At 64.4% G+C, this 55,583-nt stretch carries 57 protein-coding genes and 4 pseudogenes (1 of these 61 running past the window's edge); 36 read left to right on the top strand and 25 right to left on the bottom strand.

The annotated features are described in order from the left end of the window. From RCH07_RS10800 to RCH07_RS10810, 3 genes and pseudogenes are all read right to left on the bottom strand, one after another. Nucleotides 1-541, bottom strand: a 541-nt coding sequence (locus tag RCH07_RS10800) for a PAS domain-containing protein (RefSeq protein ID WP_326967471.1), incomplete at its 3' end; no start/stop codon positions are given. Between the two features lies 1 nt (nt 542). Then, entirely contained in the window at nt 543-920 is a 378-nt protein-coding gene (locus RCH07_RS10805) for a PAS domain-containing protein (protein ID WP_326967472.1), read from the bottom strand. Between the two features lie 142 nt (nt 921-1,062). Further along, a pseudogene (locus RCH07_RS10810) lies at nt 1,063-1,308 on the bottom strand (transposase); the annotation flags it as partial. Between the two features lie 244 nt (nt 1,309-1,552). Here RCH07_RS10810 and RCH07_RS10815 point away from each other — a divergent pair. After that, nucleotides 1,553-1,918, top strand: a complete 366-nt coding sequence (locus RCH07_RS10815) for a tyrosine-type recombinase/integrase (RefSeq protein WP_326967473.1) — start codon at nt 1,553-1,555, stop codon at nt 1,916-1,918. Here RCH07_RS10815 and RCH07_RS10820 read toward each other — a convergent pair whose 3' ends face one another. Next, a complete protein-coding gene (locus RCH07_RS10820) occupies nt 1,919-2,380 on the bottom strand; it encodes a hypothetical protein (protein ID WP_326967474.1) in 462 nt (153 codons plus the stop codon). It abuts the gene before it with no gap. 241 nt (nt 2,381-2,621) lie between these two features. On the opposite strand from RCH07_RS10820, the gene RCH07_RS10825 reads away from it, so the two are divergent. Both RCH07_RS10825 and RCH07_RS19295 read left to right on the top strand, forming a co-directional pair. Continuing rightward, on the top strand, nt 2,622-4,604 hold the full coding sequence (locus RCH07_RS10825) for a vWA domain-containing protein (protein ID WP_326967475.1): 1,983 nt from the start codon (nt 2,622-2,624) through the stop codon (nt 4,602-4,604). 77 nt (nt 4,605-4,681) lie between these two features. After that, nucleotides 4,682-5,014: an acyltransferase family protein gene (locus RCH07_RS19295; protein ID WP_442784811.1), complete on the top strand. Its 333-nt coding sequence runs from the start codon at nt 4,682-4,684 to the stop codon at nt 5,012-5,014. Here RCH07_RS19295 and RCH07_RS19300 read toward each other — a convergent pair. Further along, nucleotides 4,950-5,396, bottom strand: coding sequence for an abortive infection family protein (locus RCH07_RS19300; RefSeq protein ID WP_442784812.1), 447 nt, complete (start codon nt 5,394-5,396; stop codon nt 4,950-4,952). The genes RCH07_RS19295 and RCH07_RS19300 overlap by 65 nt on opposite strands. A 242-nt stretch (nt 5,397-5,638) precedes the next feature. Further along, on the bottom strand, nt 5,639-6,289 hold the full coding sequence (locus RCH07_RS10830) for a helicase associated domain-containing protein (protein ID WP_326967476.1): 651 nt from the start codon (nt 6,287-6,289) through the stop codon (nt 5,639-5,641). A gap of 211 nt (nt 6,290-6,500) precedes the next feature. Between RCH07_RS10830 and RCH07_RS10835 the strand changes: the two genes are divergently transcribed. Then, a complete protein-coding gene (locus RCH07_RS10835; protein ID WP_326967477.1) occupies nt 6,501-7,082 on the top strand; it encodes a DNA-binding protein in 582 nt (193 codons plus the stop codon). A gap of 271 nt (nt 7,083-7,353) precedes the next feature. Here RCH07_RS10835 and RCH07_RS10840 read toward each other — a convergent pair whose 3' ends face one another. Further along, entirely contained in the window at nt 7,354-7,641 is a 288-nt protein-coding gene (locus RCH07_RS10840; RefSeq protein WP_326967478.1) for a hypothetical protein, read from the bottom strand. Between the two features lie 649 nt (nt 7,642-8,290). Here RCH07_RS10840 and RCH07_RS10845 point away from each other — a divergent pair. From RCH07_RS10845 to RCH07_RS10880, 8 genes are all read left to right on the top strand, one after another. Then, a complete protein-coding gene (locus RCH07_RS10845) occupies nt 8,291-9,538 on the top strand; it encodes an IS110 family transposase (protein ID WP_326967479.1) in 1,248 nt (415 codons plus the stop codon). Nucleotides 9,539-10,094: 556 nt separating this feature from the next. Beyond that, nucleotides 10,095-11,450: a ParB/RepB/Spo0J family partition protein gene (locus RCH07_RS10850; protein ID WP_326967480.1), complete on the top strand. Its 1,356-nt coding sequence runs from the start codon at nt 10,095-10,097 to the stop codon at nt 11,448-11,450. A gap of 756 nt (nt 11,451-12,206) precedes the next feature. Continuing rightward, nucleotides 12,207-12,476, top strand: coding sequence for a glutaredoxin family protein (locus RCH07_RS10855; protein WP_326967481.1), 270 nt, complete (start codon nt 12,207-12,209; stop codon nt 12,474-12,476). Between the two features lie 5 nt (nt 12,477-12,481). Then, entirely contained in the window at nt 12,482-12,646 is a 165-nt protein-coding gene (locus tag RCH07_RS10860) for a hypothetical protein (protein ID WP_326967482.1), read from the top strand. A gap of 50 nt (nt 12,647-12,696) precedes the next feature. Next, nucleotides 12,697-13,113, top strand: a complete 417-nt coding sequence (locus RCH07_RS10865) for a hypothetical protein (RefSeq protein WP_326967483.1) — start codon at nt 12,697-12,699, stop codon at nt 13,111-13,113. Then, nucleotides 13,110-13,370, top strand: coding sequence for a ParB family protein (locus RCH07_RS10870; protein ID WP_326967484.1), 261 nt, complete (start codon nt 13,110-13,112; stop codon nt 13,368-13,370). Before RCH07_RS10865 ends, RCH07_RS10870 begins: the two co-directional genes overlap by 4 nt. Then, entirely contained in the window at nt 13,367-13,990 is a 624-nt protein-coding gene (locus RCH07_RS10875; protein WP_326967485.1) for a thermonuclease family protein, read from the top strand. The genes RCH07_RS10870 and RCH07_RS10875 overlap by 4 nt, the downstream gene beginning before the upstream one ends. A 9-nt stretch (nt 13,991-13,999) precedes the next feature. After that, entirely contained in the window at nt 14,000-14,257 is a 258-nt protein-coding gene (locus tag RCH07_RS10880; RefSeq protein ID WP_326967486.1) for a chemotaxis protein, read from the top strand. 433 nt (nt 14,258-14,690) lie between these two features. Here the strand turns inward: RCH07_RS10880 and RCH07_RS10885 are convergent, their stop codons facing one another. Further along, nucleotides 14,691-15,122 (bottom strand): hypothetical protein, encoded by a 432-nt coding sequence (locus RCH07_RS10885; protein ID WP_326967487.1) that lies wholly within the window; start codon nt 15,120-15,122, stop codon nt 14,691-14,693. A gap of 463 nt (nt 15,123-15,585) precedes the next feature. Here RCH07_RS10885 and mobF point away from each other — a divergent pair, with 463 nt between their 5' ends. The 6 genes from mobF to RCH07_RS10915 all read left to right on the top strand — a co-directional run bounded on the left by mobF (nt 15,586) and on the right by RCH07_RS10915 (nt 24,104). After that, nucleotides 15,586-20,052: a MobF family relaxase gene (mobF, locus tag RCH07_RS10890; protein WP_326967488.1), complete on the top strand. Its 4,467-nt coding sequence runs from the start codon at nt 15,586-15,588 to the stop codon at nt 20,050-20,052. Nucleotides 20,053-20,168: 116 nt separating this feature from the next. Continuing rightward, nucleotides 20,169-21,203 carry a hypothetical protein gene (locus RCH07_RS10895; protein ID WP_326967489.1) on the top strand — a complete coding sequence of 345 codons (1,035 nt, stop codon included), beginning with the start codon at nt 20,169-20,171 and terminating at the stop codon, nt 21,201-21,203. Between the two features lie 43 nt (nt 21,204-21,246). Further along, nucleotides 21,247-22,134, top strand: coding sequence for a hypothetical protein (locus tag RCH07_RS10900; RefSeq protein ID WP_326967490.1), 888 nt, complete (start codon nt 21,247-21,249; stop codon nt 22,132-22,134). A gap of 15 nt (nt 22,135-22,149) precedes the next feature. Beyond that, nucleotides 22,150-22,443: a hypothetical protein gene (locus RCH07_RS10905; protein WP_326967491.1), complete on the top strand. Its 294-nt coding sequence runs from the start codon at nt 22,150-22,152 to the stop codon at nt 22,441-22,443. A 182-nt stretch (nt 22,444-22,625) separates the two neighbouring features. Then, nucleotides 22,626-23,675: a PDDEXK nuclease domain-containing protein gene (locus RCH07_RS10910; protein WP_326967492.1), complete on the top strand. Its 1,050-nt coding sequence runs from the start codon at nt 22,626-22,628 to the stop codon at nt 23,673-23,675. A 126-nt stretch (nt 23,676-23,801) separates the two neighbouring features. Further along, complete coding sequence (locus RCH07_RS10915; RefSeq protein WP_326967493.1) at nt 23,802-24,104, top strand: DUF4193 domain-containing protein; 303 nt, start codon at nt 23,802-23,804, stop codon at nt 24,102-24,104. A 61-nt stretch (nt 24,105-24,165) separates the two neighbouring features. Here the strand turns inward: RCH07_RS10915 and RCH07_RS10920 are convergent, their stop codons facing one another. Next, complete coding sequence (locus RCH07_RS10920; RefSeq protein ID WP_326967494.1) at nt 24,166-24,906, bottom strand: hypothetical protein; 741 nt, start codon at nt 24,904-24,906, stop codon at nt 24,166-24,168. A gap of 298 nt (nt 24,907-25,204) precedes the next feature. Here RCH07_RS10920 and RCH07_RS10925 point away from each other — a divergent pair, with 298 nt between their 5' ends. Further along, complete coding sequence (locus RCH07_RS10925) at nt 25,205-25,885, top strand: plasmid pRiA4b ORF-3 family protein (protein WP_326967495.1); 681 nt, start codon at nt 25,205-25,207, stop codon at nt 25,883-25,885. A 732-nt stretch (nt 25,886-26,617) separates the two neighbouring features. On the opposite strand, the gene RCH07_RS10930 is transcribed toward RCH07_RS10925, so the two are convergent. From RCH07_RS10930 to RCH07_RS10940, 3 genes are all read right to left on the bottom strand, one after another. Further along, nucleotides 26,618-27,652, bottom strand: coding sequence for an SDR family NAD(P)-dependent oxidoreductase (locus RCH07_RS10930; RefSeq protein ID WP_326967496.1), 1,035 nt, complete (start codon nt 27,650-27,652; stop codon nt 26,618-26,620). Nucleotides 27,653-27,658: 6 nt separating this feature from the next. Continuing rightward, nucleotides 27,659-28,207: a DUF1440 domain-containing protein gene (locus tag RCH07_RS10935; protein WP_326967497.1), complete on the bottom strand. Its 549-nt coding sequence runs from the start codon at nt 28,205-28,207 to the stop codon at nt 27,659-27,661. A 172-nt stretch (nt 28,208-28,379) separates the two neighbouring features. After that, nucleotides 28,380-29,555: a zinc-dependent alcohol dehydrogenase gene (locus RCH07_RS10940; protein ID WP_326967498.1), complete on the bottom strand. Its 1,176-nt coding sequence runs from the start codon at nt 29,553-29,555 to the stop codon at nt 28,380-28,382. Nucleotides 29,556-29,703: 148 nt separating this feature from the next. Between RCH07_RS10940 and RCH07_RS10945 the strand changes: the two genes are divergently transcribed. Continuing rightward, nucleotides 29,704-30,348, top strand: a complete 645-nt coding sequence (locus RCH07_RS10945) for a DUF1440 domain-containing protein (protein ID WP_326967499.1) — start codon at nt 29,704-29,706, stop codon at nt 30,346-30,348. Nucleotides 30,349-30,868: 520 nt separating this feature from the next. Beyond that, nucleotides 30,869-31,006: a hypothetical protein gene (locus RCH07_RS10950; RefSeq protein WP_326967500.1), complete on the top strand. Its 138-nt coding sequence runs from the start codon at nt 30,869-30,871 to the stop codon at nt 31,004-31,006. 9 nt (nt 31,007-31,015) lie between these two features. Here RCH07_RS10950 and RCH07_RS10955 read toward each other — a convergent pair whose 3' ends face one another. Then, nucleotides 31,016-32,305: an ISL3 family transposase gene (locus tag RCH07_RS10955; RefSeq protein WP_442784813.1), complete on the bottom strand. Its 1,290-nt coding sequence runs from the start codon at nt 32,303-32,305 to the stop codon at nt 31,016-31,018. Between the two features lie 123 nt (nt 32,306-32,428). On the opposite strand from RCH07_RS10955, the gene RCH07_RS10960 reads away from it, so the two are divergent. Beyond that, nucleotides 32,429-33,385 (top strand): IS110 family transposase, encoded by a 957-nt coding sequence (locus RCH07_RS10960; RefSeq protein ID WP_326967528.1) that lies wholly within the window; start codon nt 32,429-32,431, stop codon nt 33,383-33,385. 135 nt (nt 33,386-33,520) lie between these two features. Then, complete coding sequence (locus RCH07_RS10965; RefSeq protein ID WP_326967502.1) at nt 33,521-33,763, top strand: hypothetical protein; 243 nt, start codon at nt 33,521-33,523, stop codon at nt 33,761-33,763. Between the two features lie 737 nt (nt 33,764-34,500). On the opposite strand, the gene RCH07_RS10970 is transcribed toward RCH07_RS10965, so the two are convergent. From RCH07_RS10970 to RCH07_RS10980, 3 genes are all read right to left on the bottom strand, one after another. Further along, entirely contained in the window at nt 34,501-36,315 is a 1,815-nt protein-coding gene (locus RCH07_RS10970; RefSeq protein WP_326967503.1) for a thiamine pyrophosphate-requiring protein, read from the bottom strand. Nucleotides 36,316-36,371: 56 nt separating this feature from the next. Next, entirely contained in the window at nt 36,372-36,632 is a 261-nt protein-coding gene (locus tag RCH07_RS10975; RefSeq protein ID WP_326967504.1) for a DUF6480 family protein, read from the bottom strand. A 284-nt stretch (nt 36,633-36,916) separates the two neighbouring features. Next, complete coding sequence (locus tag RCH07_RS10980) at nt 36,917-37,618, bottom strand: HAD family hydrolase (RefSeq protein WP_326967505.1); 702 nt, start codon at nt 37,616-37,618, stop codon at nt 36,917-36,919. 361 nt (nt 37,619-37,979) lie between these two features. Between RCH07_RS10980 and RCH07_RS10985 the strand changes: the two genes are divergently transcribed. From RCH07_RS10985 to RCH07_RS11005, 5 genes and pseudogenes are all read left to right on the top strand, one after another. Next, nucleotides 37,980-38,147 (top strand): hypothetical protein, encoded by a 168-nt coding sequence (locus RCH07_RS10985; protein WP_326967506.1) that lies wholly within the window; start codon nt 37,980-37,982, stop codon nt 38,145-38,147. 67 nt (nt 38,148-38,214) lie between these two features. After that, entirely contained in the window at nt 38,215-38,460 is a 246-nt protein-coding gene (locus tag RCH07_RS10990) for an alpha/beta fold hydrolase (RefSeq protein WP_326967507.1), read from the top strand. 235 nt (nt 38,461-38,695) lie between these two features. After that, nucleotides 38,696-38,980, top strand: coding sequence for a DUF427 domain-containing protein (locus RCH07_RS10995; RefSeq protein ID WP_326967508.1), 285 nt, complete (start codon nt 38,696-38,698; stop codon nt 38,978-38,980). Between the two features lie 244 nt (nt 38,981-39,224). Next, a pseudogene (locus RCH07_RS11000) lies at nt 39,225-39,287 on the top strand (hypothetical protein); the annotation flags it as partial. Between the two features lie 403 nt (nt 39,288-39,690). Beyond that, nucleotides 39,691-40,359 carry a Mu transposase domain-containing protein gene (locus RCH07_RS11005; protein ID WP_326967534.1) on the top strand — a complete coding sequence of 223 codons (669 nt, stop codon included), beginning with the start codon at nt 39,691-39,693 and terminating at the stop codon, nt 40,357-40,359. Here the strand turns inward: RCH07_RS11005 and RCH07_RS11010 are convergent. From RCH07_RS11010 to RCH07_RS11035, 5 genes and pseudogenes are all read right to left on the bottom strand, one after another. Further along, on the bottom strand, nt 40,307-40,639 hold the full coding sequence (locus tag RCH07_RS11010) for a helix-turn-helix domain-containing protein (protein ID WP_326967529.1): 333 nt from the start codon (nt 40,637-40,639) through the stop codon (nt 40,307-40,309). The genes RCH07_RS11005 and RCH07_RS11010 overlap by 53 nt on opposite strands. A gap of 5 nt (nt 40,640-40,644) precedes the next feature. Next, nucleotides 40,645-41,743: pseudogene (locus RCH07_RS19305) on the bottom strand (tyrosine-type recombinase/integrase). Between the two features lie 1,008 nt (nt 41,744-42,751). Beyond that, complete coding sequence (locus tag RCH07_RS11025) at nt 42,752-43,564, bottom strand: ExeA family protein (RefSeq protein WP_326967509.1); 813 nt, start codon at nt 43,562-43,564, stop codon at nt 42,752-42,754. Then, on the bottom strand, nt 43,561-43,998 hold the full coding sequence (locus tag RCH07_RS11030; RefSeq protein WP_326967531.1) for a Mu transposase C-terminal domain-containing protein: 438 nt from the start codon (nt 43,996-43,998) through the stop codon (nt 43,561-43,563). The genes RCH07_RS11025 and RCH07_RS11030 overlap by 4 nt, the downstream gene beginning before the upstream one ends. Before the next feature lie 4 nt (nt 43,999-44,002). Further along, nucleotides 44,003-44,401, bottom strand: coding sequence for a WD40/YVTN/BNR-like repeat-containing protein (locus tag RCH07_RS11035; protein ID WP_326967510.1), 399 nt, complete (start codon nt 44,399-44,401; stop codon nt 44,003-44,005). A gap of 89 nt (nt 44,402-44,490) precedes the next feature. Here RCH07_RS11035 and RCH07_RS11040 point away from each other — a divergent pair, with 89 nt between their 5' ends. From RCH07_RS11040 to egtC, 7 genes are read left to right on the top strand one after another with little or no spacing between them, the layout of a single operon-like run. Further along, a complete protein-coding gene (locus tag RCH07_RS11040; RefSeq protein ID WP_326967511.1) occupies nt 44,491-46,302 on the top strand; it encodes a glycoside hydrolase family 15 protein in 1,812 nt (603 codons plus the stop codon). Nucleotides 46,303-46,339: 37 nt separating this feature from the next. Then, nucleotides 46,340-47,116, top strand: coding sequence for an SDR family NAD(P)-dependent oxidoreductase (locus RCH07_RS11045; RefSeq protein ID WP_326967512.1), 777 nt, complete (start codon nt 46,340-46,342; stop codon nt 47,114-47,116). 49 nt (nt 47,117-47,165) lie between these two features. After that, nucleotides 47,166-48,158, top strand: a complete 993-nt coding sequence (locus tag RCH07_RS11050; RefSeq protein WP_326967513.1) for a cysteine hydrolase family protein — start codon at nt 47,166-47,168, stop codon at nt 48,156-48,158. Between the two features lie 59 nt (nt 48,159-48,217). Further along, entirely contained in the window at nt 48,218-49,165 is a 948-nt protein-coding gene (egtD, locus tag RCH07_RS11055) for an L-histidine N(alpha)-methyltransferase (protein WP_326967532.1), read from the top strand. A 55-nt stretch (nt 49,166-49,220) separates the two neighbouring features. Then, entirely contained in the window at nt 49,221-50,477 is a 1,257-nt protein-coding gene (locus RCH07_RS11060; RefSeq protein ID WP_326967514.1) for a glutamate-cysteine ligase family protein, read from the top strand. Then, nucleotides 50,464-51,810 carry an ergothioneine biosynthesis protein EgtB gene (gene egtB, locus RCH07_RS11065; protein WP_326967515.1) on the top strand — a complete coding sequence of 449 codons (1,347 nt, stop codon included), beginning with the start codon at nt 50,464-50,466 and terminating at the stop codon, nt 51,808-51,810. The genes RCH07_RS11060 and egtB overlap by 14 nt, the downstream gene beginning before the upstream one ends. Nucleotide 51,811: 1 nt before the next feature. Next, on the top strand, nt 51,812-52,549 hold the full coding sequence (gene egtC, locus RCH07_RS11070) for an ergothioneine biosynthesis protein EgtC (protein WP_326967516.1): 738 nt from the start codon (nt 51,812-51,814) through the stop codon (nt 52,547-52,549). On the opposite strand, the gene RCH07_RS11075 is transcribed toward egtC, so the two are convergent. Beyond that, nucleotides 52,542-53,219, bottom strand: coding sequence for an aminotransferase class V-fold PLP-dependent enzyme (locus tag RCH07_RS11075; protein ID WP_326967517.1), 678 nt, complete (start codon nt 53,217-53,219; stop codon nt 52,542-52,544). The two genes, egtC and RCH07_RS11075, sit on opposite strands and share 8 nt — an antisense overlap. A gap of 291 nt (nt 53,220-53,510) precedes the next feature. On the opposite strand from RCH07_RS11075, the gene RCH07_RS11080 reads away from it, so the two are divergent. Further along, nucleotides 53,511-53,813, top strand: a complete 303-nt coding sequence (locus tag RCH07_RS11080; protein WP_326967518.1) for a hypothetical protein — start codon at nt 53,511-53,513, stop codon at nt 53,811-53,813. A gap of 52 nt (nt 53,814-53,865) precedes the next feature. Here RCH07_RS11080 and RCH07_RS11085 read toward each other — a convergent pair whose 3' ends face one another. The 3 genes and pseudogenes from RCH07_RS11085 to RCH07_RS11095 all read right to left on the bottom strand — a co-directional run. Further along, nucleotides 53,866-54,456: a recombinase family protein gene (locus RCH07_RS11085; protein WP_326967519.1), complete on the bottom strand. Its 591-nt coding sequence runs from the start codon at nt 54,454-54,456 to the stop codon at nt 53,866-53,868. A 131-nt stretch (nt 54,457-54,587) separates the two neighbouring features. After that, nucleotides 54,588-55,391, bottom strand: a pseudogene (locus RCH07_RS11090) (AAA family ATPase); the annotation flags it as partial. Further along, nucleotides 55,391-55,583 carry the final stretch of a Mu transposase C-terminal domain-containing protein gene (locus tag RCH07_RS11095; protein WP_326967520.1) on the bottom strand. It continues 206 nt past the right edge of the window, so the window shows 193 of its 399 coding nt (coding positions 207-399); its start codon lies off the right edge, out of view; its stop codon occupies nt 55,391-55,393. The pseudogene RCH07_RS11090 and the gene RCH07_RS11095, both read right to left, overlap by 1 nt.

Consider the following 55,583-nt stretch of genomic DNA (forward strand, 5'->3'; position numbering starts at 1 on the left):
CGCCCACGTTGAAGATCTGGATGACGCCCCGCTCATCGGTGGCCATCTGCCAGAAGTACGCGCTCTTGACGATGGCGTCCGACAAGGCACTGCGGGCCTTGGCTTCGGTGTTGTCGGTGCCGATCAGCAGGTAGCCGATGATCTCGGATCCCGCATCACGCAGCGCGGTCACCGAGACGATGGCCGGGAAGCGGCTGCCGTCCTTGCGGACATAGGTCAGCTCATAAATGTCCTCGATGCCGCGTTTGGCCTTGAAGACGAGCGCCTCGAAACCGGGCTCGATGGGCGTGCCCAGCTCCGCGCTGAGCTCCGCGGCCCGTTTGATGAGCTCGCGCGGGTCGGACATGTCCGCGGGGGTGATCCGGTTGACGACCTCGAGCGCGTCATAGCCCAGCATCGCCTCGGCGCCCACGTTGAAGATCTGGATGACGCCCCGCTCATCGGTGGCCATCTGCCAGAAGTACGCGCTCTTGACGATGGCGTCCGACAAGGCACTGCGGACCTTGAACAGATTGTCGTTGCTCTCTTCGATGACCGTCATGTCAGCCCTTCGTGAACCCGTTGGTCACGTGCTGGGCAGCAGTGAACACGCCCAGCACGTTGCCGCCGGCGTCGCCGTAGGCAGAGGCGTTGTACAGGACCTCGGTCAGCGTCCCGTCCCGGTGCCGCAACGTCAGCGGGTAGTCTTCAGCCATCTCCTGCTCGAAAGCCAGCTGGTAGATCCTGCCGGCTTTCTCGGGGTCGATGAAGTAGTCGGAGAACGGGGTCCCGATCACCGTCTCGCGGCGGACGCCGGTGACCTTGATCATGGCCTCGTTGGTATCGGTGACCATGGCGTCAGGGCTGATAGCCACCAAAGAGTCCAGGCTCGACTCAATCCTCGACCGGGAAGCCTCAAAGGCCTGCAATCGCTTGGTCACGTCCGCTTGGCCACGTCGCATCGACAGCGCCCCCCTTAAAGTCATCACCGGAGGCTCGACACGGGCAGTATCAGAGCCACATAGAACCCTACGCCAGAACCTCAGAGGTTCAAGTCCAAATGCGTGGATGCTCCTATCTTTGTCAAGCGGCGGTTGGTGATTTCTGGTGGCGGGCGGCGAGTTCAGTTGTGGTTTCCTCCTTGCCTGTCGGGACGAGGGTGACGCGTGAGCGGCTGAGGACGTCGAGGCCGAGGTAGCGGCGGCCTTCGATCCATTCGTCGTGTTGTTCGGACAGGACGGCGCCGACGAGACGGATCAGGGACTTGCGGTCGGGGAAGATGCCGACGACGTCGGTGCGGCGGCGGATCTCTCGGTTGAGGCGTTCCTGCGTTTTCTTCAGTCCGGGGGTCAGCCAGGCGTCTGACGTGGGCTTATGTGTTGTGGACGGTGTCTTTGACGTGGCTGCTTGACGTGTTTCACTCTGGTTATCGGTGTCTGATTGTTGTTCAACTGTGATTTCCTTGGCCTGATCGGGTGTCTTTGTCCGGCTGGCTTGCGCGCTGGTCGCCGAGAGCATGGGCGAGTCGGCGACGGAGCTTGTGTTTTCCTCTGTAAGCGCGCGGACGCGTTCGTTGGCTGTCGATGCCGCACTGTTCACCACCAGCACTGGCCGGCGTCTCAGCCGTGACGCGATCGAGCACCGCATCCACCACACCATCATCACGGCCGCGTCGTCCTGCCCGTCGCTGGTCGGAAAACACGTGACCATGCATACGCTGCGGCACACCGCTGCGATGCGGCTGCTGCACGCCGGCGTCGACACCACCGTCATCGCCCTCTGGCTCGGCCACGAACAGATCGTCACGACGAACATTTACCTACACGCCGACATGACATTGAAGGAGGCCGCGATCGCGAAAGTCACCCCATCCGGCGTCACCGCGCCAGGACGTTACCAACCCACAGACACCGTTCTGGCCTTCCTCGCAGCGCTGTGATTATGCCGACCTTTTTGTCCCGTCCACCGCCTGGAACCTGGGATCCCAGACCAACATCGGCATAATCACAATGTCGGCATAACACGTAAACACCTGGCCCGGGGCCGTAGCCACCAGTTCAGGAACCGCCCGGGGCGGGTGTTTTGCCAGCCGACGGCGTTCCGTGACCTGGCTGTTTTCCTCCAGTACGCGGTAGAACGTCGACAGCGATCCCAGATAGATTCCCTGGTCCAGCAGCTTGGTATAGACCTGCATGGGTGCCAGGTCCACGAACTCGAGAGAGTTCAGCGCCGCCAGGATCCCGGAGCGCTCGGCGGCGCTGAGCTTGTTCTGCGGTACCACCGGGACATGGTCCCGCAGTGGGGCCGGTTTCCGGTTCGCGGTCGTCCGGGAAACACCCGTCAATGATGCTGCCCGGCGCGAGGGGATCTTCAGTTCCAGCATCGACCGGTACGTGGTCATCAGCGTTTCCTGGACCGGGGCCCGTCCGGCATATCCTCTGAGGCGCTCTCTAAGAACGCCTGTAGTTTTCCCATCAATTCCAAGGCTGCCTCGGTCTTCTGCAGCCGGCTCTCGCTCACCTCTAACTGGCGGCGCAAACGCGCGTTCTCGGCCTGATCAGCCGACAGTTCAGGTGCTCGCGCGCCCAAATTCCCGGTAGGTTGGAGTCGACTCTTACTTCCCACCGCCGTGAAAGGGCCACATGTCCGGCCAACCGCCCCGCCAGTCCCTGTTCACCCGAACTGCCGCCGCGGCAGCAGCTCTGCTGCTCGCCGTCGCGCTGGTGCCGGCCGCGATCTTGCTGCCGACGCCGCCAGCGGCGGCAGCAGAACAGTCCGTACCCGTCATGGTGGTGCTCGACGCCTCCGGCTCCATGATGCAGGACGACGCCCCCGGCCTGCGGATCGACGCCGCAAAGTCCGCGGTGAAGAAACTCATCGGCGCCGTCCCGGACTCCGCCCGGATGGGGCTGATGGTCTACGGGACAGGTACCGATTCCGCGCTATCCTCCAAGACCGCCGGTTGCGCCGACATCCGGACCCTGGCGCCGGTGGGCGCGGTGGACAAGGCCGCGCTCACCACCGCCGTCGACGGGATCAAAGCTTCCGGCTACACCCCGGTGGGGGCGTCCCTCCGGGCGGCCAGCGAGGCGCTGGCCGGCGTGAAGGGCCCGCGGTCCATCATCCTGGTCTCTGACGGCATCGATACCTGCGCCCCTCCCGCCGCGTGCGACGTCGCCAAGGAACTCGCCGCCGCCGGCACCGAGCTGAGCATCCACTCCATCGGTTTCAAGGTGGACGCCTCCGCCCGTGCAGAACTCGAATGCATCGCCACGGCGACCGGAGGCACTTACTCCGACGCCCGGGACGCGGCAGCCCTCACGGACGAGCTCACTATCCGGACCACCCGGGCCATCGGGGTTTACGAAGCGCAGGGCACCCCGATCACCGGTGGCTCGTCCCCGGCGGACGCCCCGCTGCTGTCCGCCGGGCAGTACCTTGACGTGCTGGAGAAGGGCTCGGAGAAGAACAGCACGGCCGAGGCCGGATCCACCCGCTACTACAAGGTCCAGCTGGCCCCGGGCGAGCGTGCCCACGCTGCCGCGACACTGCTGGTTCCGCGGCGCGGCGAGACGGACACCTCCGGCACGGCCTACCTTTCCGTGTCCTTCGTGGACGCGCAGGACGAGTCGTGCCTCCTCCAGGACACCGAACACGCCAACTCCAACCAGTCCTTCCTCTTTCCGCCGACGGCGGCGCTCAGCACTCCAGCGCTGGGCGAGGACGCAGGGGACAAGTGCTTCGGGGCGGACGGCAAGGGCGAGGCCTTCCTGAAGGTGGAGCGCTCCGGCAACTGGGCCTGGACCAAGGAACTGCCCGTGGAGCTCCTGTTCGCCACCGAGCCTGCCGGCGACACCAAGGGACTGCCGGACGCATACCCGGCCTCGCTGCCCCCGGTTGTCCCGGCACCCGGCGGAACCGCCGCCCCGGTAACCGGCGGACCCAGCTACAACACCGCCGCCGAGCTCAAGCCCGGCCTGTTCTCCGATTCCCTCCTGGGTGCGGAAACAAAGTTCTACAAAATCCCCGTGGGCTACGGCCAGCGGCTCAGCTTCAAGGCCACCGTGACAGCCGACGGCGCCTCCGCCGGGGCGGTCGGCAAAAGCCTGAACCTTGCCCTCTTCAACCCGCTGCGCCAGGAGACTGAACTGGCCCGCGGGAGCGACAAATACATCTCCGGCAACTCGCTGGTCTACACGTTCATCCGCACCGGCGACAGCCTGGCAGCCAGCATGGCGGTCCCGGTCCGCTACAACAACCGCAATTCGAAGGACACGGGCATCGAATTGATCGCCTACCCCGGCGGGTACTACCTGGCCGCGTCGCTCGAGGACGGGTCCACCGTGGACGTCGGCAGCGAACTGGCGTTCGACCTGGCCATCGACGTCAGCGGCGACGCCGAGAACGGGCCGTTGCTGAACGCCGCGGAAGCTACCGCGGAGCCCACGTTGGCGCCCTCGGGACAGCCCTCGGCTGCGGCACTAGCCGACACCCCGCAGGCGGCGTCGACGTCGGACAGCGCCGGCCCGCTGTCGTGGGGACTGGGTATTGCCGGGCTGCTGGCAGCGGCCGCCGGTATCTTCGTGCTCCTGCGGCGCAGATCATCCCAACGGAAAGTGGGATAGCCACGGACTCGCAGAACTGCCTGCATATTGGTCCGGCAGCCAGGGGAGTAATGTAACGAACTGGTAACATAGGGCTAATGCGGTCTAAGTCTGGTCAAACAAGAGTCACGCAGCTGGATGGCCTCAGGGGGATTGCCGCCCTGGTGGTTGTTTCCTGCCACGTCGTGTCGACACTCCCGGGAATCGGGAGTGTATTCGACAACCGATCCGTGGGGCTCACCACCGCGGAGACGTGGGCTGTTTTCTCTCCGCTGCACGTCCTCTGGAACGGCACTCCGGCGGTCCACGTCTTTTTTGTGCTATCCGGCTTCGTGCTGGTCCTGCCGTTCACCAGGCCGGGCGCGGTCAGGAGCTGGGCACAGTTCTACGCCGCCAGGGCGCCCTTTCATCAGACAGGGTGTCGAGGATGAATTCGCACCATAGCTTCGCCGCATTGACCGCCAAGCGTGCATGTCGTGCACCGAGGCCACTCCGCACCACGTCGTGTCCGTGGCCCGTACCGTAGCCTGCATTTCTATGTTCCGCGACTCCTGTCGCAACCGTGCTCACGGCTCCAAGGATGCGACGGACTGAAGGGGCCCCATCTGGACCCCCAGCCTGTGTCGGATGCACGTTTAGGGCCTCTTGCGCGCGGCGGACAAGGTCCGGGACTTCTTCCCGCCCCGATATCGTTTCCCCGCGTTCCCGTAGGACTAGCTTCGCCGTGCTCTCGATAAGTTCCTTTGCAGAACCGATAGCTTGGGCAGGGTCTCCGTGCCGGACTGCGCGACTTATCCGGTCGAGATGTTCCAAGATCGGCCTCGGGGACCATCGGTACAGCCGTTGGCGCTAAGCACTTGATCATGGTCATCTATTGCAGGCGATCGACGTTGTGCGGAGGTTCGTCGGAAGATCCTCGATCACTGGTGGGGCGGCTATTGTCAGTCTCATGCCAGTGGAATTTCGGCCTCCGGTGGGCGGGGTTGCACGCCAGTGGGGACAGCCTGAGCTGTGCGGAGGGCTCCACCTGCCCACAATGGGCACAACCCGCCCGGTCACCTGCGGGGTGGGCGGCCCCGGGTGCGCCCGGCCTGCCAGCCGGGGACGGCTTCATCCAGGAGCTTGATCTTGGCCGGGTCGAGTTCGCCGCGGCGGCGTTTGTATCGCTGGGTGTGGATCCACACTCCGAGGGTGTGTTCCCGTTCTGAGGCGTAGTGGTGGTGGCGGGGCCAGTCGTTGCCTTCGGCGCGGAAGTCCACGAGCTGGGCGAGTCGGTCGTGCCATCGGGCTTCGTCCGTAGCTGCTCTGTGGTTCCCGGCCCACCCGGGAAGCCGTGCGAGGCCGTCACGGTAGGCCGGGTCCAGAATGCCTTCGGCTGCTTCGCGCCGGCGCTCGGACAGCCACCGGGCCATTGACCGCTCACCTTTGTCCTCGGAGCGGTGGCGGGGGAGCCGGCCCTCGGCCGAGATCCAGGTGAGGATCTCTTCCATGCGGGCAATGTTCTTGGGGGAGGGGCTGGTTTTGACGCCAGCGACGGCTTGGTGTGCGGCTTCGAGTCCCGGATCCCGGCGGCGGGCGATCACCAGGTGATGCCCGACGGTGGCCGGCTCGGCACGCACGAGGTCAGCGATGCGTTGCCGGCTCAGCCCGAGCCGGTACATCAGCACCCATTCCGCGTCAGGAGCGCGCCGCAACCGCCTGTCCATAATGGACCCCATCCTGTCACGGCCTCCCCGCAAGGCGGGCCGGCTACGTGGGGGCAAAGATACGGGCTCCCCGGCGTCCGCCGGCCCCCGGCTGCCGGGGGCGCGTAAAGGGCTGACGTGGCCGGCCCAGCTCGACGGCGGTATTGCTAAGAAGTAGTAGGAGTAGTAGTTTTGGTACTACTCCTACTACTACTTTTTTGAGGTTGTCGCCGTGGCGTTGAGTGTGAAAGACCGTGTGTTTGCTGCTGCGGAGCAGATCAGTGCCGAGCGCCGGCCTACCGTCTCGACGGTGCGGGCGGCGGCGGGTGTGAGCAACGCCGACGCCACGCGCTATCTGAAGGAGTGGGTGGAGGAGAAGCAGGCCGCGGGAGGCCGTCTCGCCGCGACGCCGGCAGCGGTGCTGGAGCAGGCGGCGCGTCTGGCCGGGGCCTGCTGGGCCGAAGCGTCCACTGTGGCGGATGAGCGGCACGCCGCTGCGGAAGCGGTCTGGGCGCAGGAGAAGAAGGATCTGGGCCTGGAGATCTCCGAGCTCGTCGCTGACCTGGACAAGGTCACCGCCGAGAAAGATGCCGCCGTCGCCGAACTCACCGCCCGGGTCACCGCCCTCGATACCCAGGGCGCGGCGATGGAAGCGCAGTTGGAGCAGGCACGCGCAGCCGAACAGCAGGCCAGCAACACCGCGGCCGACGCGGCGGCCAGGGTGGCCGCGGCCGAGGCCCGGGCCGAGACCCTGCAAAAGGCGCACGACGCGCTCCTGCAGCGCATCGTGCCCGAAACCCCCGGACAAGGATGACCGGGCCGAACGAATTAGTGGCGCCGCCCCGGCTTTGAGCTGCGCGGAGGGGCCCCACCTGACTTCCCGGACCTATTGAGGCGAGGCAACAGGGCCTCATGGAACCGCTGACTCTCGTAAACTTCGTGCTGTCACTGACAGCCCTGGCCGCCTCGATCATCACCGACCGGGCCCTCTCCAGGACCCGGGCCGGGCAGGACTCTTAGACCGGCACGGGGCCGGGCCGCCCGCCGGCCGGGCCGCCCGCCGGGCGGGCCGGCACTGCCGCCCGTTACCTTTGCGGCTGGGCTCCCGCTGCGGGGAACTCCCGCAGCGTTGCTGCGACTGCCCTGGCCGCTGCCGGGTTCTCGGTCCAGGACCGGCCCGTGCGGGTGCAGGCATGGAAATTCGTCAGCTCAGATGCCTCCGCGGCCGCCGCAAGCTCAGCCCACGCCTCTTGAAGTTCTATGAGTTGTTCGGCTGTCAGCGGCTCCAGCGTCTCCGGGCCGCCCTCGGTGGGGACGGAATCACCCTTGCCCGCCGTTGCCGGGCGTTTCCTGAAAATACTCCGTAACCCCATACGCTGCCCCTTTGAATGAAAAAAGCCCGCCAGGAGGTCTACTCGGGGGGAGAAGCACCTGCAACCGGCGGGACCGTTCCACCATAGCAAGACCCTGGTTTCCGCTGCGCTCCACCCAGTTACTGGGCGTCCGCTGGCGCGACCGGCTGTTGGGGCCAGGGCGCGCCGTCGCAGAGCTCCGGAGACCCTGGCCCTGCCTTGTCTACGACGTTTTTTTGTTGCTGTCCTGCGGATTCTAGGCGTCCGCTCCACCCCGTCAAGCCCCTCCTTCGTCGGGGCCTGCGGGTGCAGGAAATGTCCCTGCGGCGCTCCTGCGTCGCTGATTTCCTCCAGGAATTTCCTCCCCCTTGCCAAGGTAGACAGGCCTCCGTCGGCCGCCGAGCAAGCGAGCTTGCCAGCAACCAAAAAACGGTAATACTGGAACCGGTCTTGGGCCGGTGTGACTCCCCAAAAAACTGACGTGCCTCCGGGCGCTGTCTTCCTGTTGATCTGTCCGCCGGTTCAAGGTCCGTCAAAGGGTGTGGAGCCAGGCGGACATGACTTCATAGGAGCCTGATTCGACCAGTCCCATTACCGTTTTGTCTGCCCACCTGGCCCGCGCCCCATTCAATCAGCCATTGAACACCCGACTGAGGGGCACCTTTCCATCTTGGCAAACGAAACAACCAATGTCATCGCCGGTATCGACACCCATGCCGACACGCACCATGTGGCCGTGATCAACGAATACGGCAAGCCCCTTGCGGACAGGGAATTCCTGGCCGTGGGCTCCGGATACCGGAAGATCGTCGAGTTCATTACCAGCTACGGCCCTGTCACCGCCGTAGGGGTTGAAGGCACAGGATCCTACGGGGCCGAAATTGCTAGAGCCCTGCGCGGTGAGGGTCTGTCTGTGCTGGAGGTGAACCGCCCGAACCGGGCCGCGCGCCGGCTGAAGGGCAAGTCCGATCCCTTGGACGCCTACCAGGCCGCTCAATCGGTACTCGACGGCCGGACCACGGCGATCCCGAAGGCCAAAGACGGTCCCGTGGAATGCCTGCGTATCCTGCGTATCCTGCGTGCCGGGCGCACATCGGCAGTGAAGGCCCGCACCGCGGCAATCAATCAGATCAAGGGCCTTCTCGTGTCGGCTCCGGACAACCTCCGGGCGAAATACCGGGGGCTTGGAACCTCGGCGATGATCACGGCCCTGCAGCGCTGCAGACCCTCGGGCCATATTGCTGACCCTGAGTACGTGTGCCTGCTGACGTTAAAGGCCCTGGCCACCCGTTGCCAGTCCCTCACGGCAGAAGTAGATGCCGCGGACGCCGCGCTCCGGGAAATCCTGGATACCTACGCGCCGATGCTCTGTGACCTTCCAGGTGTCGGAACGGAAGTGGCCAGCCAGCTCCTGGTGACCGTTGGGGACAACCCGGACCGTCTTGGGAACGAGGCCCAGTTCGCTGCCCTCGTCGGGGTTGCGCCCATACCGGCATCCTCGGGCAAAACGACCCGTCACCGGCTCAGCAGAGGCGGTGACCGCAATGCCAACCGTGCCCTGCATCAGGTGGTACTGGTGCGTATGGGTTCGTGCCAGCGGACCAAGGACTACGTGCTCAAGCGCACCGCGGAGGGCAAGAGCAAACGAGAAACAATGCGGTGTCTCAAACGCTACGCAGCCCGGGAACTCTACCGCCAGATCACCAACCCTCAGCCGGCACCAAGCAACGCCGACCTGCGCCAGATGCGCACCAAGCTCGGTCTCACTATCACGACCGCTGCCCGCGAGCTCGGTCATTGGCCTTCCAAAATTTCCAGTCTGGAACGAGGCCTTGTCCGCAACGATGCACTTGCCACGAGTTACCGCCAATGGCTAACCGATCAAGCAGCCCAAAACGTTACCGCGAACGCTGTTTGACGACGTAGGCGTCATCGTCGGCGCCAACGTGCATCGTCAAGGTGGCGCGGGCTGTCCAGCCCACGTCGGGCGGCTCCGGCGGTACGTTGACGAGCTCAAATCCCGTGTGAATCGCTCGGATGCGCGACGGCAGAGTTCCGCCGGCGCCGACGGGGCACCGCGCATGGACTGGGCCAGCCAGGAGCCCCTGGCCTCGCGTTCACAGCGCTGAACACACAGGGCCGTGGCGCGTCGGGGCGCACCACGGGCGGGCTGGAAGCCCCTCCGGCGGCCCACGAGCATACGGCTCGACGCGCTGGACGAAGGCGGGTAGATCATCGTCATGCTGACGCGGTCCTTGCTCACGTCTTGATGGTCAAAAAGTGTGACGCGAAGGACCGGAGAAGAGGCTCCATCGTCAGAGAACGTGACCGACCCGTCGTCAAATAACGTGCGCGGTAACAGCCCCAAAACACCATTTGACACCTATATGAGCATCAACGGGGGAGTCAGGGAGCAGCTGGCACGGTTACGCCGTCCCCTTACCCCGAGTCGATGAAACAAGGAGAACCACCCAATGACTGCAATCGCAGAAACCACCAAGGCCACCACCGTCCCGACGCTGGAATGGCTGGACCCGGCAACGCTGACCGTGGAGACGAACGTGCGCAAGGACGCGGCCCTGACGCCTTCGTTCATTGCCAGCATCAAGGAACACGGCGTTCTTGAACCCGTCATTGCCCACCGCAAGGACGACGGCACCGTGCACGTCCTGATGGGACAGCGCCGCACCCGCGCCGCCGTCGAAGCGGGCAGGCCCCTCATCCCTGTCATGGTGATGGACAGCCCCGAGGAAGCCGACCGGATTGTCACGCAGGTGGTGGAGAACATTCAGCGGTCGGCGCTGACCGAAGCGGACGAGGCCGACGCTTACCACCAGCTTTCGCTGATTGGTGTTTCAGCGGCATCGATCGCCAAGAAAACCGGGCGGACCAAAACCACCGTTGAGGCAGCGTTGAAAGCCAATGCGTCCGAAGCCGGGGCCGCCGCCTTGGGCAAGGGCTGCACCATCGAGGAAGCTTTGATCATGTCCGAGTTTGAAGGAGACGAGGAAGCGACCCAGGAATTAGAGTCCGTCATCATGGATGAGCCCGATCAGCTCTTTCACGTCGCCCAGCAGTTGCGGGACCACCGCGACCGCGCCGAAGCGCTTACCGCGCTGATCGCGGAACTGGAAGCCACCGGCAAGGCCATCGTGGAGGACGCCGGACACTACGCGAACGAGGACAACCTGTATGTCTCCGCCGCGAAGCGGGCAGACGGCGAGGACGCCACGGACGAAGACGCCAACGCCTACCTCATCAGCACCGATTACCGGGGCGAGCACCATGCCAAGCCCGTCATCACCGGGTGGGCTGAACTCGGTTTCACCGCCAAGCACGAGCGCTACGACGGCGGCACCGCTGTCCAGAAAGGACCGATGACCGATGAGCAGAAAGCAGAGCGCAAGACCCTGATTGAGAACAACAAGCTGATGCTCTCAGCTACGACCATCCGCCGCCAATGGGTCACGGCACTGTTGGCCAAGAAGCAGGCCCCCAAGGGCTGGCAGTACTTCACTGTCCACGCCATCACCCACCACTCCGAAACCGCCAGCGGCTACGAGGGCAAGGTAGCCACTGACATGCTCGGCGTGAAAGTCGAAGAGTCCGATGCATGGGCGTGGAACCCGCTGAGGGACCACGTAGCCAAGACCACCACCCGGCCCGAGTTCTCACTGATAGCGCTGGTCTGCGCAGGGTATGAAAAGACCATTGCAAAGGATTCGTGGCGCTCACCCGGACAGACCCACCGGGACTACCTGAACCAGTTGGTCACATGGGGTTACACCGCATCTGATGTTGAACAGATCATCATCGACAGCGGCAAGTAAGCACCACCGGGCATAGAAAAAGCGCGGACCCTAGATAAGTCGAGTATCTAGGCTCCGCGCTTTGTCCTACCCACATCCTACCGTACAAAACCGGAAAAACCCCGCGACGGGCCGGGCCGGGATTTCGAAGGACCGGAACCATGAAAACGCGGGCGGTCCGCCGCAACCCTGGGCAGCACTGCGTGTGGTCACCAGCGACGGACCGCCGTTCGAACGCGACACCTGAGCCGCCTTCCCCTGGGTGCAGCGCAGCAGTGCCCCAGAGACTGCTTCTCATCACTGATTTACCCCTCGCCCACCTAGGCACCGCAAAAGCTCTAACCTCCGGGCTTTTCCCGCACACACCTGGACCACGGGACCCGAATTGAACGACTGACCACAACCGCCAGGTCACCAATAGCCGGCCAGTCACCACGAACAACCGGCCGGCCATGGACAGCCTCCACCCGCCGGGGTACTCAAAACCCAAAAGCCGCCGTGGACCACACGGTGAACGTCCGGGGGCCACCAGGTGCCGGCTGCTGCACCCGGGCGCGGGGCCGGCTCTTAGGGTGGCTCTATTCCGAGGACCAGGAACGAGGCGGCTGCCGCCGGAAGCTGACGGAACCACCACCGTAGGAATCACCTAAAAAGAAGCAAAAAACCCTTAGATTGCGGGGCAAAACTCTATTTATTCAGTTGGATAATTGCTAAAATAGAGGTATCAAGTCAAGCAGTCGAACGAAACTCTCACTCATACGAAACCAGGTACTGAAAATGACTTCCCCCACCGCCGGATACACGGTCTACACCAAGCCGGAATGCCCCAACTGCGACAAGACGAAGGCTTACTTCGAGTCCAAGGGCATCACCTACACGGCCGTGGATATCACCGAGAATCCCGCAACGCTGGAGTACATCAGCGTCGAGCTCGGATACGCCCAGGCACCTGTGGTGGTCAGCAACTCCGATGATCAGGAGCACTGGTCCGGACTCCGCCGGGACAAGCTGGTCCAGGCCTCCATGAACCACCGCCAGGCAGCGTGAGCATCATGGCTGACGCGCAGCAGGGGGAGCGGTTCGCCCTCAGCCCGCGACGGATCACTGATGCTGACTGGTTCGGGCTCGAAGCCAACCAGGCCGGCACCATCAACGTCCCCACCCAAAACCCCTACACGGCAGTGCCGGCCCAACCGGCACCAGCAGACCGGACGTGAATACCGCCGTCCCGCCCGCCCCCACTGACCGCTACCGAAGGAGACCGACCATGACTGAATCCCACGAAGAACTGCGTTCCCGCGTCCGGGGCAGCTACACACTGGAAGCCGGAACCGAAATGTTGATCCGTGCCTTCGGTGGCCGGTTCGTTGAACCCGGCAACCCGTGGATCGATGAGGACCCCATGAGCGGGAAAACGTGGATCGACTTCGGAGAGATCCCGTCGAATGTCGGCGCTCTCTCCGGTGGGGAGCGGGAGTTTCTGATGCTCGCGGCGTCCGTGGCTGCCGATGTGCCGGTGGGAGTTGGTGAAATTCTGGACGGCCTGGACCGGCCCCTGATGGAGCTTGCCCTGGCGGCGTTCGCCCATGCCTCCGGCCTTGACGATGGTTTGTCCTTTGTGCGCGGCGAACGTCCCGGCACTCTGTACCCGTGGCCGGAAGAGACGACGCCGGATGTGTCATGACTAAACCGACGTCGCATATCACCCCGTACTTCACGCAAGACCAGGCTGACCAGGTGCGTGCTGCGCTCCAGGCCGCCGGCCGTGCCGAGGGGTACGCGTCGCTGTCTGATTTGGTGGTGGCCGCGACGATGCGTGAAGTGAAGCGCTTGCAGCGCAAGCACAACGGCGGGCGGGTGTGGCCCGGTGTGCCGGCCGGGTCGGTGCGCCCGGGCCGGCGCACCCGTGCCGAAACCGCAGCCAGTGAGGACAGGCCATGACCACCCGCCGATCACACCGCCGGCCCTTGGGGATGCTGGCAGTTCTCACCGCGGCGGCGGTGCTTCTGATGGGTTGCAATCCGTACAGCACCGGGGCGGTGACAGTGAAGGATTCCGCTGCGTCCCTCGAGGCGGCTCCGTGTGAACCGACGAGCACGTTGGCCAAACCATCCACCTTGCCCGGACCCGTTGGCGGCCCGTACCAGGTGGAGAGCGTGGTGGACGGGGACACGATCCGGATCAGCTGCAACGGATCCTCGACCCGTGTCCGATTGGTGGGCGTGAATACCCCCGAGACCGTGAAAGAAGATTCGCCGGTGGAGTGCGGCGGCCCTGAGGCCTCTGACTATCTGCGTGTCCGCCTCGATGGTGGCGTGGTGTTCCTGTTCATGGATCCGGCCCAGGGGGAGAGGGACAAGTACGACCGTTTACTGGCCTACGTCTGGTGCATCGACGGTGCCCTGGTGAACCGTGACCTTGTGGAGCTCGGCCTGGTCGAAGCCACCGGCTACGGCAAGGACTACGCCCACAAGAGCATCTTTGACGCGTTGGCTGAGAAAGCCGAGGCCGACGGCCTGGGCGTCTGGGCCTGCCCGTCACCAACCGTCCACGACCGTTAGGAGCGGCCCATGTTCATCTTCATTTTCCTCGCAGCTTTCGCGGCTGTGGCCCTGGTGGGGTGGATCATCTTTGCCCTGACCCATCCCGTCCTGGCCGGCCAAGGTATCCTGATTTTTCTGTGCAAGGCCGCCGGCGTGATCGCGCTCTTGTCAGCGCTTGGTTTCTGGATCGGCCAGGGCTTCACCCAGTCCATCCCCGGCTTCTTGTTCATGGCCGGCTTCTTCGTCGCAGCGAACAAGCTCGAGGCACGCTGGCGCAGCTGGTGAGACTCTAATGGAGTCCGCGCACGATGATCGGTTCTGGTCCAAGGTGATCAAAGGCCCGCGCCCGAACGATTGCTGGCTTTGGACCGGTGCTGTCTCCGATGACGGCTACGGACGCTACTGGATCCAGACCCATGACGGTGGACAGCAGGCCGTCCGCCCACAGAGGCATGCCCACACCCTACTGACCGGTGAGCAGCTGCCGCCGGAAACAATCCTCATGCACTCATGTGACATTCCGCTGTGCGTCCGGTCCACCGGCGGGGCGGACAGCCACACGTACCCAGGGACGCAGGCGGATAACCTGGTGGACCGTTCACAAAAAAGACGCCACGCCAACGCCCATACCTGGCGTTGGCGTGGCGTCGGCCGCGCTAACTTCGCCGCTCAGTCGCGCCTGCTGCGCGACGCGCTCAAAGCGCACGGCTGGGACGAGTCAGTGATCCGTCCCCTCATGTCCGGCCGCGACCCCGACGCCCCTACCCTCTTCTGACCCGGTCACATCCGTGCCGCCCTGGTCAACGCCTGTCTTCTTTTTGCCTGCTGCTACGTCGATGCTGCGCACGTAGGAGACGCTGACGTCCAGGAGCTCGGCGACGCCTTGGCGCGTCTCACCGGTAGCGAGCATCTTGACCACCGTCGCCTTCGCGTCTTCGGCGGCGGATTCGGCGTCCCGCTTCGCTGTTGCGATCAGCTCCGCAGCCTGCTTCTCCGCATCCTCAACCATGGCATCCGCCATCAGCTTTGATGCGTGGTAGTCCGTTGCAAGGGATTGCAACGTCGCCTCACGCTCGCGCCGCTTCGCGGCCAGCTCCTCCGTCTTCCGACGTGCCTGAACCATCATCGAATTGCGTGTCTTGCCAGCCATCACGGCCCCCTAGGTGTGGTGTGCTTTCGAACTACGTTGCTGCCATTCTGGCAGAGAACACCGACCTTCGGCACCTAACGGTTACACGGCCGACTTCCGGCGCCTGAGCCAACCGGGTCGGGACGTGCGGGTGTCGGTCCGATGGGGCGCGGCAACAGTACCGATCACGAAGCGGACGGGAAGAACACGCTGAGCCTTCCCAGAAGCAGTGAAGGCTCAATCCACAACTTGCCCGGGCAGGACTCTCACCAGAGTCATTGATCGAGTTGTGGATGGAGCCTTCAGCGAGTTCCCACAATCAAAGCGATGCTTCTCATGATGGAAACTCGCATCCTCACTGATGGACCAAATCTGACGTTTTTCGAACCCTAATGCTCGCCAGCTCCCATCAGCTCAAAACCCCATATCCAGTCACACCTCTTGCATTTCGAATAAATGAGGCCGAATCCGCTAGAATCGGTCCATGATGTCGCTGCACGTACTCAGTGCTGGCACCGGTTACCTGTACTACACACAGGAGACCGCCAGCGGGGACACGCTGCGCGCAGAAGACCGCCAACTGGGCGACTACTACACCACAGAAGGCCTCCCACCGGGCCAATGGGTAGGCCGCGGAGCCGCCGCCCTGGGTGTGAGTGGGAACGTCACAGAAGCGCAGATGGCCAACCTGTTCGGCAAAGGCCGGCACCCGGAGTACGAACAGATCCTTGAAGAGAAGCGCGCCTCTGGGTTGTCCGAGAAGCAGGCCACCAAGGAAGCCGATAAGGCTGCCAAACTCGGCCGGAAGTTCTACGAGTACAGCCCCAAGGACAATGCCCTCTCACAGGCCATCAGCATCCGTGAGAGCGACTTTGAGCGGATGAAGCAGCGCAAGCCCACGGCAGAAGAACGGCACCGCATACGGGCCACAGCCGGGGCTGTGATGTTCCGTGAGGGCCACGGACGCAACCCTTCCACTAAGGAAGAGCTGGGTAAGTTCATCACCGCCCAGCTCCGGCCCCAGCAGGACGCCGTTGCCGGATACGACCTGACCTTCACCCCCGTCAAAAGCGTCTCGGTCCTCTGGGCCTTGGGTGATGCGGACACCCGCCGCATGGTCGAAGACGCCCAGCAGGCAGCCCTTGCAGACTCCCTCGACTACCTCGAACAGCACGCCCTGGCCACCCGCTCAGGAACCAACGGCATCGCCCAGACCTCCGTCAGCGGGGGCCTGACGGCAACGAGTTTCCGGCACCACGACTCCCGCCTGGGAGACCCCAACCTGCACCACCACGTCGTTGTCTCCAACAAAGTTCAGGACGAGGCAGGGAACTGGAAGACCATCGACGGCAAGCTCCTGCACCGCTCGGCGGTGGCCGTCTCGGAGAACTACAACACCCGACTGCAGGCCCACCTTGAAGCGGCCGGCGTCCAGTTCGAGGCACGCACCGTCAACGGATCCAAGCAGCCCGTCATGGAAGTATCCGCAGTCCCCCGGGAACTGACAGCCATGTTCTCCAAGCGCAGCCAAGGGATCCGCGCCAGCCTCTCCGAACTCCGCAAAGCCTACGAAGAACAGCACGGCCACGCCCCCGATTCGGCGGCGCTGATCAAACTCGCACAGGCCGCAACGCTCAACACCCGCCCCGACAAAGAAGCAGCCAAGACCCTCGAACAGCAGGCCCGCCTCTGGCGCGACGAAGCCCACACGCTCTACAGCGAAGAAGAACTTACCACCCTCACCAGTGCCCGGACCAGGCCGGCGCTGGCCACCGCAACGGGCATCGACGTGCACGCCGCGGCCCGGACAATCGTTGCCTCCGTTTCGGATAAGCGCTCGACCTGGACCGCGCAGAACGTCATGGCAGAAACCAACCGATGGGCCAAGGAATACGCGTCCACCCACGGGCAGTTGCCGACCGATGCCCTCGAAGACGTTGTGTCCGCCAGCCTGGGAACCGCGTCAGTACGCATCACCCCGAACCAGGTACACGGCCGCTTTGAAGCACTGACCCGCAACGCCGGAACAGCAGACTTCAACCACCGCACCGACACCCTCTACACCTCCACCAAGATCCTCGAAGATGAAAACCTGCTCCTGCGGGCAGGAACAACAGACGTCATCCCCGCGGCATCGATGGAAGACTTTGAGACTGCCGTTGCCGCCCACAACCACGCTGTGGCCACCGGCGAAAAATCCCACGCACTCGATGAGGGACAGATCGCCCTGGCCCGCGAATTCGTCACGTCCTCTAAACTTCTGGCCGTGGGTATCGGCGCCGCCGGCACCGGCAAATCAAGCTCCATGGGACTGGTCCGCGCAGCCATCACCCAGGCCGGCGGCCGCGTCATCGGCCTGGCACCCTCAGCCGTCGCGGCAGCGAACCTGGGCGAACAGCTCGGCATCACCGCAGCCACCACGGACAAATTCCTGCACATCAACCACGGCTCAAACCCCGCGCACCCGCCAGCGGCTCCCGGACCGTTCACCGTCACCCCCGGCACCCTCGTCATCGTTGACGAAGCCGGAATGCAGGGAACCGGCAAACTCGCGGACGTCGTCCGCGAAGTCCAAGCCCACGGCGGCCTCGTCCGCTTCCTCGGGGACGACCGTCAGCTTTCCGCCGTCCAGGCCGGCGGGGCACTGCGGCTGCTGATCAACGAAATCGGCGCCACCGAACTGGACACCATCCACCGGTTCACCAGCGAAGAAGAAGCAGACGCTTCCCTGCTGCTCCGCACCCCCACCGAGAACGAAACAGACCCGTTCACCTGGTACAAAGACAACGGCCGGGTCCAGGCCGGGAGCATCGAAACGATCGAAGGCCTTGCGTTCGGCGTGTGGCAGGAACGCCTCAACGCCGGCGACGCGGCCGTGATGATGGCACCCACCAACGAAAGCTCACAGCGGCTCTCCGAACGCGCCCAGGCCTACCGGATCGAAACCGGCGAAGTCGCCCGCGCCGGGGTGTCGGTGCAGCTGCGCGACGGCTCCACCGCATGGATGGGGGATCACATCGTGACCCGCTCCAACGACTCCACCCTGAAAACCAAGCGAGGGCGGGACGTGGTGAAGAACGGCGACCTGTGGGCCGTCGAAGAAGCCCACGATGACGGGTCGCTCTCCGTCGCCCACCTTGGCCACGGAGGCAAGGTACGGCTTCCGGCAGAGTACGTCACCGACCACGTTCACCTGGGCTACGCCCTCACCACCCACCGCGCCCAAGGCATGACCAAAGACGCCGGTATCCCCATCCTCGACGCTGCCACGACGCGCGAGAACGCCTACGTCGCGGCCACACGCGGCCGGGACGAGAACGCGCTCTTTGTCGCCGTCGAAGACGGGCAGGACCGGGACACTGTGCTGGCCGCCATCGCGTCCAACCACAGCCGCGAAACCTCAGCCCACGAAGCCCTTGGCACCGAGTACGAACGCATCAACTCGCCCCTGACCCTGGCGGACCAGTACCGCTACATCACCGAAGAAGCCAACAAGATCCGTATGGCCGCCATGGCACGCGAAGTCCTGGGCGAGGACGCCGAAACGTTCGTGGCCACCGAATCCTGGGGAGCCGTGGCCACCAACCTGGCCAAAGCCGAGCGCGTTGGATGGGACCCAGCGAAGCTCCTGAGCAACGCCGCGACGCAACGCGAATTCGACGGCGCCGAAGACAAATCAGCGGTGCTGTCCTGGCGGATCGAATCCATCGTGGACAAAGCCCCCGAAGTCCTCGCCGCAGCCGGCGAAAGGCCTCTGGCCAACCTCACCGATGAACAGCTTGCCGCCCTGAAAAAGGACGTCGCCACCCTGGGCGAGGACCGCACCGCCGCGTACACGGCAGCGACAACAATCCACGGCCCGCAGCCGGCGGACCACTGGACCAACCGACGTCACGGCGGACTCACGGACGCCGAACTTGAACGCCGCATCTTCACCTCCCGGTTCGCCGCGAGGGAACAGGAATCGATCAACAACCCGGCCCTGGCCCGCAGGAACCAGCACCGGCTCCGCACCCTCGAACAAGAACAGAAGACCCGCACCGAACAGGGCCGGGTGGGTAAGAACCCGACAGAAACCATCGAACGCGGCGCGCGAAGCCAACACGCCACCACCGCACCAGGGGTAGCAACCCAGAAGAACCGCGCAATGAACCACCAGGTCATCGCCGCACGCATCCGGGCCGAAGAACGGTTGCGGTCCCTGACCCCCGGCACGCCTGGACCTGCCGGGACGGCGGACCGGTTGCCCGAATGGCTCGCACCCGCCAAGCCCGCCACCAGCGAATACCTGCCACAGGCCTGGCGTGAAGAACTCACCACCCGCCGTGAAGTCCTCACCGCCCGCCTGGACGAGCGCGGCCACCTTCTCGCGGCCGAACCGCCGGCGTGGGCGCAGCAGCTGGGCCCCGTCCCCGAAAAGCCCGAAGCCGCCCAACAGTGGCGCGACACCGCGGCCGAGCTCGAAATGTTCCGTGCCCGCTACAACGTTCCCGAGACAGAGGCGGCCCCCGTGCCCGAACGATTCCGCAGCGACGACATAGGCCGTAACCTGCACGACCGGGCCGTGACCGTCAGCAAACGCTCCCGCGCCCTACCGGACCACGCAAGCGAACAGGACCGACTGCAGGCGGCCGTCGCCGCGCTGGACCGTAACGAGCACACCCACACCCCTGCTGCCCCGGCACAGGAAGCCACCGACAAGCACCGGCAGGCAAACGCTCAAGAGCCGTCGGCCGTGACTCCCGTCCAGGTTGAAAAGCCGCGTGTGATGACGCGCCTGCAGAAACTCGTTGCCGAGCAGCAGGCCAAGAAAGCCGCCGAACAGGGACCGGTGGAGAAGAAGCCAGAGACTGAGGCGCAGCGCCAGTCACGGCTGATGGCCGAACGTGCCCAGCGTGAGCAGCAGCGTTCCGCCACCGAGGATCTGCGCGGCCCTGGACTGGGCCTGTAGTACCCGTGAAGCTCAGTCAGGCGTGGTGACTTGGCGTTCCACGGCTGAGAAACGCTCGGGCGCAGAAAACCTGCCGGGCGCTGGAGACCAAGTACGGCCTGGAAGAGCTCTCCACCGTGCACGCCACCCGCGGCTACGACCGGGCAGAGAAGGCCACCGCCGCCCGGGACGACCGCGAGATGCACCGTTCGTCCCTGGCCCGGAAGGTGCGCGCCAGCGCCAGCGCATCCGGGTCTGAAGCCGAGTTCGTCCGCCGCGCCCGGGACACCGGCCTGCTGCTCAGGCCGCGCTACGCGAAGAACACCACCGACGTCGTGGTGGGCTACTCCGTGGCTGAACGTCCGACGCAGGGCGAACGGCCTATCTGGTTCGGCGGCGGAACCCTCGCGTCTGACCTGAAGCTCGGTGAGCTCCGGCAGGAATGGACTGACTCACCGCAGTCCGCGATGGACGCTGCCGCCGAATGGAACGCCGCGGCGAGGAACAGGCGCAAAGTCACCACCACTGGCCCTGAGAACGCGGTTCCCGGTGCTCAGGTGTGGGCAGAGTACACGCGCAACGCCACCGAACTGGTGGAACGCCTGCGCGCCCTGCCGAAGGACGATCACGCGACGTGGGCGAAGGCGGCCCGCGACGCGTCCGGTGCGTTCGCTGCCTGGTCGTACCGCATTGAGGCCGTCCCCGGCCCGCTGGCGGCCACGGCTGCTGAACTGTCTCGGACAGCGCAGCTGCGCGCCCCCAGGGCACACGGCAAACCTGTCCCGCTGCCCTCCATTGCGGGAACCGCGATGCTCTTCATGGCTGCTGCCAGCAAGGACAAAACCGCGGCGCAGACCGCGCTGATGGTGCAGCTGATCAACACCGCCTTCGCCGTGTACGAGATGCACGTCCAGGCCGGCCGCACACGGGAGGCCCAACGCATCCGTGCAGTGGTCACGGAGCAGCTGGCGCCGTTCACCGCGACCATGCCCAAGCCCGTCTTGGTCGGCGTCGGTGAGGCCCCGGCCGCCGGTGCCGCGCCGACGGCGGCAGACATTGGACGCCGGGGCATGGCTCCGGTCCGCCCCGGGTCTGTGGTTCCGTCCACGTCCGAAAAGGCTAAGACGCACCAGCGCACCGGCCGGGACAACGGGCCGGTCCTGGACCGCTAAGACCTGCACGAGATGAGAACAACTACGAGGGGGAGTACCGATCATGAGCGAAGCAGATGGCATTGACGATGTAGTGGACGGCAGTCTCAGGCAGTCCTTGATGGCAGCCTCACTGATTGCTGAAACCCTTGCCCGGATGCGGCAGGAATCTCTGCGCCAGCGCGAGCAGCAGGACACCCAGACCGCCCACGAAGCGCAGGTACGCGCCGCCGCCGAGCGTGCCGCCGTGCAGGGAGCACTCGCCCCTGTCCACAAGGACCAGTGGTGGGACCAGGCGCAGTCCAACGACATCGCCCAGGTGCATGCCCTGGCCGAGGGGTGGAAGGACTACGACCCGGCCGCCCTGGCCGCGTCCGTGCGGATCCAGACCGAAGTCCAGCGGCGCTATGGGATCGACACCCGGGACGTTGGCGCGGACGCCGCGTACCTGGAATCGGGCATCGACACGATCAGCGCCGAGCAGGCACGCCGCGCCGCTGTAGCCGAACACCACAAGGGCATGGCACTCATCGCCGCGGCGCAGGCCGAAGAGCTCCGCGCCAAGGCCGAAAAGCTTGCCCCGGAAATGGAGCGGCACCAGGTGCCCGTCGAGTACCTGAACAACCCTGTCCTGGCCGAGGCGCTGCAGGGCGCTCACGATGCCGAGACGCCTGCGGCCATGGAGGCCGCCGACACCGCTTTGAAGGAACGCCTGTATCTGATCGGCCGAGACGGCGTAAACGGTCCCACCATTGACCAGCTGCGCGAAGAAACCACAGCCAACTTCAACGGCGCTGGCGACGGCCACTTCAAAGACGCCTCGTTCGTGGAGGCCGCGAAGGACTGGCACGAAGCAAAGCTTCTCGCCGAAGGAGGCTTCGAAGGCTCCCCGGACCAGCCGCTGGAGAAACGCTACGAAAGCACCGAAGCGGAACTGTTCGCGCGGATCTAGGGCCTGGGCCGCGAATTGGAAAACCGCGTCACAGGCGATGACAGCAACCGTCTGAAAGACCAGGGCGAAAAAGCGATTGCCAGCTCGGCCGCGGAGTACGGGTCCGCTGATCATCACCAGGCGTTCGCTTCCTCCCTTGCAGGAACCGCCAGCGAGAACCAAGTGCAGGGACGCCTTGCCGCTGCACGCAGCGAAGGCACGCACCCCAGCACGGCGCTGACCCAAGACAAAGGGGCAGCCAAGGCACGAAAGACCCGCGGCGGGGCCGGCGCAGCTGCGGAACGCACAAAGAGCGGCCCCAGCCGGTAGCGTCAAGGCGAATTGAAGGGGGCGCCCGGCTCTTACATGAACTGCTCCCCGAAAATCGAACTGAATTCTCAGTCCAACCAGCTGAGGCGCCTCGGCCGGCTCGGCTGCAGAGGGTTCGTGCGTGTGCTGCCGTCGCGCAGAAGATGCCGACCCGCCTGAGCCTGATCGATAGGATCGAACGCATGACTGACGCCCGCGACCTCGCACTCCCCACCGGCTACACCGACCTCCTCGGCGAGCTCAAAAGCCGGGTCCGCGCCGCACGCACGAAGGCACTGCGGACCGTAAACACCCAGCTAATCGATCTGTACTGGTCCATCGGGAAGACGGTCCTGGAGCGCCAGGAGGTCGAGAACTGGGGGAGTGGAGTCATGGGCCGGCTGGCTGACGACCTGCGGGCGGAGTTTCCCGAAATGAGGGGACTTTCCCGGTCCAACCTGTTTTACATGCGTGGATTTGCTGCTGCCTGGCCCGACTCAATTGTCCAACAGCCTGTTGGACAATTGCCGTGGGGCCACATCACGGTGTTGCTGGACAAACTCGACACCCCAACTCACCGTGTCTGGTACGCCTCAGCCGCGGTCGAGCACGGCTGGTCCCGGAATGTCCTAATGAACATGATCATGAACAAGACCCTGGAACGCACCGGGGCAGCGCCCTCGAACTTTGTGCAACAGCTTGTTGCACCGGATTCGGAACTTGCCCAGCAGGTCGCCAAGGACCCCTATAACTTCGAATTCCTCGGCCTCTCCGGGGAAATCGCCGAACGCGACCTGGAGAACGCACTGACCAGCAGGATCACCGAAACCCTCCGCGAACTGGGTCCCGGCTTCTCCTTCGTCGGCCGGCAGGTCCACTTCGACGTTGACGGGGACGACTTCTACGTGGACCTGCTGTTCTTCCACATCGAACAATCACGCTATGTAGTCATCGAGCTAAAGACCGGCAAGTTCCAGCCCGAATACGCGGGCAAGCTCAACTTCTACGTCGCGCTCGTCGATGACGAGCTCCGACGCGGGCACCACAACGAAACCATCGGGATCCTCATCTGCGGCACCAAAAACGACCGCAGCGTCCGGTACAGTCTGGGCCGCTCCACTTCACCAATGGCTGTCTCCGCCTACACGTACGACAAGCTCCCCCCGGACGAACAGCAAGCGCTCCCCAACGAAGGACACATCGTCGCAGCGCTGGAATGGGCCGAACCCGACGCGAACGACGATGCCACCTGAGGGAATGCCTACTAAGCTCGCAAGTCTTACCAAGGCTGCGTCCCGTCCCGCGGCAGGGGAATATCGAAGCCATGGTGTAGGTTGCATTTCGGTCCGGTAAGAACATCAGAGAAGAGAATCACCGCAGTGGCAACCGATTACGACGAAGTTCGTTCCGACGTCAAGGAATCACAGGATCGCTCCCTCGAGGCGCTGCAATCCGCGAACGCACCAGATGCCAGAAGCGTCGTCCGCGACCTCGATGAGGCCGACGCACTGGATGACGCGATGACTCCCAGCGGAGAGTTCGTCGCCGAGGAACTGATCGTTCAGGTGATCCCCCAGGCCGGAGACGAGTTCATCTGCTACTCCTGCTTCCTGGTCCGGCACCGTTCCCAGCTCGCACGCGAAAAGAACGGCCACTCGTACTGCATCGAGTGTGAAGGCTAGGGCGCAGCCCCTCCCGAAGCCGAGCCAACAGCAACTTCCCCAGCGTGACATAGCCCGATCGCTAGGCATTCAGACCGGGGGCGTGGATCAGCACGCGTAAGGGGGAACGTGCCTTTCGTCGTTGAACGGTTCGAACCAGTGCTCCAGTGCCCATTGGTGCGAGCCGGAGCTGCTGGTTCAGAACTTCATCGTGTTGGAAACCGTCAAGACTCCGGTCGTAGAGCATGTCGCTGTCGGTGTCTTCGAGGATCCTGTCGGTGAGTATGCCCCGCCAGTGCGGGTCAAGGTCCAGGTCGTAAGTGTCTGCGGTGATCTCGATCTGGTCCAGAAGGCACCGGACGGCGAGCTCCTGAGCCACGCAGCTGGGCGAGGTCCAGCCGGCCGCCAGTTTCACGGTCATGTCAGCGGCCACCACCAGGAATCGCTGGGCAAAGAGTCCGTTGTACTTTTCCGCGTACTGCGGTGGCAGGCCAGAGAGAATCCAGGTTTCGTCGATGTCTGCGCGCGTGATCGACTCTTTTTCATGCAGCGTGTGGATGTCCTGGAAAATCTGATCGATGAGCATGACGGAGGCATGCCAGATGGCCCCGGCCAGAAGGCGTGCGCGACTCAGACTCCGCCGGCGGTCCTCTGCCGGAATACCGGTCATCCATTCCATCGTTTCGGAATCCACGTTGCCCAGGTCTTCGTCGGACAGATCCCGGGGATCTGGAAAGTAGCCGAGGTCTTCAAAGCTCAGACCCTGCAGGCGATCGGCGTCGGCGTCCAGCTCGGCAATAATCAGCTCTCGTTCCCTGTCCATGCAGCAGATGCTATCGCGACCGCTGTGTAAGAATCGCCTCAAGAGGATCCGCCTGCGGCGTCCGTTGGGGCTCCGTGGCGGGCAATCGGAACGGCTCGCACGAGGAGTCGATACGAAGCGACTTTATCGGGCCCGCTACGACCAAGGACCGGCTTCGCAGACAGCGGGCGCCGGTAGACCCGACACCACGAACCATCCAGCCCCTGCGCCGTCGCGGCACAGGTTTTGCTGGCGGCCACAGCTGCCCGCGGGGCCTACCTATTTCGGTGAAACGCGTGTGGTTTGAGACGATTGCGCCATGAAACAGTCCGACGACAAGAACCCGAATGGACAGGAGTCGATCCTGGAGCTGCGGGTGCTTCTTGTCGGCAGCCATCCGGAGATCTGGCGTCAGCTGGAGGTCCGCGGCTCAACATCACTGGACCATGTACACGGGGTCCTGCAGGTGGGCTTTGGCTGGGAGGATGCTCATCTGCACCGATTTACGGACAGTGATCCCTTCGCGCCTCTGCGGCCGATTGATGGAGAGATGCCGGAAGCCCTGCAGTGGCTCCCGACGCAGTGGTGCGAAGAACCGGCGGACAGGGCTGAGGAGGACTGCTCGCTGGATCAACTTCTGGCGAGGAGATCGGGGGTGGCGTTCTATGAGTACGACTTCGGCGACAGCTGGCTTCACCGGTTCGTGCTGGTTTCCCGCCGCCCAGCGACGGAGACTACGCCGACAGCGCGGCTGACCGGCGGCGCCCGGCGCGGCCCGCTGGAAGATTCCGGAGGTATGCTCGGGTTCGAGGAGATTCTTGATGCCCTGGCCGACCCGTCTCATCCTGAACACGTTGAATATTCGGAGTGGGTCGCCGAGATAACCGGCACCGATGAGCCTTTTGATCCCGGCTTCCTGGACGTCGAGGCCATTAACCGAGAGCTCATTCTGGCTCTGAATGGCGAACGGGCCAGACTCCCAAAACCGGACCGGGGCTGACGCAACGGCAAATATCGGCAGGCCGCCGCCACGCGGCAGATTGTTGCGCTCAGCCCGAACTATGCGGCGGCGGGAGGCGGCATGTCCCGTCGCTGGGTCCGACTAAGCTGCGTCCATGACTTTCGATACCTCTGCTGCAGGATTGTTTGCGCAGGTCATTCCGGCGCCCCTTGTTATCTTGGCTCTGGAGGAGAGACTTTCGCCCGTCAATATTCCCCGGCGAAAGTGGAGGCGAAGAATCACAGGATGGCGAGAATCGGCAGTTGTACTGAACGTACTTTCACTCGCCACGTGTTTGGTCGTCGTTGTCTTCCGGTTCGAGAACAACTTTCTTGGAGTAGTCGTTTTGGCATCTGTCTTATACTTGCTCGGCGTCCTTGCCCTTCTCCTTGCGGGCATGTTCGGACGCGAAGATACTCTGACTTTGGAAACCTCTGCACCGGGATCGGGGGGGCCGGTGTCTCACATCAGTAGTACACCTCACAGAATCCAATTTCTACTCAAACCTGCCCACCATCAAAACGATGGAACGGGTCTAACAAACCCTCCACCAAACCCGGGGCTTGACACTTTGATCCGGGCCGTGCTCGGCACCCCCTGCGCCACCGACCGGCCCGGGCCTTCACCATGCGCTGGGCCTGAGCCCAGAACGGGCAGGGCCGCCCCGCACGGCCCGGCCCGGCCGGTGCACCCTCGGGGTGCTGAGCCCCGGCCACCACTGCGTCCCGACAGCTACCGGGCGCGACGGGAAAAACGTGGTCGCTGTTGTGGCCGTGGTTTCCCCGGCATCCCTGCAGCGGTGGCCCGGGCGCGGGTGACTACAGCCCCTGCTGCGGCCGTCATCGCGGCTACAGCTGCCATCCGCCACGGGCGTGACCGCCATCCGCCCGTGATCTGGTTGGCGGCCGGGTCGGGCTCGAACACGGTCCCCGGCGTGGGAGCGACGGGTCCTTTGCGCAGGGCCAGGGTGTTCATCACCGGGCCGATGCACCGGTCGTAGAGCCGGGGTAGCAGCGCGTGGACGGGGATGAAGCTGCGCTGGATCTGCCCGACCACGACCGTTGGCCGCGGACGGTCGGCCAAGCCCACGATGGCCCTGGCCACCCGGTGGGGCGAGACCACCGGAGGCAGCGGGTGGACCTGTTGGCCGGTGTAGTTGGCCGCGTGCTGGTAGATCGGGGTGTCGATCGTGGCCGGCAGCACGGCACACACGTTGACGCCCTCAACCTCGCGGAGTTCTTGGCGCAGTGCTTCGGTGAAGCCCAGCAGCCCGAATTTGCTGGTGATGTAGGGGGAGACGTACGGGGAGGTGATCTTCGAATACACCGAGCCGATGACGATCAGCGTGCCCGACCCCTGGATGCGGAACCGGGGCAGCAGGGTGCGGGCGGTGTACACCTGCCCGAGCAGGTTGGTCTCCAGGACCTGGCGGAACACGTCACTGGGGGTTTGCTCGACGGTGCCGTAACTGTAGACCGACGCGGCACCGACCCACACGTCGATCCGCCCGAACGTCTCGACGGCGGCCTGCACCAGGGCGCGCACCTGGTCCTCGTCACTGACGTCGGTGGGCATCACCAGGACTTCCTGGGCACCCTGGCCGCGACATTCTGTAGCCACCTCCTCGAGACTGGGCCGGCTGCGGCTGGCCAGCACCAGCCGGGCCCCACGTTCGGCGAACGCGCGGGCGGTGGCCCGGCCGATCCCGCTGGAGGCGCCGGTGATCACCACCACGTCGCCGTGCTGTCCGGAGGTGTACTGGCTCATGTCGGATCACCGGGCACGGTCGAAGGCCCGCAGCACGGTCTCGGTGACCACACCCAGCACCATGTGGGTCACCAGCCCCCGGGCGTGGGCCTGCCACGGGTACTGCCTCGGCCCCGAGGCCAGCTCCAGGGCCGGGGCCACCATCTCGTCGTTGACCACGAACAGCCCGGCGCCGTAGAGGGCCCCCGCGCCGGCGCGCACGGCCGGGATCTTCCGGCGCAGCACCGCGTGCAGCGCCCCGGGTAACACACCCAGCGCGTAGTGCACCACGATGCCGGCCCGGTTGGGCTGGCCGGTCCGGATGTTGGCGCTCGTGAGCCGTGCTGCCTTCTCCACGGCGACGTGGGCCGTGTCCTTTCCCGGCGCACCGGGCTGGGCCTGCTGCTGGCGGGCGCCGGCTTCGGCCTTGGTGAACTCCACGTCACCGCCGCCCCGGCGGCCCTGCAGCTCCTGGGCCACCGCATCCGGGTCCTCGTGGTCGTACATAAACCACCCGGCCCGATCCATCGCCCAGACCCCCACCGCTCCGGCGACCGCGCCCAGCATCAGATCCATCGGGACGCTGTTCGTCTTCCCAGCAACAGCCCGGCATTCCTCTTTTGTCGTTTCGACATGCCTCAACCACCTTTTTTCTTACCTCGTTCCTCATGGGACAGCACCCTGCTCGACGGTCACCTCATGCACCTGTTCCTACCGTGGGCCCATCCCGGCCCTCGACCTGGGGTGCCTATGGTTTGAGGACGACCTTGATGCAGCCGTCCTGCTTCTTCTGGAAGATCTCGTACATCTGCGGTGCCTCATCCAGGGAGGCGGTGTGCGTCTTCAGATCCAGCACACCCAGCGGGTCCGAGGGGTCGTCGACCAGCGGGATGAGGTCGTCGATCCAGGACTTCACGTTGCCCTGGCCCATGCGCAGCTGGATCTGCTTGTCGAACAGCGTGAGCATCGGCATGGGGTCCTTCATCCCGCCGTACACGCCGCTGAGCGAAATGGTGCCGCCGCGGCGCACCGCGTCAATCGCGGTGTAGACAGCGTTAAGCCGATCCACCCCCGCGGTCAGCATCGCTTTGCGGACGACCGCGTCCGGCAGCAGCCCGACGGCCTGGTGCGCCGCCCCGGCGATGGGCGAGCCGTGGGCCTCCATGCCCACGGCGTCCACCACGGAGTCCGGTCCACGGCCGTCCGTGCGCTCCCGCAGTTCGTCGGCCACGTCGTCGTGCAGATCCAGGGCATCGATGCCGTGGCGCTCGGCCATGGCCCGCCGCTCGGGGACCGGGTCCACGGCGATCACTTTGTAGCCCAGGTGACGGCCGATCCGGGCGGCGAACTGGCCCACCGGGCCCAGACCCAGCACGGCCAGGAAGCCACCCTCGGGAACATTGGCGTACTGCACGCCCTGCCAGGCGGTGGGCACAATGTCTGAGAGGTAGAGGTAGCGCTCGTCCTCGCCGGTCTGCGGGATCTTGATGGGGCCGTAGTCGGCGTGGGGGACGCGCAGGTACTCGGCCTGCCCGCCGGGCACGGAGCCGTAGAGCCGCGAGTACCCGAACAGGGCCGCGCCGCTGTTGTGCCCGCGGACCTGGGTCGTCTCGCACTGGGTCTGCAACCCGTGCCGGCACATCCAGCAGTGCCCGCAGGAGATGTTGAACGGGATGACTACCCGGTCCCCGGCCTTAATGTGGGTGACGGACGAGCCGACCTCCTCCACGATGCCCATGGGCTCGTGACCGATGATGTCGCCCTTGTCCATGAACGGGCCCAGCACCTCGTACAGGTGCAGATCCGACCCGCAGATGGCCGTGGAGGTCATCCGGACGATCGCGTCCGTGGGCTCCTGAATCCGCGGATCCGGGACCTCCTCGACGCTCACCGAGCGCTTTCCCTGCCACGTGAGTGCCTTCATGACACAATCTCCTGTTCTGTTTCCCAGTATGCTGATCCTCCCAGTATGGTCACAGCACAGGGCCGACCGTAAAGGGCCGCACCCCGGATCCGGTTCCCGGTTGCGGGTCGGCCGGCGCCCAGTGCGCGGAAGGAGGTGGGCGACCCGGATGCGCGACCAGCACGCCACCGGAACCGGTCCGGCCACGGCACCACGGGCCCGCACGCTCACCGACATGCTCATCGGGGCGGCCGCCGGGGCGATCGGAGTCTGGGCCATGGATCAGATCGGATGGGTGATGCTGCGCCACGAAAGCCAGGAAACCCTGGCCCGCGACCTGCAGGCCCGCCCCACCGTCCACACGACAGGGGCAGACACCGCCGGCACCGACACCGCCGGCACCGACACCGCCGCGCAGACCCGCGGCGTGCAAGATGGCACCGGCGCCGACGACGGCGTTCCCGAGACGGGAACTGTCGGGATCCTCACCAAAGCCACTCAGGTCAGCGGGATCAGCTCCCCGAACCAACGCCCGGCACCGGCCGCGGTTGTCTTCCACTTCTCCCTCGGGATGCTGCCCGGAGCCCTCTACGGGCTAGCACGCCGGCGGCAACCATGGTTGCGCACCGACCACGGCGCCCTTTATGGCCTTGCCCTGTTCGTGGTGATGGACGAGGTCGCTGCGCCTGTGAGCGGCATCGCCTCCGCGCCGGGCCGGTACCCCTGTCAGGCCCACGTCCGGGGTCTGGTCGCCCACATGGTGCTTGGCGTAGTCACCGAAACTCTGTTGCGGGCCGCCGAACGGTTCCGCTGACTTCAACACCGGCCAGCACTCTGCGCCTCTGCGGTGGCGCAAGCTCATCCCCGCAGGAATCGCCCACGGGCGCCAGCAGTGGTTCGCGGACGTTTTAGATGAGTCAACTCGGCGCACCCGCTTCGCACGGGCATAGTCAGTGGCCATTTTCTTCGTCGCTGCCCTGCGCTCACTCATCGAAAGCTCCATTGATCAGGCGTACCCGAACCCGGGCCCCAAAAGCACTATCCAGGCGGAGGTTTTCAGATGAGGCAACGTATCGCGCTACGCGGAGGTATTAGCTGAGTCAACAGTGATGATGGAAGTGGCTGGTTTACGGGTCTGACCCTTGAGTCAACAGACACTGCCTGCAGTTGTCATTCACGCGATCTGTCGGCCCGTGAATCAGTCGCTTTGAAGCGTTGCTGAGCGGGCGGACATGACTTCATAGGAGCCTGAATTCACGCAAGTCCCATCACTGTTCTGTCTGCCCGGCCGCCCAGCACGCACCCAACATGCGCGTCAGGAAGGCATATCCATCATGACAACCAACGAGGAAATTGTCACAGGAGGAATCGACACCCACGCCGACACGCACCACGTGGCGGTCATCAACCAGTACGGCAAGCATTTGGCTGACAAAGAGGCTCTTCGAGGTTCCCGGGGAATGGTCTGCTGAGATGATTGCTCATGCTGCCATCCGGGCTGCACTTCTCAAGAGGATACGCGATTTGTAGTTGTCCGGGTTTCGATAGTCTCGTGCGGTTCGTTTGATGTGCTTGATGGCGGTGTTATTGGCCTCGACCTTGGCTGTTGTGGCTCCGGTGACGATGAGGACTTCGATCTCGGCCCACCACCGGCAGATAGTCCGGTAGAGCCTGTTGGTTTCTGGCATCGCCGCCCGTTCGACCAGGTCCGCCAGGGCAATCTTCGCCGCTGCGGCGTCTTCGAGGGAGCCTGTGTTCAGCAGCGTGCGGAGTTGTTCCTTGACCTGCCACGCGGCCTGAAGGCTGCCAGTGGGATCATCAGCGGCGAACACGCCTGCAAGGCGATGCCGGGCACGTTCTGAGAGTTTCTCATCGGCCTTCAGCAGCAGCATCCGATTCGCCCACGCCGGGTCAGTGGCCCTGCCCCGCCGGCCCCGAACCTGTTGTGACAGGCCCTGACGGACGGTCGTGAGCATGTCGTTGGCCAGCATCGTCACGTGGAACAGATCTACTGACACCGCCGAGCGTGGAAGCCACATCCGCAGTGCTTTCCGGAACGCCGCGGACGGGTCGATCGCGACGACCTGCACGCCGAGCCGCCAGTGCAGCGGCCGGGCGAAGAGCCAGTCTCCGACGCCCTTGTGGTCGCGTCCGTCCACGATGCCCAGGACCTGGCCGGTGTCCAGGTCAACGATCGTTGTCATCCACGGCTCGTACCGGGTCCAGACCTTCGTGCCCGGGTCCTGGAAGAACCGCACAGAACGGTAGCGGTGCTCATCGATGCCCAGCATCCTGGGCGTGAGAAGGTCCACATCCGGCAGCCGGAGAGCGGCGTCGCCGATGACCTGCTGGACCAGCCACCACGAGATCCCGAATGCCATGGCGGTCTCAGACACGGCCCGGCCTGAATCTATGACCGCATCCAGTACGGTCTCGCGCAGCCGCCGTGTCGGCCGTGCCCGGCGCGGCACCTGCGGCGTCGCCTCACAGAACGATTTCCGCTCACACAGGTACTCATCACAGAACCAGCGCCGCTTGTCCCGGAGGAGCACCACCGCGCCGGCAACCGGGATGTCACGCAGCCGCTGGCACCGGCGTTCCTTCACCCGCGAAGCGATCACCCCGCAGCTCGGACAGCCTGGCGGGAAGGTGGACTCCACCGTGACATGACGTGCCCCATCCGGGAGCTGGACGGTGCCGGTGACACGGTAATCGGGCAGGTTGAAGATCATGCTGGCAGCATCATGGCCAGCCCCAGTAGGCTCTAACAAGGCTCGTGGTTCCTGTTCAGGTTGAATGCGTAGTAACACTCATCCCAGCAGGACCACGAGTCCTCTGCTAGCTACAACACGAACCTATTTCCCCGGGAACCTTGAAGAGCCGACAAAGAGTTTCTGGCCGTCGCCTCCGGCTATCGCAAAATCATTGGCTTCCTTCAGCAGTACGGCGCTCTCACCGCCGTCGGCGTTGAAGGCACCGGCTGCTACGGGGCCGAATTGGCCAGGGAGCTGAGAAAGGCCGGCATCACCGTTCTCGAGGTCAACCGCCCGAACCGGAAGAACCGAAGACAGCACGGAAAATCCGATCCGCTGGACGCCTATTCCGCAGCAGAGGCCGTCCTGGCCGAAAGGGCAACCGCGAAGCCGAAGGACCGCGATGGGTTCGTCGAATCCGTCCGCGCCCTCCGGGTCGTGCGATCCTCTGCCATGAAGTCCCGGACCCAAACGATCAACCAGATAACCGGCCTGCTGACCAGCGCGGCGGAGGAAATCCGCTCGAAATACCGGTCACTGCACGGCAGGAAACTGGCCCGGGCATTGCTGGGCTCCAGACCGGGATCCAACCTGTCCGATCCGGAAACGGCGACGCGATACGCCTTGCGCCTTCTGGGCTCGCGCTATGAAGCGCTGACGATGGAAATTCTCCAGATCGACGGGCATCTGAACGAACTGCTCAAGCTACATGCCCCCGATTTGCTGGGCATCCACGGGGTCGGAACCGAAGTCGCCGGCCAGCTGCTGATCACCGCGGGAGACAACCCTGAACGCATCGGCACGGAAGCGGCACTGGCCGCCCTGACCGGCACAGCGCCCCTGCCCGCTTCGTCGGGAAAGACCAATAGGCACCGCCTCAGCCGCAGCGGGGACCGCGCCGCAAACTCCGCGATCCACCGCATCGTCCTCGTCAGGATGAGACACCACGAGGCCACCCGCGCCTACGTCACCAAACGCACCGAAGAAGGCCTCAGCAAACGGGAAATCATCCGCTGTCTCAAACGCTACGTCGTCCGCGAAATCCACCGGACCCTGATCCGCCATATTCCCCCGACACCGGCAGCCATTGCCCGTTGACAATCAATAGGAGCATCGCGGTCCTTGCCTAACGCGCCGGTACGTTCTAGCGTGGTGCCTGAGGCGCCGGAAGGAACGACCGAGATGGCCGTAACGGTGGGAACACGCGACGGGACACTTCGCAGGAGGCAGGACATGACGCTTTATCAGCCCGAACCGGTGGAGATATCAACCAGAATCCGTCCTGGGGAGTGGACGGACGAGAGCCTTTCAGCGACCGTGGCTTCATACCGGAATGAGCTGCTGGGTATGGGGGCCGCGGCTGAAGAGATTGAAATCGTGACCGATCGGGAGGCGGATGGCTCAGTCAGCGTGGTGGCGACCTGGATCAAGGGAGACATCACCGACGAACAGGAATCCGGGAACGGTGCGCCCTGACAGCGTTACAGCGTCCAATCGTCCGCGACACCGACACCGACACCGGCACCGACACCGGCACCGACACGGCGCCGAGGGCAGTGCCGGCTCGGAGGCTGAGGGCATGGGTTAATCCGTGGACGCAGCTTTGTACTGTGGCTTTACCGATCAGGAAACGTTGGAAGGGATCGTGGGCAGATCAGACGTCCTGCCGATCTTCACACCGCCTCGCCGTATAGGGCGGACGGGCAGGGCGCGGCTTGACCTGCAGAGATCGCCCGGCTCCGGACGATTTCCAGGATCCTTACGGCCCACCGACGACACCACATCACGGAGTACTTAGCCGAAAGACGGCAACTCCAGCAGGCAGGAATCGAGGCCGGAAACCATCCAGCTGCTGCCGCGGGCCTCCAGACACGGCGACTGACTGCAGGACCGGGAAGAATAACTCATCGGTCACGGACCTGATCTCTGCGAACACCACATCAGGCCGCGGAGTGAACGGCTCTCCCCGGTCAGCCCCCAGTGCTTCCTTGCCGAGCGCCAGACAGGTGGACCGTCCGTCCGGCCCTGGCGACGATGACTCCTTCCCAGGAGTTCGTGGCGCTCCAACCAAACCATGCCCTGTCCGGGCCCAGTGATCTTCTGCTGCGGCAACGCGGAGCGGACAGCATAGTCCGTGGCGGGACACGCCTCAGGGGCGACGAGACTACGCAAGGCGCGGAAAGGCGCTTGCCCAATCCGGCAGCCGACGGCGTTCAGTCTCCGCCGGGTTCCTCCTGGGCTGCGTAGGTGTCGAGGAGCCCGGCGGCTCCTGCCCCGGCACCGCCTTCCTCTGCCAGCGCGGTCCTCATGCCGTCGAGTTTCTCGGCCCCGGCCGGGAACGGCGGCAGCAGCGGGACGTCAGGGTCAGTCAGGACTTCCAGCACCACGGGACGGTCAGCTGCGAAAGCGCGGTCCCAGGCATCGGCCAGCTGGTGCGGGTCGTCCACACGGATGCCCGCCAGGCCCAGGAGTTCGGCGTAGCCGGCATAGGGAAAGTCGGGGAGTTCCTGGCTGTCCGGGAAGCGCGGCTCCGACTCGGTCTCCCGCTGTTCCCAGGTGACTTCTGCCAGTTCCCGGTTGTTCAGGACGCACACCACGAAGCGCGGATCGGCCCACTGCCGCCAGCGGTGCGCCACCGTGATGAGTTCGGCAATGCCTGCCATCTGCATGGCACCGTCACCGGTCAGCACCACCATCGGACGGTCCGGCCTGGCCAGTTTGGCGGCAATGCCGTACGGAATGGAACAGCCCATGCTGGCCAGCGTTCCGGAGACATGGGCGGGGACTCCCGGCGGAAGAATCAGCTGCCGGGCATACCAATAAACGCAACTGCCGACGTCGATGCTCAGCTGTGCGTTGGCCGGGAGCCTGCCGTTGAGTTCACGCACCACGAGTTCAGGATTCACCGGATGTGCCGGCACCCGCGAACGCTCCTCAGCCAGCGCATGCCAGTCCCGCACCTGGCGTTCAATCTCTGCCCGCCATGGTTCCCGGGACCGGTCCCGGGGCTGGTCCGGCGACCGTGAGCCGATTCTGGACATCAGCTCCCGGAGGGTTTCCGCGGCGTCGCCCACCAGACCCACTTCCACCGGGTACCGGTTGCCGATCTTGCGCCCGTCGATGTCGATCTGGACCGCACGGGCCGCGCCCGGAGGCGGATAGAACTCCGTCCAGGGATCGTTTGACCCGACGATCAGCAACGTGTCGCAGCTGCCCATCAGGTGGGCACTGGCCGTGGAACCCAGATGTCCCATGGTTCCAACGACGAAGGGCAGTGTCTCATCAACATAGGGTTTGCCCAGCAGGCTCGTGGTGATGCCTGCGCCGAGTTGCTCCGCGATGGCCACCACTTCGGCCTGGGCTGTTTTGGCCCCCTGGCCTACCAGGAGCGCCACCTTGCTGCCCGCGTTCAGCACATCCGCCGCCGCAGCCAGGTCCTCCTCCTGGGGCAGCACGCGCGCCGGGCGCCACTGGGGAGAGGTGATGATAATCCCGTGCTCCTGTTCAAGATCCGGCGCGGGCGCCTTCTGGATGTCGTGCGGGACGATGACAACGCACGGCGAGCGAGTCTCCAGGGCGGTACGGAACGCCCGATCCAGAACCATGGGAAGCTGCTCCGGTGTGCTGACCATCTGAGCGAACTGCGCAGCCACGTCCTTGAACAGCGTCAGCAGCTCGATCTCCTGCATGTAGCCCGACCCCAACACGCTGCGGTTCTGCTGGCCGATGATGGCCACTACGGGCACGCTGTCCAGCTTCGCATCGTAGAGACCGTTGAGGAGATGCACGGCGCCCGGACCCTGCGTTGACGTGACAACACCCACCCGGCCCGTGTATTTGGCGTGGCCCACGGCCATGAACGCGGCGGCTTCTTCGTGCCGGGCCTGCACAAACTCGACGTCGCCTCCGGCCCGGCGAAGCGCACCCATGAATCCGTTGATGCCGTCTCCGCTGTAGCCGAAAACCCTCTCAACACCCCACGACCTGAGGCGTTCCACCATCACATCGGCAACCAGCCGCTCAGCCATAACAGACACTCCCGTGCTTTGGGTCCGCACGCCGGTACGGGCTTCCGCCCCGGCACCTATTCGTTGTGCCCCTGATCCCCGCTCATCTGGTCTTCCGCCGGAGGGGTCTCGCCGGGCGGCACGCCACCACCCGGCTCCAGGCCAGTGATGTTTCCCTCCAATGGATCGGGATTTGCGGAGCTCGCCGAGTCCTTAGCGGCACGGTTGCCCTCTTGAGTTCCGTGGTGTTCCGCGGTTCGGGATACCTCGCCGCGGGAGTTAAGGCTCTTCGGCTGATCAGGGTTCGCCGGATCATCTTCCGGATGGTACGTATTCATATCACTGTCCTTTGCTGGTTGTGTCGTCGTTCAGGCTGCCCCGGATCCGGCGTTCCAACTGCCAGATCCGTCAAGGATCGGTACCCTGTGGCTTTGCGGTTGCCGCGTTTCCTGGACCGCACCTGTCCAACATAGCAATTGCTAAGCAGGCTTACAATTGTTGCTGGATGTTCGGCGGTCGAGAACCGTGGGGCGGCCGGCGGAAGGCGGGCCTGGACGGCTCATCATATGCGGGTGGCCTGCGGCTCCCTCACGGAGCCCTGCCTTGAGCCGGATGGAACATATCATCGTTTCTCCGAGAGCAGTTTCCCGATGGCGCTCCCGGAGAGGTTCTTCAGCAGATCTCTGGGGTCTTCGTATACTTCGATGGCGCCGGCGTCCCGGAGCTCCGCTGCGCTGGTGCCGCCGCATGTGAGGGCGATGGTGCCGATGTCCAGCTTCGCGGCTGCGTAGACATCCCAGACTGCGTCCCCTACGAAGACGACGTCGGAAGGCTTCAAGTCCAAGGCATCCATGGCGGCGAGAAGTATGTCAGGGTCCGGTTTGCTTTCCTTGGCGTCGCTGGAGCTGGCGGCTGCGTCGATGATCGCATCCGCGCCCAGGACGCTGCGAAGAACCTCCAGATCCTTCTTCTGCGCTGAGGAAGCCAGCGCCACGGCCAGTCCGAGGTCTGCGCATGCGGTTAGAAGCTCGCTGGCGGCTTCGAAGGGACGTAATCCGGGCCAGTGTGCGGAGAACAGGGCACCGTGCGCGGCCTTCATCGCCTCATCGCCGGCTCTGTCTCGGTCATCGGGGAGCAGATGCGAAATCAGCCGGTCGCCTCCCATGCCCACGGACCGGTGGATGGAAGCCATCGGCACGTCGTAGCCGGCCTGCCGGAACGCCTGCCACCAGCAAAGGGTGTGAATGTAGCTGGAATCAATCAGCGTCCCGTCCACGTCAAACAGCACCCCGCAGCTCCTGCCGGTATTCTTCGATCCAGCCATTCACCATCGCCTCCCGTCCGGCACCGCAGCCATCTCTGACGGTATCGCCCGGGAATCGCGAAATCCATACAATCGAGCCAAATCAGGGGCGCTGATTCTGCGTCTTGAACATTCACGACCACCACCGGAATTGTTGGATTGCCTATCCGGGACTCGTCAACCGGCAAAAGACCCTAGGGAAGAGTGCGCGAAGCAGTCAGTATTGTGACAGTCGTGATGGTGTCTGCATTGCAGCGCTGCTGCCGTGAGCGAGCGACCTGGCATCACCCGTCCGCCAGTTTCCGGGGCCGTGCCGGCGACGCAGCCCGGACAGTTCGGAGGGACCCTCGACTGGGCGGGCCACGGGCACTAGCTTGGCCCTATGACTGAGATTCCAGACAAGGACGAGACTGTGCCTGTGGACAAGGAAGCCAAAGAGTCCTTCTCGGGTGAGCCTGGCACTAAGATTGACCCCGATTTTGTTCCACCGGACACCGAAACACCGAAAGAGAAACGAGCCCGGGAGAATCCCGAACAGACGGGCAGCTGAGTGGATGCACTTACTGCGTCGGCACCGGTTCAGGGACCCGTGCGGAAGCTCGCGCGCGGGGCTGTCAATGGCCAATAGTTTGTGCCCACGGGCGGCCAGCAGAAATGCCCTGGTCACACTGCTGCAGGAGGCTCAAATACCGACCCGTCTGGTCTGGGGCAGCGACGACGACTTCCAAAAAGTCAGTTTCGCGCACCGCGACATCAGGGAGATCCCGGGATCCGACCTCGTTGACGTTAACGGAAAGCACATCCCCACCGAGGATTCACCGGTGACCGTCGCCCAGGCCGTCCTGGACCACCTCGGCACATGACCCGCAAGCGGCTGCGCCTGCAGAACCTGCCAGCCGGGACAGATCCCAAGACCAGACCGCTCAGCGGCGACCTGTGCCGCTTCCGGCGTCGGGCTGGTCCACAGCTGTCCGCCGCCGCGTGAAGCCACCGGCGCTGTGGAACAAGACCTACGGCTGCGACGCTATTCCACAGCCCAGGCGGTTGCACGCCCTCTGCTGTTCTACCTGGATAACCTAACTTTCTAAGGACAACCACATGGTCAAAGCAATCTGGAATGACACGGTCATCGCCGAATCGGACAACACGATCGTGGTGGAAGGCAACCACTACTTCCCGAGGGAAAGCGTGGAGAGCCAATACTTCATGGACAGCAAGATGTACTCGGTCTGCCCGTGGAAAGGTGAGGCAAGCTACCACAGGCTGGAAGTCAACGGCCGGCAGAACGTCGACGCGGCCTGGTTCTACGCAGAGCCCAAGCAGCGGGCACTCGCCATCAAAGATCACATTGCCTTCTGGCGCGGAGTCACCATCGTCGAGTAAGCACCAGAGGCACGCCGCGTGGCCCTGCGGGCACTATGACCTGGCGTTCCCTCGGATACAGCCCATCCGGCGACAGGGGCACATCAGCCTGCCGCCTTGGGCGAGCAACAAGGTCTTTCACATGATGCCGGGTGGGCCATTCGGGATACGCCTGGCTCGCCCGTTTGCAGTGCAGGTGTTGATGCCGTCTGAAAACAGGACCACTTCTGCCGTTTGAAAACAGGACCACCAACCACAATGGAAGGTGATCAAATTGGATGATTGGGCAGAGCTTCGCCGCTTGTTTTCAACCGGCGCACACTCGAAGCGGGAGATCGCACGGCTTGTCGGAGTGTCGCGGGGAACGGTCGAGCGGGCACTGGAAGTAGACCGGTTGCCGAAGTACCAGCGTCCGCCGGTGTCGTCGCGCTTCGACACGTTCGCCCCGCAGGTGCGGGCGTTATTGGCCGCCTCGCCGCGGATGCCGGCGACGGCATTGGCCGAACGGGTTGGCTGGAGCGGTGCGTCGTCAGTGTTCAGGGAGAAGGTGGCCCTGCTGCGGCCCGAGTATCTGCCGCCCTATCCCGCTGACAAGCTCGTCCACGAGCCCGGGTTCCAGGTCCAGCGACCTCTGGTTCCCGCACGAGGCGCTGCCGCTTGGCCATGGTCAGGACGGCATCCCGCCGGTGCTGGTCACGACGCCCTCGTTCTCCGGTTTCATTCGGGCCCGCATGTTGCCCTCGAAGTCGACCCCGGACCTGCTCGGCGGCATGTGGTCGCTGCTGCAGGATGCGCAGGCAGTCCCCGCGCGGCTGCTGTGGGACAACGAGACAGGCATCGGCCGTGGCAGACTCACCGACCCCGCCGCTTCCTTCGCCGGTGTCCTGGGCACCGAGATCAAGCTGCTGAAGGCGCGGGATCCGGAATCGAAGGGCATGGTGGAACGGATGAACCGCTTCTTCAGGCAACGGTTCATGCAGGGCCGCCGCTTCGCTTCCCCGCACGACTTCAACGCCCAGCTCGACGCGTGGCTGCCGATCGCCAACGCCCGCCACTCCCGGTCCCGGCGGGCCAAACCCAGCGAGCTGATCGACCAGGACCGGGCCCGGATGCGGGCCCCGATCGCCCCGGAGACGGTGTTCCGGACCACGGTGCGGCTGCCGCGTGACTACTACGTGCGCGTGTTCACCAACGACTACTCCGTGGAACCCTCGATGATAGGCCGGCTGGTCGATGTCACCGCTGATCTGGAGACCGTCACCGTGTCCCATGCCGGTCTGGTCATCGCCGCCCATGAGCGGATCTGGGCCAGAGCGCTGGCCTCGTCTGATGGGGCGCGGGGTGATCTTAGCCGTCATCGCGGATCACGCGGGCGCGTTTGGGCCGGATGGTCTTGTTAAGTTCCACGACGTTGGCGTCGGAGGCGACCCTGCGGACTTTCGCGTCTGCCGCCGTGACGGTGACCAGATCCTCGGGTCCGCAGGCGAAGATGTCGCAGAGGGCGGCGATCATCATCAGGGAGACGCGTTCCGGGCGTTGGGTGACGAGCCGGTAGACCTGGGAGGCCGAGAGTTCGATGCCGCGTTCCTTCAGCAAAGGGCTCAGGTCGGTGCTGTTGTGCATTCCGCGGGCTGCCATGAGTTCCGCAAGCCGCCACCGGTAGTCGATCTCTCGTTTCATGAGGATCAGTCTTCCATTCCGGCAAGAGCGTCCCGGACGGTGGAGTCCAGGGCGCGCCGCAGTGTCTCGACCCGGTAATCGCTGGAGACGGAGGTGTAGAGGGCTGTGGTCGAGGCGTGCTCGTGCCCGGCCTGGTGCTGGACGAACAAAGGGTCCATGCCGGCCTCGATCAGGTGGGTGATGTAGGAGCGGCGCAGAGAATGGATGTCCAGACCGGGGGAGAGGCCCAAATCCTCGCAAGTACCGGTTGAAGCGCCGGTTCAAGGCAGTCTCGGAAACCAGGGTGCCGCGCTCGGACGGAAACAGATCCAGCCCGTCGGTCATGTGCGGGTGGCCGCGTTCAAGCCAGTCGGCGACGATCTCGGCCGACCAGTCAAACACTGTCAGGACACTGCGGCGTTTCGGGGGAGAACCCTTCATTGCCTTCCCATACCGGACCTGCAGCACCCCGTACTTGCCGAACTCGCGGGCATGCGGGTTCCTGGCGAAATCCACGGTCTGCAGGTGCCGGACCTCGTTACGGCGCAGCCCCCAGCAGTAGGCGACTTTGAAGAGGACCGCGTCGCGATAGGCCGGCAACCAGCCCTTGCGTTGCAGGGTTGCTATTCGGTCGACTTCATCATCGGCCCGGTCAAAGAAAGCCTGAAGCTCCTGCCGGGTGAAGGGGCGGCGGCCGGGAGACGATTCCGTCGCCTGGGCATGGACGGCCGTGTTCCAGTCGAAACAGACCTGGACAGGATGTGTTCCGAAATACTGTTCGCAGACCCGATCCCAACCGTAGTCCGGGGAAGCCACATAGGCGCAGAACGCCCTGAGCGCTGCCTGGTAGCTCCGGATTGTGGATTGGGCGGTCTGCTTCTCGCTGCGAAGGTCACCGAAGAACTCATCCACGTGGGCCGGGGTCCATTGCCACGGATACTCGTTCGTCGATTCCTGGAAGCGCGTGACTAGCCGTTCCCGGGACTCGATCGTGCCAATCGCCAGATTCCGGCTCAGCTGCTGATTGCGCCAGCCGGTGAGCATCTGGGCGAACACGTGGTCCTCCGGGTGAAGGAAACGCACGGCGCCGAAGCTGAGCACCCGTCCCGCTGAATCGACCGCCATGAGCCCTCCCTGACATTGCATTGGATGAATGAATCATGCAATTAATGCAGAATCCATGCAAACCTGCAGGTCAGAGGCCCGTGTCAGGCAACGCGTTTCGGTCGCGCCGGACTCGAGTTGGCACTCCAGGCGCGACCGGAGTCGGCAGTGGAACGCAGTATGACCACAGGTCAGAGGGCATTTCTAGCGTCCAAACGATCAGCGCCGGGAAGAGAAAAACGAAGGAGGGGCGATATTGCATCAGATGCAATAATCACTGTTCTACTTGACATAATCACAACTATCGGCAACGTTCGACAGTCTTGCAGAGGCTGCTAATCGAGGGTCCAGATGAAGCAAAGTGCGGGGCCGATCAGCAGGCCGCCCAACGATGGATTGGTCTGAATGAGGCACGCTAAATCACCCTCTGAAGACTGATCACGGAGTGCCGATAATGGACCTTATGTAAGGTCAATATGTCCGGACAAAATACGGGCGTCCCACCAGCATAATACTACCCAGGCAATTGTCCGGTCTCACGTAAGGTGAGGCATTCTCAAGTTGTTTGAGGCATTTGCCAGCGTGTCTCATCCAAGTTGGGGCATTCCCGGTTTTTGTCTCACTACAGTTGGGGCATGGGACGCGCAATGGCGGCGTTCGATGTTCGCACCGAACGCGGGACTGCTCCGGGAACTTTGTATTTCAGGGAGCAGGATTCTTCTGCACAGACGACGGCCCGCCTTTCGGATTGCTGGACGGTTCCATTCGAGAACGCCTTGCCGGTTCGGGACGTTGCAGCGTTCAAGGGCCAACGCAATTTCTCTGGTTTATGGTGGTGCGCAACAAACCAAAGCCACGTAGGGTTCGAATCCTGGTGCGATGTTATCCGTCGCGTTATTTGACGGTGTGGCCGTCATGTCCGGTGACGATGGGCCGGGTATGGAAATGCCCCGCCGGTGGTGTCCGGCGGGGCATTGGTCGTTAGGGTGACGTGGCGGTCGTTATCGGTGACGTCGGCGCTGGTCGGGGTTACTCACTGTTTTCGGTGATCGCGGATAGGGCTGCGCCGAGGTCCACGATCGACTTGTCGGCGGCGTAGGTCGCGATCAGGGAGGCCACGGCGAGGTTGTTCACTGCCCGCGGGTATCCCCTCGATGCCTGGTGGATCGCGGTGATCGCGTCGTCGGAGAACAGCGGGTCGGAGCGGCCGGCGTATTTGAGGTGCTGACGGATGTAGTCGGTGGTGTCTGCCGGTCCCATTCCGGTGATCGTGTAGCGGGTGGAGATCCTTTGGTCCAGGGCTGCCAGGACGGCGAGTTTGAGCCGGCGGCGCAGGGTGGGCTGGCCGATGAGCAGCAGCGCGAAGTGCGAACCGGTATCCATCTCCGTGTTCGTGAGCATCCGCAGGGCTTCCAGGTCGGTGTTGCTGAGCAGATGTGCTTCGTCGATGACCACCACGGGCAGGCGGGAGCGTTCGTCGAGTTCCCCGGCGAGCAGCGACGCGGTCTGGGATGCCAGGACCCCGGAGTAGAACATGGGTTGGCCGCCGAGTGCGGTGACGATCGCGGTGTGGATCCCGCGCATGGTGATTGTCGGGTCCGCGATGTAGATGATCTGGTGCCTGGAGGGCTCGAGCTGGTGCAGCGCGGCCCGGACGGCGACGGTTTTCCCGGCGCCGACTTCCCCGGTGATGACTCCGAGCTGGCGTTGGGAGACGCACCAGTCGATCCGGGCGATCGCCTCGCGGTGGGAGGGGTGGGCGTGCAGGGCCTGGGACGGAACGTCCCGGCCGAAGGGCATCTTCGTGAAACCGTAATGCGCCTGCAGGGTTGCAATACTCATCGGCTCAATTCCTTCTCTGTTCCGGCGGTCGCGGCGGTCGCGGTGGTCCCGGCGGTGCCGGTATTGGTGGTGTTGGCGGCGATTTTGTCGAAGCTGATCGGCGCCCCGGCCATGGTGTCTTTATGCCGGTCCGCCAGCAGGCGCAGGTTGTCGATGCCGGAGGAGGCGTTGACGGCGCCGGTATCGGCGTCGGCGGCGGCTTTGGCCGCTTTGTGGTGGACGTGGCGTCGGATCTGCAGCAGGACCGCTTCCCCGGCCGGGACTCCGCCGGCGGCTGTGACGGTGATGGGCCCGGTCAGGTCGAACGGGTCATAGATCAGCTCGACGCGTTTGCCGGCCAGCAGCGGGTCGACTTGGTAGGTGTTGGATTGCAGGGACACGGTCGCGGATTTCGTCACGGTCCGGTGCGCTGACCAGCGGAACGCTTCGGCGATGACGTCAGGGTCCCGGCGGTTGGACCTGTGTCTCTACTTCGGACCATTCCTTACCATCGGTTGTTTTCCGCAGTGTTCCGTCGAATCCGATGACGCCGTCTTCGGACACTGTCAGGGTGTGAAAGTCCGACTCGCCCTGGCGGGAGAGTTCCTGCCAGGTTTTCCCGCCATCGGATGACTCGATCAGCCCCATTGGATTGGGAAGATCCGCTCCTGGCCCCGGGTGCCCTGACGCGTAGTAAAGGTCTTTCCCGGTACCGGCGAACCCCATCAGATCGATGGTCGGGCCGAGCTTTTCGATGAGGTCGGCAGCAACGTCGAACAGCCCGTTGTGGGTGGCCAGCAGGAGTTGTTCGGTGTCCTCATCGAAAGCAAGGCCATGCACATGGCCGAACGGGTTCATCCTTCTGTCCCAGCGGGGTCTGCGGACCTCTTGACCTTCCCCCCCGGGGAAGGTTTAGGTTGAACGGCAGATGACGAGGGAGCTTTACTGTGCAGGCACCGAGTGCTAAGACGGTCGAGATCTCCGACTACGGGCTGCTCGGGGACTGCCAGGGATCTGCCTTGGTCTCGCGGGACGGCTCGATCGACTGGTGGTGCCCTCCACGGTTCGACGCCCCCAGCATCTTCAGCCGCCTGCTGGACCACGACACCGGTCACTGGACAATCCGGCCAACCGGAGACTATACGGTCACTCGCCGCTATCTCCCTGGCACTATGGTGCTCGAGACGGAGTTCCAGTGCGACAGCGGGGACCTGCTGCTGACCGATGCCCTGGCGCTTGGCCCCGGGGAACGGGGTCACGAAGTGGGGCACAATTCCGCGCATATGCTGCTGCGCCAGGTGGGGGTCACCCGCGGCCGTGTGGAAGTGACGGTCGAGGTTGCACCGAGACCGGAATACGGGCTTATCACACCCAATTTCGTGCAGACCACCACGGGGTGGTCGATCAGCGGCGGAGCGAACCGCCTGACGCTGACCGCTGGAGTCAGCCTCGTTGTCGAGGACGGGTCTCTTGGCGGAACCTTCACTCTGGAGGCAGGAGAAGCTACCGTTTTCGCCCTTCACCACCGCGACGCCGTCGTCCCACCGCCGCCGGCAACCGACGGCGCTTCCGAGCTGGAGAACACAATCGCCGCGTGGCGGTCCTGGAGTGAGATTCACCAGGGCTACCGCGGCGCCTACCGGGAGCAGGTGCACCGCAGCGCCCTGGTGCTCCAGACACTCACCTACAGCCCTACCGGAGCAGTTGTAGCCGCGCCGACTACTTCACTGCCGGAGGAGCCGGGCGGCAGCGCCAACTGGGATTACCGCTTTGGCTGGCTTCGTGACGGCAGCCTGACCCTCAAGGCGCTCTGGGTAGCGGCCTGCCCGGACGAGGCGCACCGGTTCTTCGACTGGATCACCATGTCAGCCGGAGCACTCGGTGAGGGACACCTGCAGATCATGTTCGGCGTCGGCGGAGAGCACAACCTCACGGAACACGAGCTGGGGCATCTGGCGGGTTACGCCGAATCGCGGCCGGTCCGCGTGGGCAATGACGCCTGGGACCAGAAGCAGCTTGACGTCCTCGGCGAAGTGTTCGAGTGCGCGTGGGTTCTGCGGGAACAACTCGGCGAACTCCCCGCCGAGACCCGGGACTTCCTGGTTGCAGTCGGCGACAAGGCCGCAGAAACATGGCAAGAGCGTGACTCCGGCATCTGGGAAGGGCGGGAAGGAACACGGGACTACGTGACGTCCAAGCTGATGTGCTGGGTGGCGCTGGACCGCGCGCTGAAGCTCGCCGACCGTCTCGGCGCTGCCCAGAAGGTCCCGGTATGGGAGCGCGAACGGGACAGGGTCCGTGACGCAATCCTCGAAAAGGGCTGGGACAGCAGCGTCAAGGCGTTCACCGGTGCCTTCGGCTCGGAGCATCTCGACGCCGGTGTGCTTTTGATGCCGATCATGGGATTTCTACCGGCCGACGACGACCGCATACTGGCCACGCTGGACGCAATCGAGCGTGAACTCACCACCGGAAACCTGATCCAGCGTTGGACGGGCTCCGGGGATGAGGGTGCGTTCATCATCTGTTCCTACTGGCTGGACACAGCCCGGGCCATGGCAGGCGAACCTGAACGGGCGCGGGAAATTTTCGAGGCAGTTACCGGGTACGCCAATGATCTCGGGCTCCTCTCGGAAGAGATCAACATCAGAGACGGCAGCCTGATCGGCAACTTCCCCCAAGGGCTTTCACACATCGGCCTGATCAACGCGGCGTGGGCAATTACCCAAGCCGAGGACGCCCAGGCCGGACAGGCCTGAAACCACTGAACAACTGAAAGTACGGAGAGGAACACTCATGGGAAAGCTACAGGACAAGATCGCCTTCATCACCGGATCGGATTCAGGAATAGGCCAGGCCACGGCAGTCGAATTTGCGCGGGAGGGTGCCGACGTCATCGTCCATTACTTCCACGACCGCGACGGCGCAGAGTCCACACAGCAGCAGGTTGAGTCCCACGGCCGCCGGGCAATCATCGTCCAAGGCGACCACGGTGACGAAGAGCAGGTCAAAAAGATGTTCGCGGCGGCCTTCGACGCCTTCGGACGGGTGGACATCATGATGAACAACGCAAGCGCTGACGCCTCCGGAACCTACGTCGCCGATCTGGAGATCGCCGACTTTGAGCGCACGCTGCGCAGCAACCTCATCGGCCAGCTCATCTGCTGCAAACACTTCATCAACCATCGGAAGCAGCAGGGCGGCGGCGGGAAGATCATCAACACCACCTCGGTGCACGAGGAACAGCCCCGGGCCGGTGCAGCCGACTATGACTGTTCCAAGGGCGCACTGCGGAACCTCACCCGAACCCTTGTCCTCGAAGTTTCCGAGCTCGGCATGACGGTGAACAACATCGCCCCGGGAATGGTACTCACCCCGTTCAACCAGAAGGCAATCGATGACCCGGAGTACCTGAAGGAGCAGGTCAAGACCATTCCCCTCAAGCGTGCCGCGGAACCGTCAGAAATCGGCAGGCTCGCTGTTTTCCTTGCCTCGCCCGATGGCGACTACGTGACAGGAGCCACCTACGTCATGGACGGCGGACTGATGCAGATGGCCGGTCAGGGCGCGTAAACAAAGCCTCGATCGTCGCAAACAGATAAACGATATCTAGGAGGAAACCATGAGTGAAACCAAGGCAGATACAACCGGCGGGCACACCGCCGGATTCGACCCGCAGCGCACCGCCCTGCTGGTGATCGACCCGGTCAACGATTTCCTGTCCGAAGGCGGCGCAGCCTGGGAAATGACCAAATCCACGGTGAAGAAAAACAACGTGGTGAGTCAATTACAGCGACTGATCTCCGCCACACGCGCTGCCGGCGTGCCCGTGCTTTTCGGACCGATGGCCTACACGGAAGAGGACTACGCCGACGCCCGGTTCCAGCAGCGCAGCGGCATCAACCGGTTGATGTTTGAGAACAGGATGTTCCTTGCCGGCTCTTGGGGCGCAGACTTCCACCCCGATTTGCAGCCCGAAAGCACGGACATCATCCTGGAGCCCCACAAGGGCACGGACGTTTTCGAAACAGACCTTCGCGACCATCTGGAACGACTCGGCACCGAACAACTGGTGATCGCCGGCATGACAGCCAATCTGTGCTGTGAGTCCACCGGGCGCCATGCCACTGAGCACGGCTATGCGGTGACTTTCCTGTCGGACGCGATCGGTGCGGAAAGCCTGCCCGCCTATGAGGCATCGATCCATGTGAACTATCCGCTGATCGCCAACATGGTGATGGAAGTGGATGAATTCCTGGCCGGCCTTGCTGCACCTGCACAGCAGACGCCCTCGGCGGGCGACACTGTGGTTGGCTCGGACCGCGGCGAGATCGGCGACGTGGTCGAGGTTGTGGCCGCCGACGGCGGCGATCCGGGATACCTGCTGGTCAAACGCGGCATCGTGTTTGACCGCGATACGTATATCCCGCTGGATGCGGTGACGCACAGCATGGACAACCGCGTGTACATCAATGTGCCGAAGCTGGTTGTCGGAAAGCTGCCGTGGGGCGAACCGCCGAGCGCCGCCGCCGCACACGAGAAGTTCGGCGCGCCGAAGGCCGGGGTGGAAATGCTCTACGGTAGTTTCAACCCCACTGGTGCAGTTGGAAGGTAGCCATATTGTCAACGGGCGCTAAAGATACGATTCACGGTCCGGCGGAGATTGCCCATCACTTGCCGGCGCACTATCTGGAATCCGAGCTACGCAGGGATGTTCTCGCGGGTCTGACCGCAGAGCCGAAGTCGCTGCCGCCGAAATGGTTATACGACGATCGCGGGAGCAAGCTGTTCGAGCGAATCATGGAGCTTCCCGAGTACTACCCCACCCGTGCCGAACGCGAGATCCTTGAGCGGTATGCGACGGACATGGCCGCGGCATCTCCGGCGGAAACCCTGATCGAGCTCGGTTCAGGATCCTCCAGCAAGACGCCCCTCCTGATATCGGCCCTGCAGGAGGAAGGCCGCCTGCAGCGCTATGTGGCCGTTGACGTGAGCGACGGCGCGCTGCTGGGCGCGGGCGACCATCTCTCGGAAACGTTCCCGGATCTGGAGCTGAGTCCGGTAGCTGCGGACTTTGAGCGTCAGCTCCATGTCCTGCCGCGGAACGGGCACCGCATGGTCGCCTTTCTGGGAGGCACCATCGGAAACCTGGATCCAGAACAGCGCACAGGCTTTCTGGAGGATATCCACGACTTGCTGGGGCCCGGAGGCGGGTCCCTGTTGGTGGGAACGGATCTGATCAAGCCTGAAGAGATACTTGTGCCGGCCTACGATGACTCTGCGGGCGTGACGGCAGAATTCAATAAGAACGTACTGCGGGTTCTGAATCGTGAGCTGGGTGCCGATTTCGATGTGGATGAGTTCGACCATGTGGCCGTGTGGCTGCCGGAGAAGGGCCGGATCGAAATGCGCCTGCGTGCCAGAAAGTCCATGCTCGTAATGCTGCCCGGCGTTGACCTCCAGGTTCCCTTCGCTGCGGGCGAGGAATTGAGGACAGAGATTTCCACGAAATTCAGTCGGGACGGCATCGCCGTAGAGCTTGAAGCTGCGGGGTTCCGTGTCGCGGGGCAGTGGACCGACTCGCAGGACCGGTATGCGGTCACTGTGGCCGAGGCTGTGTAGGCAGTGCAAGCGGAACAGGCGTTGGAGCTGCTGTCGGAGGAAGAGGCGGAGATCTATGTTGCTTCCGTCTGCTTCAAGACGGGACCGCCCGGAAAAATCGGCATCGAAGTGGAACGCACGGTTCACCGTATCCACGACAGTGCAGTCCCGGGTTCCGGTGTCTCAGGTCCGTGACGCCGTCGGCAGCGTCGAGGGGACCCTTTTCGGAGGTGGACTCATCACCCTGGAACCGGGTGGCCAGCTGGAGATCAGTTCCGCGTGTGCAGCCGGCGTTCCCGAAGTGATCTCGTCCACGCGCGAGGACCTCGCTCAGGTCGACAGGCTGCTGGCAGAGGCAGGGCTTCGACTCGGTGACTTGGCCCTCGACCCGGTTCGGCGTCCGGTGCGCACGCTCGACCTTCCCCGCTACGCAGCGATGGAGCAGCGATTTGACCGTGCCGGTCCGGCGGGCCGGACCATGATGTGCTCCACCGCTTCCCTCCAGATCTCGCTCGACGCCGGCACCGACGGCGACGGCCCTGCTGGCGCAATCCAACGCTGGCACCACCTGTATTCGCTTGCGCCCCTGTTGACGGCGATGTTTGCCAATTCCCCGTTCATCAGAGGCAAACCCAGCGGCTGGCGTAGCACCCGCCAATCCGCCTGGCTCGCTATTGACCCGTCCCGCACGGCAGCGCCGGAGCCGCTGGGTGATGACCCCCGTCAGGACTGGGCACGGTACGCGCTCGACGCCCACGTCCTCTGCATTCGGCCCGAAAACGACGGCGGGAACTGGCTCGCGCCCCGGGCGCTGACCATGCGGGACTGGCTGCGCGGAGCAGGCCCGAGGCCCGTGAGCCTGCAGGATCTGGACTACCACCTGACCACGTTGTTCCCACCGGTCCGACCCCGCGGCTTCCTCGAGCTGCGGCTGATAGACGCCCAGGCAGGCGGGGACTGGGAAGTAGCAACCGTCGTCGTCGCCGCCCTGGTGGAGGATCCGCACGCTGCCGCACTGGCAGCCGAGGCGTGCCGCACTATTCCCACCGACGCAGGCTCGCTGCTCACCGCTGCCCGCGATTGTCTGGCCTGCCCGGAGCTTGCCCGGGCTGCGCTGATCTGCGCCGAGGTGGCCTGGGATGCCCTGCCGCGGATCGAGGCGGACACCGAAACGCGGGCGCGGGCCGCCGCCTTCATCGAAAAACACACTGCCCGCGGCCTCAGCCCCGCCGACGTATCCCTCGCCGAATGGCAACGCACGGGACGCATTCCGACGTTCACCACTGACAACGCCGCCGATTACCGTGAGGAGCGACTCCATGAGCATCGCTGAAACAGCAGCAGTTGAGCCCCAAGCCACTGAACACCTCCGGATGGAGTTGGCCCGGCGGCTTGAGAGGGCACGCGACCGGACGCTGGCTCTGACCGATTACGACGACGGCGAACTGGTGAGACAGCATTCGTCCTTGATGTCGCCACTGGTCTGGGACCTGGCCCATGTGGGCAGCCAGGAGGAGCTGTGGCTGGTGCGCGACGTCGGTGGGCGCCCGCCGCTGCGCTGCGAGATCGACGAGATGTATGACGCTTTCCAGCACCCCCGAAGCACACGCCCGGCCCTGCCGCTGCTCTCGCCCGCCGAATCGCGCCGATACATCGCCGAGGTCCGCGACAAGGCGCTGGACATTCTGGACCGTACGCCGCTGGAGGGCAAACCGCTGCTGGAGAGAGGGTTCGCCTTCGGCATGATCGTCCAGCATGAGCAGCAGCACGCGGAAACAATGCTCGCAACGCACCAGATCCGCGACGGCGAACGGATCCTGACGGAAACACCGCTGCCTGATACCCGTACGCGGCGGTCGCTTCCCGACGAAGTGCTGGTGCCGTCCGGACCATTCACCATGGGCACCTCGGTGGAACCGTGGGCGCTGGACAATGAGCGGCCAGCGCACACCGTGGCCCTGCCCGCTTATTTCATCGACACAACACCGGTGACCAGCGGGGCATACGAGCAATTCATCGCCGGCGGAGGCTATGACGATCCCTCGTGGTGGCACCCCGACGGATGGCAGCACCGAAACGAGGTCGGGCTGCGGACACCCAAATACTGGCACCGCGCCGACGGTCAGTGGATGCGGAAGCGGTTCGGCGCCGTCGAGCCCGTCCCCGCGGACGAACCCGTCCAGCACGTCTGCTGGTATGAAGCGGATGCCTACGCCCGGTGGGCGGGCCGTCGCCTGCCGACGGAAGCCGAGTGGGAGAAGGCCGCCCGCTTCGACCCGGCAAGCGGACGGTCCCGGCGGTTTCCATGGGGCGACGCGGAGCCCTCTGCGGAGGATGCCAACCTCGGTGGAACCGCACTGCGCGCAGCCCCCGCAGGCTCCTACCCCGATGGCGAGTCACCGCTGGGTGTTCGTCAGCTCATCGGCGATGTGTGGGAATGGGTTGCGAGCGATTTTCAGCCGTATCCCGGGTTCACCGTGTTCCCCTACGAGGAGTACAGCCAGGTGTTCTTCGGAAGCGACTACAAAGTGCTCCGCGGCGGCTCCTGGGCCACCGACCCTGCGGCCGCCCGGGCGACCTTCCGCAACTGGGACTATCCCATCCGCCGGCAGGTTTTCGCAGGCTTCCGCACCGCACGCGACGCCCACCCGGCAGAGACGGCCTAGGATGTGCCGGCACCTGGCCTTCCTGGGGCCGCCGACCTCCCTCGCCGCGCTTTTGCTGGCCCCTGGGCATGGCCTGCTGACCCAGTCCTGGGCGCCGCGGTTCCAGCAGTACGGCACCGTCAACGCTGACGGGTTCGGCGTCGGCTGGTACGCGGACGGCGACCCGAAACCTGCCCGCTACCGCCGTGCAGTACCGATGTGGGCAGACCCTTCCTTCGCGGACGTCGCCCGGGTCACGACGACGACGGCGGCGCTCGCCGCAGTGCGGTCGGCCACCGTCGGCACCACCCAGGACAAATCGGCCTCCGCCCCATACACGGACGGCAAATTGCTCTTCAGCCACAACGGGCGGATTCACGGCTGGCCCTCGTCCGTGGAAGGCATTGTCAACGCGATCCCGGCCGCCCGTCTGCTGACCATGGAGGCGCATGTTGATTCGGCGCTGGTCTGGGCGCTGGTGCTGGAGTCCCTTGCCGCAGGCCAGAGCCCTGATGCGGCGCTCGCCGGCACCGCCCGGACGGTGCTGGAGCACGCCGAGGCGCGCCTGAACCTGCTGCTTACGGACGGCACAACCATCACGGCAACGGCTGTGGGGGACACGCTCTACTGGCGCTCCGGCCCGGACGGGGTGCTTGTCGCCAGCGAGCCGTCCGACGATGCTTCAGGCTGGCACAGCGTGCCCGATAACTCGGTGCTCACAGCCACCACCGACCGTGTGGACGTCCGGCCCATCAGTTAACTCGAGATACCAGGCGACGCAGTGCCGAGGCCAACCGATCGATTTCCGCTTCAGTGTTGTAACAGTGCACTGACGCCCGGACGGCTGTCGAAGGGGTAGCGGGTGTTTCCTGCAGGACGGCGTCGGGCTTCAACGGCGGAAGCGGCACCGTCGAGAGGTTGATACCGTCAACTGCCAGGTGTTCCTTGACCTGCACGGCCATCTTCTCCCGCACCGAGAACGTCACGATACCGCTGGCCTGCTTCCCGCGGCCGTAAAGCTCGACGCCGCGAATGTCCGCCAGATGCAACCGCATTCCATCCGCCAGTGTCTGGAGTCGGCCGCGAATGTCTTCGATCCCGAGCTCGAGTGCGTATTCCGCGGCCCGCCCGAGGCCGAGCCTGGCGGCTATGCTCGCTTCCCGGCTTTCGGGCAGCCGTGCGGAAGGCGGCTCGTCCTGAATCGCCGCGAAGAGGGGACGCCGGTCGTTGGGCGTGGGCACCACTTTCTCGAGCACGTGACTGTCGAGGTAGACAGACGCTGTTCCTCGCGGCCCCCGAAGGAACTTCCGTCCGGTGCCGACCAGGATGTCGCACTTCAGCTCAGCGACGTCGAGCGGGAGCTGGCCCACCGACTGACACGCGTCCAAGACAAACGGCACCCCGGCCTTCCGGCACAGCCTACCCACCACACCGGCTCAGGCACGCCCTGGCCGGTGAACTGCTCCGCAGGGGCGGCGGTCTGGTAGCGATCAGCCAGGTCCTTCGCCACCAGGATCTTGCCACGACCGCCCTGCCAAGGTCGACCTGGACGCACTGCGCCAGGTTGCCCAGCCCTGGCCGGGGGCCGTGCGATTAGCTCGCTGGAGCAGGATCTCGCGGACTACCTGCAACTGCGTCGTTCGCTCGGACACGAACTGGCCGAGGCCCGGTGGTTGTTGCCTGGCTTTGTGGCTTACCTCGACGCTCACGGATTGCCAACCGTGACGATCGAAGCGGCGCTGACGTGGGCACAGCAATCGCCGTCAGGCCAGGTGACGACCGTGGGTCCGCGGCGGATGACGGCCGCCCGGGGCTTCGCCCGCTACTTGGCCGGCATTCACCCGGGCACGGAGATCCCGCCGTTGGGACTGATGCCGCATCGACAGAGATGGCGCCAACCATTCATCTACTCCACCGCTGACATTGAGAAGCTGATGGGCCAGGCCCGCAGCTCGATCACCTCACCGCTGCGGGCCGCGACCTACGAGGGGCTTGAGGACCAATGCTCGGGGAAGGCACGCTAAGCCGGTGAAGCCAGGTAGTAGAGGTTCTGGGCGGCACCGCTGTTACGCCTGGTCACGGCGCTGGGGTGGTGCGTCGTCCGATGCTTGTTTTGTTGAGGTGGCCGTAGATCGTGGAGCGAGGGACCTGAAGCAGATCGGCGATGCGCTGAACGGTGTGGGCCCCGGCGTCGTAGAGCTGTTGGGCGTGGTGGGCCTGGTCGGGGGTGAGTTTGGGGCGTCTTCCTCCGGTTCGTCCGCGGGCGCGGGCGGCCGCGAGGCCGTCGCGGGTGTTGGCGATGATGAGTTCTCGTTGGAGTTCGGCGAGGACGGAGAGCATCCCGAACATTGCCCGCCCTTCCGCGGTCGTGGTGTCGATGCCTTGCTCGAGGACACGCAATCCCACACCACGTTCCCGGAGATCTGCGCCGAGGGTGACGAGATGGAGTACCGACCGGCCTAGTCTGTCGAGGCGGGTGATGACGAGCTGGTCACCGGCCCGGTTGGCGGAGGCGAGGGCCTTGTCGAGCTCGGGCCTGCTGGCTTTGGCACCGCTGGCGTGGTCGAGGTAAATGTTGGCCGGGTCGACGTCGGCGCGGGCGAGGGCGTCCGTTTGGTGGTCGGGATTTTGGTCGGCGGTGGAGACGCGCGCATATCCGATCAACATGTGTCGATAATACCCGTACCACAGGGTTTGCCGACGTTGATTTCCGGCGCGCGTTTTCGACATGGATTTCGCGGCGTGTCTGTGGATTTCGGCGCTTTGTGGCAGCGTTCTGTGATCGCTTGGTGTCGGTAGTTGCCGATGACCAGGATGCTTGCGGCCGCTTCGACGACGTCCTCGGTGATGGTCTCGAGCTGGTTGATTTTGAGGACGCGGGTGATTTGCGGGAACAAGCGCTCGAGGAGCCGGAAGTTGCCGCGGGTGATGCGTTCGATCGCAGCGATTGCTTGCGCGTCGGTGAAGTCGTCGGGGTCGAGGGCGCGGCCCAGCCGTTTCCAGTGGCGGTCAAGGACGAAGAGGAGTTCGTCGCGGCTGAGGGCACGGTATCGGTGGGAGAAACCGAGTCGGCTGTAGAGCTGCGGGTAGTGGCGGAAACGTTGGTCGATTCCGGGCATTCCGATGAGGATCATCGCGAGGTCGGTCCGGTCGTGCATGTCGCGGAGGAGTTCAAGGGCCGTGGTGTTGAGGCGTTCGGCTTCGTCGATGATGAGCAGCTCCACCAGATGGGTGACTTTTCCGGGCTTACGGGGCTCGGGATCGAGCGTGCGCAGGTGTTCGTCGACGCAGATTCCGACCCTGATCTGCCAATGGTCGATCTCGTTCATGAGCGTCTTCGGACGCGGCAGCACTTCGGGGGTATAGAAGACGGTGCGGGAGCGGTTGGCGAGGGCGTAGTGCTTCGCGTCGTGGTCGCCGCGTGGTCCCCATTCATTGATGTAGGGCTCGAGGGTGTCCCAGTTCGCGTAGCGGCGGGCGGAGTTGGTCTTGCCGACGCCGGCGTCTCCGTGACAGATGCCTATGGTTCGCTCCTTTCGAACGGCGTTGGCAAACTCGGTGAAGCGTCGGTGCTCCTTGGTCACGATGAAGGCCTGGGTCATCAACCGTCCTCTTCGTAGGTGCGCAACCGACGTCGGCGCGGTGCTGGCGCGGCCTGGTGCGGTTCCTCGCGGGCAGCGACGGCGGGGATGCGGTCGTTGATAGCCTGGCGCAGCTCGCGTCGGCGGGCTCGTCGGGCGGTTTCGATGTCGCGGAGGCTGAGCCGGAGGTTGGGGTGGGCCTCGTCGACGGCG

Source organism: Arthrobacter sp. CG_A4, from assembly GCF_035985125.1.
Classification (GTDB): Bacteria; Actinomycetota; Actinomycetes; order Actinomycetales; family Micrococcaceae; genus Arthrobacter.

Coding starts and splice junctions, on each gene's coding strand:
- RCH07_RS10820 (WP_326967474.1), bottom strand. CDS start 2,380: ATGACCACGTACCGGTCGATGCTGGAACTGAAGATCCCCTCGCGCCGG.
- RCH07_RS10825 (WP_326967475.1), top strand. CDS start 2,622: ATGTCCGGCCAACCGCCCCGCCAGTCCCTGTTCACCCGAACTGCCGCC.
- RCH07_RS19295 (WP_442784811.1), top strand. CDS start 4,682: ATGCGGTCTAAGTCTGGTCAAACAAGAGTCACGCAGCTGGATGGCCTC.
- RCH07_RS10830 (WP_326967476.1), bottom strand. CDS start 6,289: ATGGACAGGCGGTTGCGGCGCGCTCCTGACGCGGAATGGGTGCTGATG.
- RCH07_RS10840 (WP_326967478.1), bottom strand. CDS start 7,641: ATGGGGTTACGGAGTATTTTCAGGAAACGCCCGGCAACGGCGGGCAAG.
- RCH07_RS10850 (WP_326967480.1), top strand. CDS start 10,095: ATGACTGCAATCGCAGAAACCACCAAGGCCACCACCGTCCCGACGCTG.
- RCH07_RS10855 (WP_326967481.1), top strand. CDS start 12,207: ATGACTTCCCCCACCGCCGGATACACGGTCTACACCAAGCCGGAATGC.
- RCH07_RS10860 (WP_326967482.1), top strand. CDS start 12,482: ATGGCTGACGCGCAGCAGGGGGAGCGGTTCGCCCTCAGCCCGCGACGG.
- RCH07_RS10865 (WP_326967483.1), top strand. CDS start 12,697: ATGACTGAATCCCACGAAGAACTGCGTTCCCGCGTCCGGGGCAGCTAC.
- RCH07_RS10870 (WP_326967484.1), top strand. CDS start 13,110: ATGACTAAACCGACGTCGCATATCACCCCGTACTTCACGCAAGACCAG.
- RCH07_RS10875 (WP_326967485.1), top strand. CDS start 13,367: ATGACCACCCGCCGATCACACCGCCGGCCCTTGGGGATGCTGGCAGTT.
- RCH07_RS10880 (WP_326967486.1), top strand. CDS start 14,000: ATGTTCATCTTCATTTTCCTCGCAGCTTTCGCGGCTGTGGCCCTGGTG.
- RCH07_RS10885 (WP_326967487.1), bottom strand. CDS start 15,122: ATGGCTGGCAAGACACGCAATTCGATGATGGTTCAGGCACGTCGGAAG.
- mobF (WP_326967488.1), top strand. CDS start 15,586: ATGATGTCGCTGCACGTACTCAGTGCTGGCACCGGTTACCTGTACTAC.
- RCH07_RS10900 (WP_326967490.1), top strand. CDS start 21,247: ATGAGCGAAGCAGATGGCATTGACGATGTAGTGGACGGCAGTCTCAGG.
- RCH07_RS10910 (WP_326967492.1), top strand. CDS start 22,626: ATGACTGACGCCCGCGACCTCGCACTCCCCACCGGCTACACCGACCTC.
- RCH07_RS10920 (WP_326967494.1), bottom strand. CDS start 24,906: ATGGACAGGGAACGAGAGCTGATTATTGCCGAGCTGGACGCCGACGCC.
- RCH07_RS10925 (WP_326967495.1), top strand. CDS start 25,205: ATGAAACAGTCCGACGACAAGAACCCGAATGGACAGGAGTCGATCCTG.
- RCH07_RS10930 (WP_326967496.1), bottom strand. CDS start 27,652: ATGAGCCAGTACACCTCCGGACAGCACGGCGACGTGGTGGTGATCACC.
- RCH07_RS10935 (WP_326967497.1), bottom strand. CDS start 28,207: ATGGATCTGATGCTGGGCGCGGTCGCCGGAGCGGTGGGGGTCTGGGCG.
- RCH07_RS10940 (WP_326967498.1), bottom strand. CDS start 29,555: ATGAAGGCACTCACGTGGCAGGGAAAGCGCTCGGTGAGCGTCGAGGAG.
- RCH07_RS10945 (WP_326967499.1), top strand. CDS start 29,704: ATGCGCGACCAGCACGCCACCGGAACCGGTCCGGCCACGGCACCACGG.
- RCH07_RS10950 (WP_326967500.1), top strand. CDS start 30,869: ATGACAACCAACGAGGAAATTGTCACAGGAGGAATCGACACCCACGCC.
- RCH07_RS10965 (WP_326967502.1), top strand. CDS start 33,521: ATGACGCTTTATCAGCCCGAACCGGTGGAGATATCAACCAGAATCCGT.
- RCH07_RS10970 (WP_326967503.1), bottom strand. CDS start 36,315: ATGGCTGAGCGGCTGGTTGCCGATGTGATGGTGGAACGCCTCAGGTCG.
- RCH07_RS10975 (WP_326967504.1), bottom strand. CDS start 36,632: ATGAATACGTACCATCCGGAAGATGATCCGGCGAACCCTGATCAGCCG.
- RCH07_RS10980 (WP_326967505.1), bottom strand. CDS start 37,618: ATGGCTGGATCGAAGAATACCGGCAGGAGCTGCGGGGTGCTGTTTGAC.
- RCH07_RS10985 (WP_326967506.1), top strand. CDS start 37,980: ATGACTGAGATTCCAGACAAGGACGAGACTGTGCCTGTGGACAAGGAA.
- RCH07_RS10990 (WP_326967507.1), top strand. CDS start 38,215: ATGGCCAATAGTTTGTGCCCACGGGCGGCCAGCAGAAATGCCCTGGTC.
- RCH07_RS10995 (WP_326967508.1), top strand. CDS start 38,696: ATGGTCAAAGCAATCTGGAATGACACGGTCATCGCCGAATCGGACAAC.
- RCH07_RS11005 (WP_326967534.1), top strand. CDS start 39,691: ATGTTGCCCTCGAAGTCGACCCCGGACCTGCTCGGCGGCATGTGGTCG.
- RCH07_RS11010 (WP_326967529.1), bottom strand. CDS start 40,639: ATGAAACGAGAGATCGACTACCGGTGGCGGCTTGCGGAACTCATGGCA.
- RCH07_RS11025 (WP_326967509.1), bottom strand. CDS start 43,564: ATGAGTATTGCAACCCTGCAGGCGCATTACGGTTTCACGAAGATGCCC.
- RCH07_RS11035 (WP_326967510.1), bottom strand. CDS start 44,401: ATGAACCCGTTCGGCCATGTGCATGGCCTTGCTTTCGATGAGGACACC.
- RCH07_RS11045 (WP_326967512.1), top strand. CDS start 46,340: ATGGGAAAGCTACAGGACAAGATCGCCTTCATCACCGGATCGGATTCA.
- RCH07_RS11050 (WP_326967513.1), top strand. CDS start 47,166: ATGAGTGAAACCAAGGCAGATACAACCGGCGGGCACACCGCCGGATTC.
- RCH07_RS11060 (WP_326967514.1), top strand. CDS start 49,221: ATGTTGCTTCCGTCTGCTTCAAGACGGGACCGCCCGGAAAAATCGGCA.
- egtB (WP_326967515.1), top strand. CDS start 50,464: ATGAGCATCGCTGAAACAGCAGCAGTTGAGCCCCAAGCCACTGAACAC.
- egtC (WP_326967516.1), top strand. CDS start 51,812: ATGTGCCGGCACCTGGCCTTCCTGGGGCCGCCGACCTCCCTCGCCGCG.
- RCH07_RS11085 (WP_326967519.1), bottom strand. CDS start 54,456: ATGTTGATCGGATATGCGCGCGTCTCCACCGCCGACCAAAATCCCGAC.